The sequence below is a fragment of the Deltaproteobacteria bacterium IMCC39524 genome (genome assembly GCA_029667085.1).
GTDB lineage: Bacteria > Desulfobacterota > Desulfuromonadia > Desulfuromonadales > BM103 > M0040.
In genome coordinates, this window is the sequence record JARUHJ010000008.1 from 57,672 (window position 1) to 99,114 (window position 41,443).

Sequence of the window (41,443 nt, forward strand, 5' to 3'; positions counted from 1 at the left end):
AAAGAGGACGCTCTGCACACGTAACTTAGCCTGCGGATCATCTCCGTAGAGGTCGTCCTTGGCCATCTCTATGTACCAATCACAGAAGTTATGCCAGGTAAATGCGTAGAGTGTGCTGGCGGCTTCATTGAACTTGTAATCATCAAGCGCGCTGTTGGTCTGACGACTCGCCTCTTCCAGTCGCGTCAGGATCCAACGATCGGCATCGGAAAGTTCATGAGCGTTGAGGTCAATGTCGGAGGGGTCAAAACCTTCCAGGTTCATCAAGGTAAAGCGACTGGCATTCCAGAGTTTGTTACAGAAGTTGCGATAGCCACCGATACGATCAGTGGAGAGCTTGACGTCACGCCCCATGGCAGCAAATGAGGTCAGGGTGAAGCGGAAAGCATCGGCGCCAAACTCATCGACAATATGCAAGGGATCGATAACGTTGCCCTTACTCTTGCTCATCTTCTGTCCCTGAGCATCACGCACCAGGGCATGGATATAGACATCCTTGAAGGGAACCTGGCCCATGAACTTGTGACCCATCATCATCATGCGGGCAACCCAGAAGAAGAGGATGTCAAAGCCTGTAACCAGACAGGAGGTCGGGTAGAACTTGTTGAGCGTCTCGGTCTGCTCGGGCCAACCCATGGTCGAGAAAGGCCAGAGAGCGGAAGAGAACCAGGTATCCAGAACATCTGTATCCTGACGGATATCGGTACTGCCGCAATGAGCACAGACCGTCGCATCTTCGCGGGTGACGGTCAACTCTTCGCAGGCATCGCAGTACCAGACCGGGATACGGTGCCCCCACCAGATCTGGCGACTGACACACCAATCCTGCAGGTTGAACATCCACTCGAAATAGGTTTTCTCCCATTGTTGTGGAATAATCCGGGTATCGCCCTGCTGTACCGCCTTGATCGCTTCTTCAGCCAGTGGACCGACCTTGACGTACCATTGTAAAGACAGGTAAGGCTCTATAACGGTTTTACAGCGGTAACATTCACCAACAGAGTTGGAATAGTCATCAATCTTCTCGAGCAGATCCAGGTTTTCCAGATCGGCGACTACGTTGGCACGCGCCTCGTAACGTTCCTGCCCTTGGTAGAGACCGCCATTTTCGTTAATAACACCCGATTCATCAAGAATGTTGATCTGCGCCAGGTCGTGACGCTTGCCAAGCTCGAAGTCGTTGAAATCGTGAGCCGGGGTAATCTTCACCGCGCCGCTGCCAAAATCCTTGTCCACATAATCATCGGCAACAATAGGGATCTCACGATTCATCAGCGGTAGGAGCACTTTTTTGCCGATCAGGTCCTGATAGCGCTCATCTTCCGGATGCACCGCAACAGCGGCATCACCGAGCATTGTCTCCGGACGGGTCGTCGCGACCACCAGATGACGGTCGGTACCTAGCACCGGGTAGCGCAAATGCCAGAGATGACCCTTCTTGTCTTCGTGCTCTACTTCGAGATCGGACAAGGCAGTGTGACATCGGGGACACCAGTTGATCAGGCGATTAGCCCGGTAGATCAGGTCATCTTCATACAGCCGAACAAAAACTTCACGAACGGCCGTAGAGAGACCTTCGTCCATGGTAAAACGCTCGCGCCCCCAATCACAGGAAGCTCCCAATCGTTTCAGCTGCTCAATGATCTGGCCTCCAGACTCTTCACGCCACTTCCAGACCCGGTCGATAAACTCTTCTCGACCGATCGCATGACGATCAAGGCCTTCGATAGCGAGCTGTCTCTCAACCACATTCTGGGTTGCGATACCGGCGTGATCGGTGCCCGGCATCCAGAGGACCTCGTAGCCACACATTCGCTTCCAGCGAGCCAGAATATCCTGCAACGTATTGTTAAGAGCGTGCCCCATATGCAACACACCGGTCACGTTCGGCGGCGGAATTACGATTGAGTAATGAGGCTTTGCAGATTTCTCGTCAGCACAAAAGCGGCCATCGTCTTCCCACTTTTTGTACCACTTGCGTTCAACATCATGCGGCTCGTAGCCTTTGTTCAACTTCTCTTCCATCAGTGTCGCATCCTTCCAACATGGCGAATTCGGCGTTTTTCTCTGCAGCCGACAAAAGGAAATGGGGATTTTAGCAATCCCCATTTCACACGTCAATCTATTGTCTGCCAGTTACTGTCAGGCGGCAGTGTCTTTGATCTTGCGTATCTCTTCACGGATCAGGTTTTCGGCAAGATCTGGGACAACTTCCCAGGCAACCCGCTCCAGAATTGATCCAGCCAGTTTTTCCACGACCTTGGTGACAACCTTTTCGATAATCTCTTCGATTTCGTCTTCACCCATCGCAGAAGCTTTCGCTTCTACATCCACAGCAGAGACTGCGGCAGCAACAGGAGCAGCGTCCTCGATGACAACTTCAGGAGCTTCTTCGACTGGGGCAGACTCCACCACAGGCGCTTTAAAGACCGGAGCAGCGGCAATCACAGGCTCATCAACAAAGACGTCGACTTCTTCCGCTTCTGGAGTCGCACTCACTTCAGGGGACACTGCGATCGGTTCCGCTGCTGCAAAAACATCTTCATCTTCAATAGCAGCCACTTCAGCAACAGGCTCCGCAAAGACATCTTCAGCCACTTCGTCACGCGACCAAGCCGCAAGAGTCTGCTCTGGCATCGCCGGCTCGAGGTCTTCCTCGCCCAGGATATCATCATCTCCCAGAGGCATGATCTCGTCCTCGTCCATATCAAAAACATCGAGGTCGGCACTAACCGTCGGCAGCTCTTCCACTTCACCAAAGTCTGCAACCGGAAGTTCTTCTATTTCCTCAAACTCTGTAACCGGTAGAGGTTCTTCATCGGCGAAAGCAAAGTCATCTTCGACGGCTGCAACCGGCTCATCTGCAATAAAGGCTTCTGCGGCAACTGGCGCCGATTCCGTTTCGGTGGCAACCTCACTCCAATCATCTGCAACAGCAGGCTCGGACTCTACGGCAGGCGTCTCTTCCTCGAAAGAGATATCTCCAAAAGGATCCTCGGACGCAGCACTCTCTACCGGTTCGGCGGTAGCGACTTCATCAAAAGCAGCAAGAGGCTTCTCTTCTATGGCAAAGGCCTCAACCGCAGCAAGTTCCGATTCGACGGTGGGGACTGGTACAACAAAGGGCTCCGGCTCAGCCAAAGTTGCTGATTCAACCACGGCAGCGGCGCTGAGCAACTCAGCGACCTTATCAATCAGGCTTTGTGACTCAAAAGGTTTTTCAATCCAGGCGTCCGCTTTGCAACTGCGAGCTTTATCCTCGTCAAACGGCTCAAACGAACCGGCCAGGAGCAAAACAGGAACATGCTGAAGGGAAGGATCCTGTTTGATCGCCGTGGTCAGTTCATAACCATTCTTTCCCGGCATGTAGACGTCGCTCATAATTAAATCTGGCTTGAGCTCCTGAGCTTTAGCCAACGCGGCATCACCATTATCGGTGATAGTAAGCTCATAGTCCTCATGCGCAAAAGTAATCTGGATGACTTTTTGAATTGTTATACTGTCGTCGGCCAACAGCAGTTTCTTGCTCATGCCAACCTCCTTGAGACCTTCAGTCCACAAAGCGTAAAATCCGGATCCTCGACAACATGGTTCAGATCCAGAAAACGATATTCACAATTGTTGATTTGACACGTATCTTGATGAGAATCGAATCCGGGGATAGCGTCGGAATCAACTTCTTCGTTTGTCGTTATTCTGACACTTAAACTGAGCAGAAGGCTTCACGCCGGTGACGTGATCTACCTTTACAGCCCAGGAAAAATCCGAACCCGCAAAAACCAGCAACTGACTCTCAACATTAGAATCCGGCTCCGGGGGTTCAAAAAGTGACATCAGGTTAGAGACTGCGAAATCCGTCTCACGGTCAACCATAAATCCGGTCTGCAAGGGTGAGTCAGGCCTCTCTAGCGCAGCCAATGCATCCTCACCTTCACCACGGATTGCCAGCAAATTAGCAACCGGCATCACAAAGCCAATATCGTTCGCGTGAAAAACGATACGCAACGGGTCAGCATCAACCATGTTTTTCTCCGTTTACCGGAACTGCCAAATAGCTGTAAAGGCGCTGAAAAACTACCATATTGACTTCTCAGGTGTCAAGCCTCGCGGCAACTCTGCAAGCTTTTGGCACCACCCCACTAAACTGCTTTCCAAGGTTGCGGGAAAAACAGCTTCTGATAAAGGTTCATGGCGTATCGGTCCGTCATCCCGGCCAGAAAATCTGCGACCGCAATTTCGTCGCTCTCGCACCCTTCACCACGGCCACCGTAATCGTTCAATTCCCCCGGTCTTTCCATAAAATAAACAAAGAGTTCGCGTAGGACTCGACTCGCTTTTCTAAATTCGTCCTCTATGGCACCAGCCATGTAAACATTCTCATGTAACCAGTCCCGCAGAGCAGACACCTGCTCCGCGACCGAGACAGAAAGCAACACAATTTCATAGCTCCCATTCATCGTTGTTTCGATCAGGTCGGTGACCATAGTGTTCAGCCTTTGCGAACTGTTCTCGCCGAGAGCTTCACGTAAATTCTGAGGGACGTCCTCATGGCGAATCAAGCCACCACGGATCGCATCATCAAGATCGTGGTTAACATAAGCGATTACATCGGAAAGTCTCACCAACTGGCCCTCGAGTGTTTTCGGAAGATCTTCAGCTCGACGTCCGAGTAAAGCACCGCGCCCCTTGGAATGCTTGAGGATGCCGTCAACAACTTCCCTGGTAAGGTTGAGACCCGCTCCATTCTTCTCCAGTTTCTCTACGACTCTTAAGCTCTGATTGACATGATGAAAACCTCCAGGCAGAAGATCAGCAAGGACACGCTCACCGGCATGGCCGAAGGGCGTATGGCCGAGGTCATGACCCAGGGCAATCGCTTCGGTGAGGTCTTCATTCAAGCGCAAGGCTCTAGCCATAGTCCTGGCGATCTGGCTGACTTCAAGGGTATGAGTCAATCGGGTCCGGTAATGATCACCTTCCGGAGAGAGAAAAACTTGCGTCTTATACTTCAGACGACGGAAAGCTTTACAATGCAGAATTCGATCTCTATCAACCTGAAAGACGGTTCTTACCGGGCACGCATCTTCAGGCAACCGTCGACCTTTTGAAGAACGACTGTGGCAGGCAGATTCGCAGAGGACATTGGATTCGGTCGTTTCAATAACCTCTCTGACAATCATGTTTCTCCGTCTTTCGTATTAGCTGCTTACTGAAAGGATAGATTTATTAACAAGCGGAACACTTACTAACAAACAGGTTACATCATATTCATCTAATAAAATCACAAAAAAAACAAAGATCTACCCTTTTGATCTTGATTATACAAATAAAGGCTGTATTACTAAAGGTTCATTTAAACAACAAACAATAGAGGCAAATTATTAATCAACAACGGAGGACATGATGGCAACAATTCTTGAAATGGCGGCTGATATCGTAGCAGCCCATGCATCAACAACTAACATGACAAAAGAAGAACTTGTTTCTGAGTTGAATGATATTTACAACGCTCTTAACAGCCTGGAAAAAGGCGAAGCTATCACTGAGGCCACTGAAGACGAACCAGGTCCGGCAGTGACCCGCAAAAAAGCTTTTGGCAAAGACAAAATCTATTGCATGATCTGCGGCAAAGGCATGAAAACTCTCTCTCGCCATCTCAAGACATCTCACGACATGACAGCATCGGAGTATCGCAAGCAGTTTGACATTCCACGATCACAGTCTCTCGCGGCGAAAAGCTACTCGGAAAAGCGGCGTCAGATGGCAATAGACCGCGGCCTCGGCGAGAAGCTCGCCAAAGCAAGGGCAGAAAGAATCAAGGGAAAAGGGAAGAAAAAAAGCTGATGTTTTCTGGGGGCACTAGGGCTTGGATCTTGTGCCCCCAGGATTATGAGGCCGCTAAGAATTGAGACACATCCTACACCTTTAAACCTTCACTCCCCCGAGCAAAGGATCCGAAGATAACTCCAGTCTGACCTGTAGTACTTCGACCCTTTCAGCAACGTCCTGCGTAGAAATAGCAATAGAGAATTTTCTCCTTTGCTCAAAATGACGGATACGATAAATTAATCAGCATCTTAATGGAAGCGACCTGTTTAAAACTATAAGGCCGCGTGAAGCCGGTGCTTAACCTATTAATACACAGGCTATAAATGAAGAACATTCTCGTTGCAGATAATCGCCCCGAACTTTTGGCAACCCTTGAGCCAATACTCAAGCACTGGGGCTACCGTGTCTTATCTACCAGCAAAGCTGATCAGGTCATGCCTTTCATCAAGGAGAGCAGCCCAAGTCTTTTGATCATGGGTGAAGCTTTTTTTGCCGCTAAAGACTTGTCACTTGATAAAAAGACAACCGAAAGCATCAAGACAGGAGAACTGCCAACGATAGCCCTTAAACAGGAGGGCGCAGAAAAACCAGAGATAACCCCGAGTTCTATCATCGAGGTCCCGTTTGAGCTTTTTGACTTATTTGCCTTTATTCAACGGCAAGTAGAAAATCATCCGAGACAGAACCTTCGACTTCGCCTCAAACTGCCGGGAATGTACAGTGTCGGGGATGACCAATTCCTCCTCGCTGACGTCCTCAGCCTCAGCATGCAAGGCCTCTTTTTCAAGGCCACTTCAAAGTTGAACAAAGGGGACCGAATCACGGTGGTCTTCCCGTTGTTCGGCCAATGCAAAGAAATTGAAGTCCAGGCATCGGTTCTTTACACTATTCAGCCAGAAGCCGAAAACAATTTCTTTCAGGGATTCGGCGTCGGTTTCGATGACATTCCGGAAGAACTCGCGGAACAGTTACAGATTTACATCAGGGAGCATTTCCTCAGAGAGATCTCAGCAAGCAACGATGGTGTCGGTGGTTTTACTGCAGAACAACTGCAGAACTGACTCAGGCAGGCAAGTCCAGAAGGTCGAGAAAACTTTCACCCGTGGTAATAGTTCCAGAATCAAAATATGCCGCCAACGTCGCCCCCGCATCAGCGAAGGACGGGCGGTCTCCCAAAGCGACTCCCGTTGCCATCGATTTTGACCAAACCAACAGCGGCACATACTCTCGCGTATGATCCGAGCCTTCAGTCGTTGGATCACAGCCATGATCTGCGCAGATGACCAGTAGATCGTCATCACGCATTTGCTCATAGAGCTCTGGCAACCAGGCATCAAATTCCTCAAGAGCCCGGCCAAAACCAACAGCATCCCTGCGATGCCCGTAACACATGTCGAAATCGATCAGGTTGACGACCAGCAAGCCTTCGTCGAGGGCCGCCAAAGCTGTAACTGTTTTGCTCATACCATCGACATTGTCAAGGGTCGCGACACTCGTCGAGATCCCCCGCCCAGCAAACAAATCATCGATTTTACCGACTGCAGAGACGACAATCTTTTGCTCAAACAATTGTTCGAGAAGGGTTTTCTGCGGAGGTGGTTTTGCAAAATCCTTACGCCGTGGAGTGCGACGAAAGCCCTCTTCTTCACTTCCCTCGAAGGGTCGGGCAATAACACGGGCGATATCGTATTCATCAGCAAGCCGACGAGCCTCCGCGCAGAGATGGTATAACTGATGTGGCGGCAAAACATCTTCGTGAGCAGCGACCTGTAAAACGGAATCAACGCTGGTATAGAGGATCGGACGTCCGGTCCTGAGATGTTCAGCCCCGTACTCCCTGAGAACTGAAATCCCTCCCGCGGGCACATTACCAAGGGGCTGCATACCACTGATTGTCGCAAAGGCATCGACAAGCTCGTCGGGGAAGCCTTGAGGATAAGTGGCAAAAGGCTTATCTACGACGACGCCGGAAAGCTCCCAGTGTCCAACAATACTGTCTTTCCCGGCAGAACGTTCAGCGAGCCGACCGTAAGCCCCACATGGGGAGGCTAAAGGCGGAACACCTGTTATTTCGGCCAAAGAGCCTAAACCGAGCCGTTGAAGGTTCGGTAAATTCAAACCACCGCAGGCCATCGCGACGTGGGGCAAGGTTGCCGCCTCTTCATCGCCATAAAGCTTGGCATCGGGCAAGGCTTCGAGGCCAACACCGTCAAGCACAATCCAGACAGCACGTTTCCCGGAGTTGGGCATCACCAACCCGCCTCTTCCTGCCATTCGCGCATAATGACTACCCCGGCGCTTGTGCCGATCCGTTCAGCACCAGCCGCAATCATATCCCGGCAACTGGCCCAGTCACGAACACCTCCGGCAGCCTTGACCTGAATCCTGCCTGCGCTGCACTCTGCAAGCAGCTTGACATCCTCAAGGGTCGCCCCAGAAGCAGCAAACCCGGTCGAAGTCTTGACATAACCGGCGCCACTTTCAACAATAATATCAACAAGCTTGCTCTTTTCAGAGTTGTCGAGGAGACAGCATTCGATAATCACCTTAACAACAGCGTTCTCGGCAGCTGCAACCACTCGGCGGATGTCATCGCCAACAAGGGTAAAATCTGCGTTACGCACAGAACCGAGGTTGATGACCATATCGACCTCAGAGGCGCCTGCAGAAACTGCCTGACGGGCTTCAAAAGCCTTGGTTTCAGTCGTCTGGTAACCGAGCGGAAACCCGACCACCGTGCAGACAGCGACCCCGGACCCGTACAAAAGTTGGCTCGCCTGGGGCACATAAGATGGCGGGACACAGACCGATGCGAAGCCGTGTTCGACAGCCTCTTCACAAAGGTTGGCAATATCCGCACCGGAAGCGTCGGACTTCAACAGCGTGTGGTCTATATGTTTCGCAGGAGAGTTCATTAAATTAATTCAGCAGCGACTAAAAAGCTTGCAGCTGCAATTTTTCAGGTGCGGTAGTCCGCGTTAATCTTAATGTAGTCATAAGTCAAGTCAGACGTATAGTAATAAGCACTTCCTTCACCCAGGCCGAGTTCAACAGTCACTGTAAACTCAGGGTTCTTCAGAACTTCGCTCGCCATTGCTTCCTGGGCAGAGTCAAGACCAAGGCCGTTGCTAACCATAGCGACATCGTCAAACGAGATGTTCACCTTGTCCGGGTCCACATCGGCGCCAGAGTAACCGACGGCAGCAATAATCCTGCCCCAGTTGGCATCCTCGCCGAAGAAAGCAGTTTTGACCAGCTGTGAGGTGGCAATCGAGCGAGCAGCAGCCAGGGCATCGGCGTCATTTGCGGCTCCATTAATCTGGATACGCACCAGCTTGGTCGAACCTTCGCCGTCACGGACGATCATCTTCGCCAGTTCAAGCATAATCTCATTCAGGGCAGCACAGAACTGCCCTAGAGCAGCTGAGCCCTCACTGATCTCCTGGTTTTCGGCATCACCACTGGCGAGCAACAAGACCATGTCGTTTGTAGAAGTATCCCGATCAACAGTAATCCGGTTAAACGAAGCGTTAACCGACTGCCGCAACGCCGCCTCCAGCAACCCTTCAGCCAGAACCGCATCAGTCACAACGAAAGCGAGCATGGTCGCCATGTCGGGGTGGATCATCCCCGCACCTTTGGCGAGACCAAGCAAACGAACCTCCTGCCCGTCGATGTTGATTGTTCGGCCACACATCTTCGGAAATGCATCAGTTGTCATCATCGCTTTTGCCACACCATCAAACTGATCGTGACTCAACATTCTGCATAAACTCGGCACATGCTCCTCAAAACAGTGCATCGGTAACGGCACACCGATCACTCCCGTTGAAGAGACAGCAACCAACTCAGGAGCCAAATCAAGGGTTTCTGCAACCAGGTCGCCACAGCGGCGGGCATCCCGAAGCCCCTGGTTTCCGGTGCAGGCGTTGGCGTTACCGCTATTGACCAGGATGGCCTGGCAAAGTCCCTGGCTCATCCGGGACTCGGTAATCCTGACGGGCGCCGCAACAACTTTATTGGTCGTAAAAACCCCGGCACATTCGACCGGCTTGTCAGCACAAATCAGGGCAAGATCCAGCTTCCCGGACTTTTTGATTCCTGAGCTGTAAGCTGCCGCCTTGAATCCCTTCGGAACTGCAAATGCAGATTCAGCCATTATTCAACTCCATTCTGGTTGGCAAAAGAAGACCGATTGAAGTCCCTTCTTCGTCGTTAGGTTCAAGAAAAATATCGCCCTTCATCTGACGCAAAATAGCACGGCAGGTCGCAAGGCCGACACCGATTCCGCTCGGTTTACCAGTATCAAGTTCTCCGAGCTGCGAATATTCCTGGAAGATATCTTCTGCATTCTCTCTTGGGACAGTTTTCCCCTGGTTGCTAATCTGGACATAAACAGTCGGTTCACCGTGCAACGTCAGATTTCCTGCCGTAACTGAAAGACGCCCACCCTGTCGATTGAACTTGACAGCATTATCAACGAGAGCATCAAACAACAGTTCCAGTTTATCCTGATCAGCCCAGACCGACTGGAGGTCTTCGGGAAAATCCACGTGCAAGTTGAGATTCATTTCTTGGATTCTGACATCATGGTTTTCAAGCACCCGACTGAGAGCTTCAGGAAGTGAGGCAACCTGCCAATCCCAGTTTTCACTTCCCGAATCGAGAGAAAACAACCGTAACAGTCCTGTCAGAAGATGCTCCAGGTGCTTCCCTTCCGAATAGATACTGGCAATATATTCACGCAACTTCGGGGTTTCAATCTGGTCAAAATAGTTAAGCAGCAAGTCCGAGAAACCAAGCACCGACGTCAAGGGTGTTTTTAACTCATGTGACAGGTTACAAACGAAGCGGGTTCGATCCTGATGCAGCCTCATGAGACTCTCATGGGCTTGCTCAAGTTCGGCATTTTTCCCATGCAAATGCCCAACAAGCTTCATGTTTTCGATCGCCAGAGCGGCCTGATGAGCGATGGTCTGCAACAGCTCCTGGTCGATACCGGTAAAAGCTTCCCTGTTACGTTTGTTGTTAACATTAAGCACACCCACAATACGTTGCTGGTATTGGATCGGTACGGACAGTAGCGACCCGGTTCGATAGCGGACAACGCCGTCACGTGGAGGAAAACGACCGTCTGTGGATAAATCGTCAATCAGGACCGCCTCACCATACAACAGGACATGACCCGAGACACCTTCTCCCGGAGCGATCATAACCTTATGACGCATATCATCCGGCAATCCACATGCTGAGCGGATCGTCAGAATGTTCTCTTCATCAACAAGCATCAGCGAGACAATCTCAACATCAAGAGCGCCCTGAATCAGGTCGACAACTCGATCGAGCAGCTTCTGCAAATCTTCTGTGCTGCTCGTTGTCTCTCCAATCGCTTTGAGGAGGATCAGATCATCGAGAGAGCGGTTGGCTTCCTGCTGAGTCCTCGCAAACTGAGCTTCGGCCTGCTCTCGGCTCTGTAAATTTTCTCTGCAGGCAATCAGGGCCTCTTTATCGAGAGGACGGACGAGAACATCATCAGCACCTACGCGGAATGCGGACAGGCCTAAAGAAAAATCCTCTTCAGGAAGAATGGCGACCAATGGAAGGTGCGGGTGAACACGACGGATTTGCGACAGGACATTAAGGGCTGAGCAATCCTTACCCGATAGATCGCTGAAGACAATCTGGATTTTATCCCGTGAGATCTGATCAGCGACACCTTGGGTTTCATCCAAAGTGCGCTTAAACGACTCTGCAGCAGGCCAGGCGAGACGAGCCTCGTCCAAGCTCCCGGGGGCTGTCTCCAGAAGCAGTAGTCTCCAACAGGTTTCTACGTCAGCCCCCTTGACCACGTCGTCTCTCCCAAGCATCAAATAATTGATCGAGTGATTAAACCTTCATAACAAAAACAAAGGAACTATTGTCCACAGCATTTCTTATATTTCTTGCCGCTACCGCAAGGGCATTCATCGTTGCGGCCGACCTTGTCAACATCACGTTTGGTTGGAGCCTGAATCGCAGGTTTCGGACCGCCCTGACGGGCAAGAGCGAGTCTTTCACGACGCTGCTCAGCTTCCATCTCAGCGACCTCTTCCTCACGCGCCAGTTGCACCCTGAAAAGCTTCTGCGCAACCTCCTGACGAATCCGACCCATCATATCCATAAAGAGCGCGTAAGCCTCGCGCTTATATTCTTCCTTCGGGTTCTTCTGCGCATAAGCGCGCATACCGATTCCTTCTTTAAGATGATCGATCGATAACAGGTGGTCTTTCCATTTTGCGTCGATGGTCTGCAACAAGAGAACTTTCATCAAATGTTCCAGAACCGGGGTAGTAAAGGCTTCCTCTCGCTCGGCCAACCGAGCAGTTACCTGCTCTTTAAAGCTGTCTTCGAGTGTTTGCGGTTTCAGCTCTTTCTCGACTTCCGGAAGCACGGGGGGAAAGTTGAACTGATTAATAAAATCGGTCGCCAGACCCTCCCAGTTCCATTCTGTGGCAGGAGTTTTGTCCGGGCAGAAAGACGCGACAATATCCTCAACCATCTCATCAAGAATCGAGTCAATCGTTTCGCGCACATTCTCACCCGCAAGGACTTCCTTGCGTTGACGATAGATGACTTCGCGTTGACGATTCATGACATCGTCATAATCAATCAGGTGTTTGCGAATTTCAAAGTTGTGCGCTTCAACCTTCTTCTGCGCCCCTTCAATCGCCTTGGAAATCATACCATGCTCAATTGCCTCGTTTTCAGGCACTTTGAGTTTTTCCATAACGAAAGAAACGCGATGAGAGCCAAAGATGCGCAACAGGTCATCTTCAAGGCTCATGTAAAAACGGCTCTCACCCGGATCACCCTGGCGACCGGAACGACCACGCAGCTGGTTATCAATACGACGCGACTCGTGCCGTTCGGTACCAAGGATGTACAGGCCACCAGAGTCAAGGACCTCCTGCTTCTCGGCCGCACAGAGAGTCTTATACTTTTCCATTGCCTGGTCAAACGCCTGCTCAGGGTCTGCGGCAGCCTCAGCCTCACGCCTGGCCATCATCTCAGGATTGCCGCCCAGGACAATATCAGTACCACGCCCGGCCATGTTGGTTGCAATCGTAAGCGCTCCCTTGCGGCCAGCCTGAGCGACAATTTCAGCCTCCCGCTCATGTTGCTTGGCGTTCAATACATTATGCTTAATGCCACGCTTCTTCAGAAGTTCAGAGAGGATCTCCGAGTCTTCAATGGTGATGGTGCCAACCAGGACCGGTTGACCGGTTTCATGCCGGCCAACGATGTCTTCTATAACGGCGTTAAATTTTTCCTTGCCGGTTTTGTAGATGACATCGGCCTGATCAATACGAATCATCGGCTTGTTCGTCGGCATGACGACAACTTCAAGGCCATAAATTTCGTTGAATTCTGCCGCTTCGGTATCCGCCGTTCCGGTCATACCAGCTAGTTTTTCGTACATACGGAAATAGTTCTGGAAAGTAATCGTCGCCAGAGTCTGATTTTCTTTCTCGATTTTCAGGCCCTCTTTTGCTTCGATCGCCTGGTGCTGGCCATCACTCCAGCGCCGCCCGGGCATCAGGCGTCCGGTGAACTCGTCAACAATCACCACCTCGCCATCCTTGACCACGTAATCAACATCACGCTTAAAGATGGCATGGGCTCTCAGAGCCTGGTTGACGTGGTGAAGAATACCCATATTGCTTGGCTCGTAAAGATTTTCAACACCCAACAATTTCTCGAGCTGCAAAACGCCCTCTTCTGTGAGGGTCGCCGTCTTGGACTTTTCATCAACAGTGTAGTCACCGGTATAACTTTTAAAAGTTCGACCGATGGTTCCTTCCCGGTCTTCGATCATCTCACCTTTTTTCAGTCGTGGGATAACCTTGTCAGCCTTATAATAAAGTTCACTGGTAACATTACTCGGCCCGGAGATAATCAAAGGTGTTCTGGCTTCATCGATCAGAATCGAATCAACCTCGTCGACAATGGTGTAGTAAAGATCGCGTTGGACATAGTCCTCAAGGGCAAACTTCATATTGTCGCGAAGATAGTCGAAGCCGAACTCATTATTTGTGCCGTAGGTGATATCTGCCCTATAGGCGGCCTTTCGCTGTTCATCACTCAAGCCATGGACAACACAGTCGACCTCAAGCCCCAGAAAATTATAGACAGCGCCCATCCAGGCAGCATCACGCTTGGCAAGGTAATCATTCACCGTAATAACGTGTACACCCTTTCCAGCCAGGGCGTTGAGATAAACGGGCAAGGTCGCCATCAAGGTTTTACCCTCACCAGTTTTCATCTCTGCAATCTTACCGGAATGTAGAACCATACCGCCGATAAGTTGGACATCAAAGTGCCGCAGACCCAATACGCGTACGGCGGCCTCTCGCACCACGGCAAAAGCCTCAGAGAGGAGATCATCAAGAGTCTCGCCACTCGCCAGGCGCGAACGAAACTCAACCGTCTTGGCTTTCAGCTCAGCATCATTGAGTGTCTGAATAGACGGCTCCAGTGCGTTGATCTCGTCAACCTGCTGCTGAAGTTTTTTGAGCTCACGATCATTCTTGCTGCCAACGATCTTTTTCAGAATACTTCCAATCATGTATAACTCCATGTACGCGTAATATGCGAAAAAAACGCCGCTTGGCGTTCCGTTCAGAATTGCAAACTTTAACACAGCAGAGAGTGTGCTCACAAGCGCTAAAGGGGCAGATCGATTTAGCTTTTAAACATCAAGGAGCAGTGAAGGCAAGGGCAAAAAAAACGGCACAACCCCGAGTCAAAAGACCAGGAATTGCGCCGCTACCTTTCATCAATCGGCATCTACATAGACGCCAATAACACCTTAGTTCCATACTCCCTTACGAAAACTGAAGATATGCCTGTTAGGTATAACTTTTACAACCGCAAACATATCATTTTTAAACTCTTCCGGCGCACTGGCAGAAGACTCAAAAATCTGCTCTCTATAGCTAATTATGCCAACGTAAGGAGCAGAATCAGACTGCGAGCGCCGCACCTTGACCTTCATGGTCGAATTGTCAATTTTATGGTAGCGGGCACGATAGGTACCATCTTTTTGCTGAGTGATCTTCATGTGAGATTGGGAGTTCTTATGATTCTGATTCAGTTGCTGTACTTTTGACCGGGCAAAGGTTTCGAATTCTGCGAGCCTGACCAATAGCTCATTATCTGCAGGCGGACTACTGGTGACCACATCACTTGACACCGCTGGCATGGCAAAGAGAAAAACAATGATCGTTACAGTTAAGACTTGCACGAGACTTTTCATAAGGCACCTCCAACTAGGAATTCCTGTTTCTTGTTACTCTCTCTGAGCAACGATCGTACCAGAAAGTCCTTAGGTTGGGTTAACCCTTTGATTTCACAGAGAAGAAAGCAAATCTCCTGTAAAAAACACCAACAACATAACAGAGCTTATCTACTCCATATAACAATTTACGTCACATCATACCGTTAAATCGAAGTATATCTCCCTCTCCTGACAGTGCAAGAAAAGAGACGAGAACAAAAAAAACCGGCCGGGTGCTTGCAGCACCCGGCCGGTTTTGATCACAGCCTTAATTGATCTGGGAAAGGCTTACTTTGATTGCAACTCGACGCGACGGTTGAGTTTGCGACCTTCCCTGGTGTCATTGTTGTACTTGGCGCGAGTCTCACCATAGCCAACAGCTTCCAACCGCGAAGCAGCAACGCCATTGTCAGTGAGCCATTTTTTAACTGAGGCGGCGCGTCTTTCCGAAAGGCCTTGATTGTAGGCTTCGGGTCCTGATGAGTCAGTGTGGCCTGAAAGGACGAAATCTGTGCCGCTGTCTTCCTTCAGGATCATCTTGACTTCTTCAAGAACCGGAATCATCTCGTCTTTGATGTCTGCCTTATCAAAATCAAAGAGCAGGCTAAATGTGATGATTTCTTTGGCAACCGGGGCTGGGGCTGGGGCTGGAGCAGGAGCAACCTTGGGAGCAGGTTTTGGAGCAGGCTTGCGCTCTTCGTAGAGAACATCTTTAGCAAACTGAGCCATCGCCGCATCGGACTCAAGAGATTTTGCGTCCACAACAACAGAGCAACCGGAAAGAGCCTTGATAGCATCGATGGTCTGTTGCCCTTCGGGTGTATCAGCGTAGCTTACGACATGAATGCACAGATCAGAGTTCTGGCTATAAAGGTTCTTGGCAGAAGCGACAGGATCAGCACCGGCATTCCAGGCACCATCTGTAAACATGATCAGGGCAGTCTTGCCGGATGTGGCAGGAGCAACGGCCGTTAAGCCATCACCCATGGTTGTAAAACTGTTAAATGCAGGCTTGAAGCTCTCAGCGGCAGAACCAATAGAACCTGTCTTGTAGGTTGCAGGCTGGCTAACTGTTTTATAAGGAGCAAAGAGCGCAACAGAACTTGTGTAGCCTAGCTCGGGAACGGCCTGATCGAGGCGCTTAACTGCAACAACGGCCTTATCCAGCTTCTGCTCACCGGGCTTGGCCTTGGCTTGGGCCATGGAACCCGACTGGTCCATGAAAACAATAAAGTTATCCGCCTTCTTGACCATTTCTGCACCAGCCACAAAGGGGGATACCAAGCAAATAGCCAAAACCAAAGATGTGATCGTCATAAAATACCGGGAAACCTGTTTCATTGTAGTTCTCCTTATACGTTTTAGAGTGCTTAGTTCAACCGCTTGATCTAAAGACAGATCATTAATTTATAATTATTATAAAGTATAGATTAGCGGAATAAAGCCATTAGTCAACCAGTCGAAGGCACTTAAATCACAAGAGAAAAAGAGTCGTAACAAATACTCAACGGTGCAGACCAAAATAATTAAATAATGGCAGCACAAAGCAAACGCATTTATGTCTGGAGGAAACTTCAAGCAAGAAAACAAAAAAAGCCCGGCATAGCCGGGCTTTTTTTGTTATTTGAAGCATACTTAGAGATATTTATTCGGATTAACAGGAACACCGTTAAGACGAATCTCGTAGTGAACATGGGACCCTGTCGAGCGCCCGGTATTCCCCACAGACGCTATACGATCACCTCTTCTGACCCGTTGACCGACCTTGACGTGAAATTTTGAATTGTGCGTATAAATTGTTCGATAGCCGTAGCCGTGATCAATGGTTACCATTTTGCCATAGCCCGCCTCGGTTCTAACGCTGCTGACAATACCGTCAGCTGTTGCAACAACGGGGCTTCCCATTCTCGAAGCGATATCAAGGCCTTCGTGCATCTTGCGTCTGCCATTGAAAGGGTCCCGACGTAAGCCAAAACTTGAAGTCAACCAACCCTTGACAGGCCAACCCTGAGGCTTGGCAGCAAGCAATGAACGTTGGTCATTAAGAATACCCTGAATCTCTTCCTGGCTTTCACGACGCAGATCAATCTGGCGTCGCACTTCGTCAATGCGTAGTTGGATTTCACTGAACTCCCGATTGACATCGTCTTCACGAGCAGGACCGCCGACACCGGCAATACTGTCACCTTTCGGAGCCGAAAGCTTGGCCATGACACGGACCTTGGCATCATTTTGTGCCAAAACGACCATCTCCTGACGCAGGTCTTCGAGCTTAACCACCAGGCGATTCAGCTCTTCGCGCTGTGACAGGTTTTCAACCTGCAGGCGATGGAGCTCATTACGATCCAGATTGGTCATTACATAATCGACAGTCAGTCCGGTAAGACCCAAAGCCAGAACCACAGATAAAGCCAGAACCCCTTTTACAACAGAACTCCTCACCGCAAAGCGACGAACCTGATGGGATCCTTCCGGTATGATCATTACGGTAAAACGTTTTGCTGGCAAATCCTTAAACCTCCTGAACAACCTGTTTTCACTGAATTTCAATGGTAATTAATAAAGGACTGTCAAGCCCACTGTCAAGATTAAAGGCACAACAAACGGCATTATAAAACACTTAAACCAACACACCGAGAAAAAAATACTCTGATCTTTAAAGCGAAATACTGAGTGCAATCTCATCACAGTCCGGAAACTTCACACACTTGATGCAATCACTCCAGATCTTTTGCGGCAGTTCCGATTTCTCAATCACTTCAAAACCAAGCTTTTCAAAAAAGCTCTGCTGGTAAGTTAAAGCAAAAACTCTGCCAATACCAAGCCGACGCGCCTCCGAAAGACAGGCCTCAACCAGATGGCTGCCAATTCCTCGTCCTGCAACATCTTCATGAACAACCAGAGAGCGCACCTCGGCAAGATCTTCCCAACAGATATTCAGAGCAGCAACACCGACAACCCGGTCATCTTCGACAAAGACATAAAAATCTCTGATCGACTCAAATATGTCCATCAGTGAACGCGAGAGCACCAGACCATCCTTGACGTAAACCATCAACAGCTGGTGTATTTGACGGGCATCCTGAAGAATCGCTTTTCTAATCATGAGTATTCCTGGCAAAAAAGGGTTGTTAAATTTCTCAGGAAGCCGATGACGCAGCAATCAACTCTTTCGCGTGCAGCAAGGTCTGTTCTGTTACCGTCGCCCCACCGAGCATCCTGGCCATCTCCTGAGCCCTCTCGTCATCCCCCAGATGCTCCATCCTAGTCAGAGTGCGACCGTCAAGCTCACGTTTAACAACGCGATGGTGGTGGTCGGCAAAGGCTGCCACCTGCGGCAAATGTGTCACACAAAGAATTTGTGAGGTCCGACTCACGACTTGCAACTTGCGGCCGACCGCGGTGGCTGCAGCACCACCGATACCGGCATCCACTTCGTCAAAAATAACCGTTGGCACCCTGTCCGCTTCCGGCGCAAGTCGCTTAAGGGCCAGCATCATCCTAGAAAGTTCACCACCGGAAGCGACCTTGGCCAACGGCATCAGGGGCTCCCCCGGGTTCGAGCTGACCATAAATTCAACCCGCTCGTGGCCGTCCGGCCCAGGGCTCTCCAGCTCAACGAAAGTCACTCCAAAAGACGCTCCCGGCATAGCTAAAGCGGCCATCTCCTCGAGGAGTCCTGCCTCGAGCGCTTGAGCCGCCTTCTTGCGTGCAGCAGAGAGGGTTTCGCCCAGAGCCCGCCTCTCCACAGAGTGAGCCACGAGTTCTTCTGAGAGGTTATCCCGAGTCTCTTGCGTATTTTCCAGTTCGGCAATCTCTTGTTCAAAGTTTTCCAATAGGCCCAAAATGTCTTCTACAGCCGGCGCGTACTTGCGTTTCAGGCGGGTCAAGGTCGCAAGACGCTCCTCAATGACTTCGAGACGGTTCGGCTCAAAAGCAATCCGACCAAGGTATGACCGCAGTCGGGTGGAAACGTCCTCCATTTCAAAAAGGCTGCGTTGAACAGTCTCTGCCAACTCTGCCAGCTCAGGGTCAATCTCACCGACCGATTGCAATTCAGACACCAGGCCACCTAAAACCTCACACACCGCACCATTGCCCTCATAAAGGGCTTCGTAACCACCACGAGTTACCCCTGCGAGGCGCTCGGCATTCTGCAACAGCAATCGCTCGGCGAGAAGTTCTTCTTCCTCACCGGGAAGCAACTGTGCAGAACTGATTTCATCAGCTTGATGCCGCAGGAAGTCGAGTCGTTGCTGGCGCTCACGCTCGGCATCTTCCAGACATTCAAGCTGCTGGGCAATTTTCTTCATCAGCCCGTAAGACTCACGGTAGAGGCGCAAGGGCTCGTCAAGGTTACCGAAACGATCCAGAACCGTCAGATGAACATTTCGTTGCAGTAATGACTGATGTTCATGCTGACCACAGACCGTCACCAGAAGTTCACTCAAAGACTGCAATTGTGCAAGGGTCACCAGGTTGCCATTAACATAAGCGCGGCTCCGACCGCCGCTTTGCACAATGCGTCTCAAAACAAGTTCATCGTCGACGGAGAAGCCGGCGACTGTAAAGGCTTGTAGAATATCATCACGCCCGGTCAGATCAAAAAGCGCTTCCACAGTGGCTTCACTTGCGCCGGCACGAACGAGGTCCGGACGCGCCCGGTCACCCAGCAGCAGGCCAAAGGCGTCGAGGATAATTGATTTACCTGCGCCGGTTTCACCGGTAAGTACGTTGAAGCCTTCGTCGAACTGAACTTCAAGCCGGTCAATAATGGCAAAGTTGGCAATGGTCAGATTGATAAGCATAGGGTCAATGGCGCGTGGCGCTTAGTGAGTGGCGCGAACAAAACATCATAGCGCAAAAGTTGTGGGTGACGTCCAAGGAGCGGGCTTGGACAGCAAAGGGGTTGGCCTTTCCTCGTTACGTGTTTCTCGCTTCAAATCATCTTTCCCCCCAGTGCAGCTTGGTACGCAGCACCTGGAAATAATCTTTACTGGGGCTTTTGATCAGCAGAGTGGAATGATTTGACTTGCGCAATTCAACCACATCGCCGCACTGAAGGGGCATTCCCTCCTGGCCATCGGCGGTAAAGACGACATCCTGATCCAGAGATTTAACCGCGATCCGGATCGTTGCTTCATCAGAAACAACAATGGGTCGATTGGTCAGCGTGTGGGGACAGATCGGTGCGATAACATGGCAATGGTTACCGGGATAGATAATAGGGCCGCCAGCGGCCAGGTTATAGCCGGTTGATCCGGTCGGTGTCGAAACAATCAGGCCATCAGCCTTGAAAGTCGTCAGGTAATCATCATCAACCCAGGCCTCCATATCAATAATCCTGGCCAGGGCACCCTTGTTGATAACAACATCATTAAGAACCCGGTAACGTGCAACTTCCTCTCCCTTGCGACGGATAATAGCCAACAGGCGCATACGTTCGGAGACAGTGAAGTCACCCACGAGGACCTGTACCAACATCGGGAAGAGTTCAGAGCGGGTAATTTCTGTCATAAAACCAAGGCTGCCGAGATTCACTCCCAGGATAGGGGTACGCAGGTCGCCGACCAGACGTGCGACCGAGAGAAGGGTGCCATCGCCGCCAAGAACAACGACCATATCAACCAGGGGCGGGATAGCCTGCCCAGGGTAGCCATGCATATCAGGCATGGCTTCAGCAAGAGCTTCATCAACAAAGACTTCGATCTCACGGTCAACCAGCCAGGCAACAACCTCATCTGCAAGACTGGCGGCGTCTTCATTGTGACGTTTGGCAAAAATTCCAATGCGCTTCATAGAACGATCCCTCCGAGTGAGCGAACACTATCACAACAAACCGTCAAAGTCTATGCCTATCAATGACTTACGCCACCTCCCTCTTGTCCACAAAGACCCTTTGTGATAAAGTCCAATCATTGCATTTCCGGACCAACCTAACTCTAAATTTCACATGGCAACGATGGATCTTTTTTCCTCAGAAACATCCGGGAAAGCTCCGGCACCTTTGGCCGAGCGCCTGCGACCGCAGCGCATCGACGAAATGGTTGGCCAGCAGCATCTCCTCGGTGAAAAGGGCATCTTACGACGCCTGATCGAGCAGGACCAACTCACCTCTGCAATCTTCTGGGGTCCACCGGGGACCGGCAAAACCACCTTGGCCAGAGTCATCGCTCAGACCACCCGCAGTTATTTCGTTGCCTTCTCGGCCGTCCTGCAAGGCGTTAAGGATATTCGCGAAGTCGTCGCCAAAGCTCAGCAGGAGAGAAACTACTACGGGCGGCGGACACTGCTCTTTATCGATGAAATTCATCGTTTCAACAAAGCTCAACAGGATGCACTCTTACCCTGGGTGGAGAATGGCGACATCATCCTGATCGGCGCAACAACAGAAAACCCCTCCTTCGAGGTTAATTCCGCCCTGCTCTCCCGTTCAAAAGTGTTTGTTCTCGAACCCTTGGCGGCAGACGATATCGCAAAACTCCTCAACCGAGCGCTCTCCTCACAAGAAGGGCTTGGCGAGCAACAACTGACCATCGACGATGGAGCAATCACCTTCATCGCTGAACAATCTCATGGCGACGCACGCTCCGCGCTGAACAGCCTGGAAGTCGCAGCGGCTACCGCCACCGGAAAAACTATCCTGCAGAGCGATGCGGCAGCCGCCATGCAAAAAGCGCCACTCCTCTATGACAAAGGCGCCGAAGAACACTACAACGTAATCTCCGCGTTCATAAAAAGTATGCGTGGCTCAGACCCGGATGGCGCCATTTACTGGCTGGCCCGCATGATTGAAGCTGGCGAGGATCCGCTCTTCATCGCGCGTCGGATGGTCATTTTTGCCTCAGAAGACGTCGGCAATGCCGACCCGCGCGCACTGCAAATCGCTGTATCTGCCCAGCAGGCCGTTCACTTCATAGGGCTGCCGGAAGGCCGCATCCCGCTGGCTCAAGCCGTCACCTACCTGGCCACAGCTCCCAAGAGTAATGCAGCCTATGTGGCCATTGGCGAGGCGCAGAAAGAAGTTCGCCAGAGTGGCGCTCTGCCAGTTCCTCACCACTTGCGCAACGCCGCGACGGGCCTCATGAAAGAACTTGGCTACGGCAAAGATTATCAATACGCGCACAACCATGAAAACAGCGTTGTCACCCAAAAACATCTCCCCGAAGCTCTTGGTGACACAAGCTACTACCGCCCCAAAGAGTCCGGATACGAGAAAACAATCCAGGAAAGACTCGACTGGTGGGCCTCACAGAGAGCAGAACAGGACAAAGACAAGGGGGCTGAGGACTAGGGACTGGAACTTTGGGGGCCCACCTTAAACCTTAAACCTTAAACCTTAAACCTTAAACCTTAAACCTTAAACCTTAAACCTTAGCCTCCAGTCCCCAGTCCCCAGTCCCCAGTCCCCAGCCTCCACTCGAAAAACAGTCCCAATATAAGGGATACATTTGAATATAACTTCTTGACTATTATTTTAATTTACATATAATTGTGCATAATTTTATTAAACTATAGTGCAATTAGTAAACATTCTGACCCAACTTATGGGTGAGCTTGAATTGGCAGATGGTAGGGTCTGCTCACTAGGACTTCAACCAGGAACATCTGTGCAAAGCACTGACCTGAAAAGCACCACCCGAAACACGAGAAAGACGCATCGACATTCGGACGATGCACATGAAGCACCTGTCACTCCAATCAACCAATCCGCTCGGAAAATCAGCCGAGAAACGCTGATCAACCGGCTTAACTTCCTGCACTTTCAATCAGAGGCCTTAACGGTTCTGCTCACTCACCGACAAAATGGTCGGAGCCTGCGGCTGCAAGCCATCCCGGAACCTTGTGCCGACGAAAACTTCATTTGCCTCTGGGACGCCACGCTGCCTCCAGGCGTCGGCCGTGGAGATTTTGAACTGCGCCACCTGGAAGTTCCTCACGGTCACCATATTCTGCAAGTGGCCCTGGAAAAAGCCAGCCTGATCGAAAATGGTTTAACCTGTCACCTTCCGGAAGTCTGTCACCAACTGACTTCCCGCCGAATCAGAAGACACTTCTGCGCTGATATCGCAGTCAACGTTATACAAAACGGAGCCAGTTTCTCCGGCACCCTGGAAGACTTCAGTGCAGCGGCTTTTCGCCTGGAGCTACAGGCGAAGCCGCCTCAAACCTTTCAGTGGCTGAAGCAGGAAGAGCCGCTCACCGTGATCTTCACCCAGTCAGGGCAGACACTGCTTTCAACTCCAGGCCAGCTATTGCGCAGTCACGGCAAACGTGACCAACATACGGTCGTGGTGAAACCATCTCTTGCCCAGCAAAGCCGTTTCCCGGCAAAGAAACATCGCAATCGCCGCCTGGCTCTTCGCCCGGCCCCGGAAGCTGTTTTTATTCATCCACTGACAAAGAACCTGATTCGACTCGATGTAACGGATCTCTCAGGCGCCGGCATGGCTGTAGCAGAAGCACCCCAGGAAGCACAGCTCTTGCCGGGGATGCTGTTGGAAAAACTCGAGTTGCGCCTTGCAGATTCGTTCAGTCTGGCCTGCCAGGCACAGGTCGTCTATTGCCAGAGTCTCGATGATTCTGACCAAGACGCGCCCTTACGCTGTGGCCTGGCCATCCTTGACATGGAAGTCTCCGACCATACCCGTCTCATGTCACTGTTGCACCGCGCCGACGACCGCAGCAAAGGTGTTTGTCCGAAGATCGACCTTGACCAGCTCTGGGAGTTCTTTTTCTCCAGCGGCTTTATCTACCCGCAGAAGTATCTATCATTGAAGGACTATAAGGAAGAGTTCAAGGAGACTTACAGCAAACTCTACGATTCTGCTCCGGAGATCGCCCGCCACTTCATTTACCAGGAGAACAGCAGGATCGTCGGCCACATGGCGATGCTCCGTCAGTTCAACAACTCCTGGCTGATCCACCATCACGCAGCCGACCGCACTCATTCGCGCAAGGCTGGCATGGAGACGCTACAACTGGTCGGTGAAGCCGTCAACGAAGCCCAGGCGCTCTATTCGGCACACATGGATTACGTCATGTGCTTTTTCCGGCCGGAGAACAGGTTTCCGCAACGCATCTTCGGTGGAGTCGCCAAACATTACGATGACCCTTCCAACTGCTCCGTTGACACATTTGACTACTTCCACTATCGCAAGGAATATGATCTCAAGTGGCGCGATGGAGGGGCTTGGGAGCTGACGCCGGCAAAAGAAGAAGACCTGCTCGATCTGGAGGCATTTTACCAGAACAAATCCGGAGGGCTGATGCTGCAGGGGATGGACCTCAAAATTGAGAGCCAGCCGGATTCTTCACTGCAGAAGAGCTATGAAAAGGCCGGTTTTCAGCGCGAGCAATCTTTATTTGCCCTGCAGAAAGAAGGCACAACCATTGCGCTCTTCATGCTCCTGCGTACGGAGATCGGGTTGAACCTCTCCAACCTGACCAACGCCATCACGGTGATCGTTCTTGACAACAAAGCTTTGCCTCGCGAGGCTTTTTTTACGGCGATTTCCATGTTGGCCGCCAAGTACCCGCATGACGAGGTGCCGATCTTAAGCTACCCGCCAGACTATGCGGCAAGCCAGTCAATCGATATTGAGAAACAATACAATCTCTGGGTGCTCAACTGTGGGCACCTTGACCCCTATTTCGAGTTTTGCGGCAATTATTTCAAGCGCATAAACAGAAGCAAGGAAGAATCTACATCATGACGCCGAAACTATCCAAGGACCTGATATACAACAGCCGTATCATCGATACGTACATCAAACTGTTGAAGAAGAAGCATCCTGACATCGATACCTCCATAGCTCTTGAATATGCTGGCATGCAAGGCTATGAGGTCGCGGACCAATCCCACTGGTTCACCCAGTCACAGATTGACCGTTTTTATGCAAAAGCCGTCGAAGTAACAGGGAACCCTCAAGTAGCCCGCGATGCTGGTCGTTATTCTGCTTCGCCGGAAGCCATAGGGGCCATGCGCCAATATATCCTCGGTCTGGTCGGCCCGGCACACGCCTTCGGCTTGATTCGCAACGCTGCCAGCAAGTTCACCCGTTCCGCTCAATATCAGTCCAAACGCATTAGCGACAATAGCGTTGAAGTCGTGGTCACGCCCTACCCCGGGATCGATGAAAAAGTTTTCCAATGCGAAAACCGCATGGGCTTCTTCGAAGCCATTTGCATGATGTTCAACGACAAGATGCCAATCATCGAACATCCAGAATGCCTCTTCGACGGCGGCCAGCATTGCCGTTACGTGATCAGCTGGAAGCGCTCGGCAGCCGACCTGTGGAGCAAAACCCGTGACATCTCAGCATTTACCCTGGCAGGCGCCTGTGGTGCAGCAACCTTCTGGAACCCGGCATTGACGGCACAAACCCTGATACCCGCTTCACTAGCCACGATCGCCGCCCTCTCCTACACGGCACGCACCAAGGAGAACAGGGAACTGCGCCGCAGCCTCGACAACCTCTTCGATTCAAGTGAAAAACTGATCGAACAGATGAACATCAACTACAGCAACTCCCTGATGAACAACGAAATCGGCCAGGCGATCAGTGCCCCGACGGAAGTCGACGAGATTCTCGCCAACGTCATTCAGGTCCTCAAGAAACGGCTCGACTTCGACCGCGGCATGATCATGCTCGCCAACAAGGATCGTGACCAATTGCTCTTCCGTACCGGCTTTGGCTACAACAGTGAACAGCTGCGCATGCTCAACAGCATCGCATTCCACCTTAACAAGCCGAGTTCACGAGGGGTCTTCGTGGTTGCATTCCATGAACAACGGCCCTTTTTGATTGATGACGTTCGGGAACTGCACGGCAAGCTCTCGTCACGCAGCCTGTCGCTGATTGAAAAGTTGGGAGCCCACTCCTTTATCTGTTGCCCGATTATCTGCGAAGGCAAGTCGATCGGCCTGCTGGCCGTCGACAACCTCAAATCGAAAAGACCGCTGCAGCAAAGTGATGTCAGTCTGCTGATGGGAATCGCACCAATGCTGGGAATCAGCATTCGAAACGCTGACCTGCTGCAGACCAAGGAGCGTCAATTCCACTCGACTCTCGAAGTTCTGGCCGCCACCATTGATGCCCGTGACCCGCTCACCGCAGGGCACAGTAAAAAAGTCACAGAGTACTCCGTGGGCATCTGCAACACTCTGAACATCAGCGAAGAGGAGACCGAAAGGATACGGGTCGCCTCCCTGCTGCACGATTATGGCAAGATCGGCGTTCCAGACGCGATTCTCAAAAAAGAAGGACAGTTAACGGAAGAAGAATACGACATCGTGAAAACTCACACGCGCAAGACCAAGGACATCCTCGAGGGGATCAACTTTGACGGGATCTACCACAACATCCCTTCGATTGCAGCAGCGCATCATGAGAACATCGACGGCACAGGCTACCCCTGGGGACTCAAAGGCGACGACATCCCCCTCGGGGCCTTGATTATCTCCGTTGCTGATTTCTTCGAAGCCATTACCTCCAAGCGTCATTACCGTGACCCGATGCCCACAGACATTGCCTACAAGCTTCTGCGCCAACATAGCGGCACCCGCTTTGACTCGCAAATCGTCGAAGCCTTTATCCGCTACCACAAGAAACAACAGGGTCCCTTCCCAAGCTGCGACATCAACCGCCCAAAGCGCGTGCCTTGCAGAACCAATGTTTCATTGCGCGCCAACAGTCATGCAACCAACGGTCTCTCGGAAGATCTCAGCACCGAGGGAATGTTTGTCAGCGTACCAGAACCTGTTCAGGAAGGAACCATTATCAAGCTGCACTTCAGCTTGCCGGGTGTCGATGCACCACCGATCGAAGCCTTGGCAAAGGTGGTCTGGACCAACAACAACTGCAAAAAAGCCAAACCGGACTTCCCCACAGGTAACGGCGTCCACTTTACTGAGGTTGAGCAACCGGCTGCAGAAGCCTTGTACAATTACATAGCCCAGGTAGATGGCGGGCTCACCCACTAGCAGCCTGTTGGACCATCAGAGCTTTACAGCAACAGACAAATTTAAAAGGGCCTGAAGCAGAATCTGCTTCAGGCCCTCTCATTATATAAATGTACTATAGAAACTTACCGCTTCTTCCCGCAACAGCAGATCAACGGCGTATATGTAAATCGGCGAGAGTTTTTAAATGATGTCGTGAATTCTTCAGCAAACGCATAAAAATCGCCGCCATAAAGTGAGAAATCACATCCTGAGCGTCTCGCAGCAACCAGAACTTTGCGCTCCCAGTTGTAACGCTCAACCTCAGTGAGCTCACCATAAATAAGGTGATGGCTCGACATGTCGAGTCGAAGCTCTTGATATTCCAGATCAAAGAGGTGGCCATAGAGACGTCTCCCTGCGTAGGGATCAAAATCAGCCCTTTTTTCCAGACCCTTGATCACATCCTGAATCGTAGCATTCACCCGCTCAGGCAAGCCGTCGTGGCTCAGGCAGTTATAGTCGAGATCGATGAGGCAGAGAACACCACCGGGCTTGACCAGACGACTGAGTTTTGCAACCAGTTCAGTAGCTCGGCTGCGATGGAACTCCAGTACAAAACGTGCCCAGACGAAATCGAAGTGTCCCAGCGCGGTCAGATCTCCGAAAAAATCTTCTTGTTGAAAAACCAAGCCGTTTTGCTGATAGCGATTTCTCGCATGCTCAATCCGATCCCCAGAAAAATCGACACCAATCACCTGCCCTGCCGGCTGCACGGCATCATACAGGAGGTGCGAAGTCAAACCGGGCCCGCAGCCAATGTCGGCAACACGCATGCCGGGAGCAAGGCCGGCCCACTGCGCTTGCTTAAGCACCGCCTGCGGATCGGTCTTGAGTTCAAGACGCTCAATCTCCTGGGCATCTTCCATAATATATTCGAGAAAGTCAGTTGTCATGGTGATGGGATGTTAACGATCAAATGGCGGGAATGCAACGGAATAGAGACCAAGCATAAGTAGGTTTGAATTTTCAAGCATATGGTTGTGCCATATGCCACAGAAATGTGAACTGCACCGTTGTTTAACCGAAAGAAAAAAAACGGTTCACTCATAAAGTTTGTGAGTCAGCAGCTCGAGACTTTTTCAACCCCTTGTTATTAGCCCGAGAGGCAAAGGCAATCAACACAACCAGAGCCATTGCAACCATATAAGCCATGCCAACAACAGACCAAAAAGAGAATTGATAAATCAGGGAACCAAAGCCTCCAAGCAAGGCCGCAAACAGAACGAAAGATTTCATCTACAGCCCCCTTTCCGTCTCACAAACAAAAACACCCCTCTTCGATAAACTGAAAAAGGGTGCCATAATTTCTGCTCTATGCCACTCTCTTCGGTAGCACGACCATCCACCACTTCAGCGGACTCGTTACTTTGCGTCCCAGCGTTGCTGCAGGTTTGCTCTTATCTGAGAGTTTGATTTTTTTAGATTATATCATACCAATACTCACATTCTTCTCACAAAAAAACCAATTTTCGTCTATCGAAGAATTATTCGTTTCCAGCCAGGGCCACACCGGGGATCTCATAGCCACAAAAATTACATCGATTACCGGTCAGATCCGTGTCAACAAACCGCAGGCCCTGCCGACGAATGACCGTTTTCCCGCAAGCAGGGCAAATGGTATCGCTGGCACCGGGATCGTTAACGTTACCCAGGTAGACATACTTCAAGCCAGCACGTCGACCGAGATCGCGAGCCAGATATAAAGCGGTCACCGGCGTTGCCGGGCGATCGAGCATTTTGTAAGTGGGATAGAAGGCTGAGATGTGCCAGGGGACGTCTCGACCGAGCTCATCGGCAATGAAGCTGGCAATCTGTTTCAGTTCATCTTCGCTGTCGTTATGCCCAGGAATCACCAGAGTGGTAACTTCCAGCCAGATGCCGAGTCGCCGGTAATCGCGCAGGCAATCGAGGACGCCTTTAAGAGACGCGCCTGTAACTTCCTTGTAAGCCTTGTTCGAAAAGCCTTTCAAATCAACGTTGGCAGCATCGAGATACGGGGCGATCGCTTCCAGGGCAGCAGTTGTCATATAGCCGTTGGTGACAAAAACATTCCTGACCCCGGCAGCTTTGGCAAGGACCGCAGTATCATAGGCGTATTCGTAAAAGATGGTTGGTTCGGTGTAGGTGTAGGAGATGCTCGCCGACCCGCTTTCGACAGCACGAAGCACAACATCCTGCGGAGAAGTTTTCGTGCCAGGGATACCGGAGCGCTCGTGAGGCCACTGGGAAATCTCGTAGTTCTGACAATGCAGGCAACGAAAGTTACAGCCGACAGTAGCGAGCGACAGGCTGTTGGAGCCAGGATAAAAATGATAGAGGGGCTTCTTCTCGATCGGATCGATGTTTTCAGCCACGGTCTGACCGTAAATCAGGGAAAAGAGCTCACCTTCGTGGTTTTCACGCACACCACAACGCCCTCGTCGGCCATGAGCGATCACGCAGTGAAAGCGGCAGAGGTTACAACGGACCCTGCCCTCGTCAAGCGCTTCCCAGAATTTTGCGGGATGGATAGTCATGGGGACATTATAACAAAAAAGAAGTGGTTCGTGGATCGTGGATCGTGGGACGTGGGACGTGGGACGTGGGACGTGGGACGTCGGACGAGCAAGGCTGACGACAAGAAAAAACACTTCAAGCTGTTTTGTTTTTGACTTTCCTCGTGCCTCGTACCGCGAACCTTGTACCAAGCCCCTAAAACATAAACCGCCGCATACTCACATTCATCAGCAAACCGACCCCGGTCATAGTCGTCACCATACTGGTTCCACCATAAGAAAAAAGCGGCAAGGGCACACCGACGACCGGTAGCAGGCCGATCACCATGCCGAGGTTGACGACAATGTGCCAGAAGAGCATGGCCGAGACACCAATGGCGAGATACATGCCGAAACGATCGTTGGAGCGTAAGGCAATATGCAGCCCCCAGATAACGATCAGGCAATAGAGCGACAGCAACAGGAGACAGCCGATCAGTCCCCACTCTTCGGCAAAGACAGAGAAAGCAAAGTCGGTATGCCGCTCAGGCAGGAAAGAAAGCTGTGACTGGGTTCCCTTCATGAAGCCCATTCCGTCGATACCGCCACTGCCCACAGCAATCTTGGACTGAATGATGTGATAACCGGCACCCAGAGGATCGCGCTCCGGATTGAGAAAGGTCATGATGCGCTGTTTCTGGTAATTGTGCAAAAGGAACCATCCGCCCCCTGCGGCAGCGAAACCTGTTACCGCCAGGAAGACAACGGCATTGCGCTGAATCCCGGCAAAAAGAGCCATGGTGCCGCCGATACACAACACCAGCAGGGCGGTGCCAAGATCAGGTTGTTTCATGATGAGCAGAGCAGGAACCGCAAGCAGCAGGCCCGGAGCGATCAGTTCCTTCAGCGAAAAACCACGCAGATGCGCCTTATCACTAAAAAACCGCGCCAGGGCGATGATGATGACGATCTTCATGATCTCGCTCGGCTGCACGTTGAAACCGGCCAGGCTGATCCATCGTGTCGCACCCATGCTGGTTTTGCCGACAGCCAGAACCAGTATCAACAGCAGCAAGTTGCCACCGTAGAGTGGAAAGCTTAAATACTCAAGGTGGCGGTAATCGAGGAGGCAAACGAGAACAATAATCACCAACCCCAGCCCCAGCCAGTAGAACTGTTTGACATAAACAGGCTGGGCCGCGGTGGTCCAGGATGATGTGGCACTGTACATGTTGGCGATGCCGATGACTGCAATCAACAGAATCAGCAAAACATATGTCCAGTTAAAATTTGTGATCAAACGTCTGTCAAACATGGCTCAATCCCTGAAGACAACCTTTACAGGTTCTTCGTTATCACTCACATCCTTGAAGTAGGCGTCATACATGGCTTTAGCAACAGGCGCGGCGGCACTTGAGCCGTGACTGCCATGCTCGACAACCACTGCAATGGCAATTTGCGGATTCTTTGCCGGCGCATAGGAAACGAAGAGTGCATGATCCCGGTACCGATAAGGGATCTCATCATCCTCCAGCTCTTCTTCATCGTCATCCTGACGACGAATTACCTGGGCCGTGCCGGTTTTACCGGAGAACCGGACCTTTTCCAGACGACTGCGCCAGGCCGTCCCGCCAACATCGTTGACGACAGATTCCATGGCATTCTGCACCGCTGCGATCGCAGCTTTCGGCCAGGCCGTTACATTCAGCTTTTCAGGTTTAAGCATCCATTCGGTGGCACCTTCAAGATCCACGATCTTCTGCACGATCTGTGGTTTCCAGACCGTACCACCGTTGGCGAGGGCTGCAGTCATGGTGGCCAGTTGCAGAGGAGTCGTCAAAACGAAGCCCTGACCAATCGCAGAGATGACCGTCTCACCGTCATACCAGCTGGTGCCAAATCGTTTCTTCTTCCACGCTCTGTTCGGGATCAGCCCGGAGCGTTCAGCCCCGAAGGGAAACCCGGTCTTCTGACCCAGGCCCATCCGGGTCGCCGCGTCGGAGATTCTGTCGATCCCAGCTTCCAGGCCGACACGGTAAAACCAGACATCACAGCTTTCCTTGATGGCTTTATGCAGATCAACCTTACCATGACCTCTTTTCTTCCAGCAGCGATATTCGAAGCTCTTGTTGAGCTGAAAACTACCGTTGCAGGTAAATGTGGTGGAAGGAGTCGCGGTGCCGGCCTCAAGAGCGGCCAGTGCGACAATCATTTTGAAGGTAGAACCTGGAGGGTACTGACCGCGTAAGGCCTTGTTGGTCATCGGCCGCCTGGGGTTGTCGATCAGTTCACGCCACTCGTCGCTGGTGATTCCGCGGGCGAACCAGGCAGGATCAAAGGTCGGGCGGCTCACAAAAGCCAGAACTTCACCGTTATTAACATCCAAAGCGACCGCGGCGCCAGCCTGATCGCCAAGAGCCTCTTCTGCCGCTTTTTGCAAATTCGTATCGATCGTCAGGTAAAGGCTCTGCCCGGGTAATGGGCTGCGCGTGGTCACCTGGCGAAGCTCCCGCCCCCGGACATTAACTTCAATCCGTTTCTGTCCGGCGGTGCCGCGCAACCGATCTTCAAACATCCTCTCAAGAGCCGTCTTACCTACCATTTCACCGGAGCGATAACCCTCGAAACTTGGCTTACCCAGCTCTTTTTCTGTCACCTCGCCAAGATAGCCAGTCAGGTGAGCGGCCAGTTCACCGTGCGGGTAGTCTCGAAACGGCTTGACCTCAACCAGGATTCCGGGCAAGTCAACAGAGTTCTCCTGAACCTTTTCCATCGCCTCTCGGCCGACATCCTCAAGCAACGGCAAAGGTCGATAGCGAGGTAAGCGTTGCCCCTCTTTCCAGCGCTCTGCAAGCTTTTCCTCATCCACGTCAAGCAACGCGGAGAGAGTTGCGAAGAGATTCTCACGATCACCAACCTCCTGGCGCAGGGCTGAAACAGTAAACGCCGGTCTATTATCAACCAGTAAAGCACCGTGACGGTCGAATACAGCACCTCGTGGTGCCTCGATTGCTACGTAGCGGATGCGATTACGCTCAGAAAGATCACGGTAATGTTCCACGCCGAGAACCTGCAAAAACCACAGGCGAAGCGCAAGAATGAAGAAAACTCCGGCAATGATTACGGAGGAGACAACAAACCGGCGTCGTAGTCCGGGAGTTTCTTCGGGAGGCGGGTTAAGACTCATAACGGCTATCAAGCTTGCGAAGGCCGGGCAGCTTTTTACGCGGCATGAAGGTCCGCTGCAACCAGACGCTGATCCGCAACAGGATCAGAGCAGCAATAAAATTCAGCAATAGCTGCACCGGCAGATGCCAGGCCATTTGCGGCCAGATCCGGGCGGCGTGACTGAAAAAATCGAGGGCAAAGGCAGTGAGGATCGAGTCAAGAATCGTTCCAGCGAGAACCAGAAGTAACAAAAGCGGCGAACTTTCTGTATTAACCCGGGTGACAATAGCACGCACCGCAAGAAAAATACCGAGCAGGACAAAACCATGCAGGCCAGGAAAGGCACCGGCGACGCCGTCGTAGAACCAACCCATGAGATAAACCAGGGCCCCGCCACTCCATGGTCCCTCATGCAGGCCAAGGTAAACCACCAGGATCAGAAGCAGGTCAGGTTTGTAATCTCCAGTAAGAACCAGAGGTAGAAGTACCGTCTGCAGGATGATAGCGATCCCCGCCAGGGCAAAATAAATCAGGGTGCGGTTCATTGCGGCCCCCGCAGCAGGACCAGAACCTCCTCAAGGTGGGAAAAGTCGACGGAGGGGATGACCTCAATCGCTTGAAAAAGTCCGAACTCCTGTCTTTCGACGCTGCTGACGCTACCAACGACCAGGCCTTTGGGGAAGACTCCGCCCATACCGCTGGTGACGACCCGGTCACCGACCTTGACCTCTTCCTGACGCAGCACAAAATCAAAGACCAGCTGTTCACCCTGTCCCCGGCAGACCCCGCGTGCGCGGTTATCCTGCAACAGACTGGCAACGGCCGAGGAAGCATCGGTTACCAGGAGAATTCGTGAGAAACGAGGGCTACTGCGCACAACGCGACCGACGACGCCTTCGGCGACAACCACCGGCATCCCTTCGGTAACGCCATGTTCCTGACCTTTGTCGATCATGACAGTCCGAAACCAGCTGGACGCGTCTTCGGCAATCACACGAGCAGGCAGTGTATCAATGTCCTGAGTCTCTTTGAAGTCGAGTAACAGTCTCAGGCGTTTGTTCTCCAGACGAACTTCGTCACTCTGTGTCAAAACCGCGCGCAGGGTACGATTCTCTTCAGTCAATGTGCGATTCTCATCTGCCGTGTCGACCAGGTAAAGGTAATGTTCCCAGGTACTGGCAACCCCCAGAATCATATTGTCGAAGCCGACCTGTACCGGCCCGGTCAAACGCAACACCACGCTCTCGATAAAATTAGTTTCTTCCTGCTGGCGCAGGCTGACAGAATACCAGAGCAAGGCGACCAAGAGCAGCACGCCTCCGAGAAACAAAGGTCTATTTTTTTGCCACCATTCCCACATGCTTCAATTCCACGAAAAAAGAGGGCGAAATGCCCTCTTTTAAATACTGCAAAACCATAGCGGTTACCGGATAAAGAAGTGCCCGCCTTGCCCGAGGACGATTAAGAGGCCACGGTGACCTGCTTGAGCAGATCCAGTTCATCCAGAACCTTCCCCGACCCCAGAACAACACAGGAGAGAGGGTCTTCGGCAATCACGACAGGCAGCCCGGTCTCTTCACGAAGCAACTGGTCTAGGTTACGTAATAGGGCTCCGCCACCGGCCAGGACGATACCTTTGTCAACGATATCGGCAGCCAACTCCGGTGGAGTTCTTTCCAATGAAATTCTTACGGCTTCAACGATTGCATTGATCGGTTCGGAGAGCGCCTCCCTAATTTCCTGGGCACCGATTTCCAGGGTCTTGGGAATACCGCTTACCAGGTCACGACCTTTGACCTCCATAGTGTCGACCCTACCCTCTTCCGGCGAGTAAGGGCCATCCGGGTAGGCACTTCCGATCGTGATCTTGATTTGCTCCGAGGTGCGCTCGCCGATCAGCAGATTGTACTTGCGCTTGAGATGCTGGGTCAGGGCTTCGTCCATCTTGTCGCCACCCACCCGAACACTTTTCGCATAAACGATGCCGGCAAGGGAGATAACAGCCACCTCGGTGGTTCCACCGCCGATGTCGACGATCATATTGCCAGAAGCTTCAGTAATCGGCAGACCGGCTCCAATCGCAGCAGCCATAGGCTCCTCGATCAGGTAAACCTCACGTGCACCGGCCGACTCAGCAGATTCCTTGACCGCACGCTTTTCGACCTGGGTGATCCCGGAGGGGACACAAATGACGATACGGGGACGAACCAACGCTTTGCGGTTATGGATTTTACGAATGAAGTAACGTAGCATCTCTTCGGTGATATCAAAATCAGCGATGACGCCATCTTTCATAGGACGAATGGCAACGATACTGCCGGGAGTGCGACCGAGCATATTCTTTGCGTCGGTGCCAACAGCCAGGACCTTCCTCTGCCCGACTGAATCTTTCTGTACCGCGACAACAGATGGTTCGCTGACGACCACCCCTTTACCTTTGAGATAAACGAGAGTGTTCGCAGTGCCAAGATCGATCGCCAGATCGTTGGAGAACATACCTAAAATTGCATCAAACAAGTTGACCATAATGTGTGGCAACTCCTTTCAGGAGATCCATGAGTTAACTAAAGCTGGAAAATGTTGTTAACACTAGCAAAAGCACCCCGGCTTTTCAAGAGATAAACCTTATTCTTATGGCAACTTACGAGAAAAAACCGCCGAGGTTAATGCCCCCTCGCCTCTCAAAAATATCGACGCCCTCCCTTCAAACAATGCCAACACACGCAATAACATTTAATTTCAGCAACTTAGATCAAACCAAATACCTGCATGTCCAGATTCACCAGAAAGGAAAACTGTTGCATTTACACAGACGATTGTCTAACATTCGGCCCTATTGCTTTGGAGGCCTTCGCTCTATCCGTGACACGACAAGAATGGATGGCACGATCAATGGCCAAATGACATAAATTTCCACTCGAGGAGAACATTCAACTCATGCTCGATTTTGTGCGTAACAAACAGAAATCAATCATCATCAAAATTGCCTTTGCCATCATCATCCTCAGCTTCGTCATCGGCTACGCCATGCTCTCCTCGCCCGGAGGGCCCGCCGGTGAAGACCAAAGCGCTGAAGCAGCAATCGTCAACGGCAAGACCATCGCTTTCAATGATTTCCAGACCACCTACAGTAACCTCTACCAGGTCTACCAGAACATCTACCAGGACCAGTTTACGCCGGCTCTCGAAAAGCAGCTGAAGCTCGCCGAGAAAACTCTCGACAGCCTGATTGACCAGGTGCTGCTGCAGGATGAAGCAGAACGTCAGCAGATCGAGATCAGCGGCAAGGAGCTGGTCGACGCCATCGCCAACATCCCGGCCTTTCAGGAGAATGGCGTTTTCAGCAAGGATCGTTATCTGCAGGTCCTCGCCTACCAGCGCTTGAGTAGCGAGCAGTTCGAAGCGATGCAACGCAGCGAACTGATAACCTCCAAGGTACGTGAGCAGTTGCAAGCTGGCGTTACGGTCACCGATGAAGAGATCGATGAAGAGTTTCGCAACAACAACGAGAAGGTCAACCTTAACTATGTCAGCCTGACGCCGGCATCCTTTGAGAAAAAGGTCAAGGTGACTGATGAAGCTCTGGCCACCTACTTTGCCGAGCAGCAGGAAGTTTTTCGCACCCCCGAAATGGTGTCCCTGCGTTACCTGCAATTCGTTCCAGAACGTTATATCGATGAAGTGACGTTCGACGAGAACGAGCTCGAAAAGTATCACCGTCGCCACCTCGACCAGTTCGAGATTCTCGAAAAGATCAAGGCCTCGCATATCCTGATCAAGGTTGATGAAGGGACTGATGAAACGGTCCGCGAAGAGAAGAAGGCTTTCGCCGAAAAGCTGCTTGAAGAGGTCAAGGCTGGGAAAGATTTCGCCGAACTCGCCAGGGTGAACTCCGACGACGCGGCAAGCGCCGTCAAGGGAGGCAACCTCGGCTACTTTACCCGCGGCTCCATGGTCAAGCCTTTCGAGCAAGCAGCCTTCAACATGAAACCGGGGGATATCAGCGAAGTGGTTGAGACAACCTTTGGCTACCACATCATCAAGGTGGAAGAGTACACCGAACCAGGGGTACGATCTCTCGCAGAGTCCATGGACGAAGTCAAAGCCGGACTGCGCCAGGAAAAAGCCAAGCAACTGGCCTTCGAAAAGGCGATGGACGCCTACAACATCAATCGCAAAACGGGCGATCTTGAAGCCGCAGCCACGACCAATGAGCTTGGCCTCAAAGAATCCGGTCTCTTCGCCCGTGACGGTTACATAGACGGCATAGGAAGCAACGCAGAGATCATCAACGCAGCCCATCTTCTGGAAGAGAACACGTTGGCCAAACCGGTGGCTACGGATGACGGCATCATCCTCTTTGCCCTCAAAGAACGCGTCGCCAGTCACATTCCTGAACTGGACGAGGTCAAAGATCTGGTCACCGCATCTTACCAGGCCACGGAAGCTGTCAAACTTGCAAAAGCGGCCGCTGAAGAACTGGTTGCCGACCTGGTCGATGGTGGGTCTCTTGTGAAGCTGGCAAAAAGGGGCAAGTACACGGTCGAAGAGACCGGCGAATTCACGCGCACATACAGTCCCTTTGTGCCACGCCTTGGCACATCGGAGGAGCTTTCAACTGCTGCTTTCGAGGTTAAGGAGGGTGAGACTGCGATCGATCAACTCTTCGAGATTCAGAAACGCTTCGTTGTCGTCGAAGTCAAGGAGCGGATCGCTGCTGACGTGACATTGCTGGACGAAGCCAAGCGTGCAGAACTGCAGAAAACGATTCTCAGCCGCAAGCAGAACGAGGCGGTCGCAAATCGCCTCGAAGAGCTCCGCAGTGCAGCAACAATCGTTATCGCACCCCGCATACAGGATCTGCTCAACAAGGAGAAATAACCGTGAGTTCTATTGTCCTCGAAAGTAACATGCCTACCCTGAAGATGGTCAATCGCGGCAAAGTCCGCGACATCTACGATCTTGGAGAACATCTTCTGATCGTCACATCCGATCGTCTTTCCGCGTTTGATGTCATTATGAATGAAGGCATCCCGAAGAAAGGGCAGGTTCTCAACAAGTTTTCCATCTTCTGGTTCAACCAGATGTCCGACATTGTTCCAAATCACATTGTTGCTACCGATGTAAGTGACTACCCGTCAGAAACCCACATCTACCGCGACCAGCTCGAAGGTCGTAGCATGCTGGTCAAGAAAGCCAAGCCACTACTGGTTGAATGCATTGTTCGCGGCTATGTTTCCGGATCCGGGTGGAAAGATTATCAGAAAAACGGCAGCATCTGCGGCATCGCTTTGCCAGAGGGGCTGCTCGAAAGCGAGCAACTGGAAAAACCGATCTTCACGCCTTCGACCAAGGCTGAGCTCGGCGAGCACGATGAGAACATTTCTTTTGAAGAGACTATCAAGCTCTGCGGTCAAGAGATCGCCGAACAGGTTCGTGACAAAACCCTGGAAATTTACAGTCGTGCACGCGACTTTGCCCGCGACAAGGGTATCATTATCGCTGACACCAAGATTGAATTCGGCACTATGCCCGACGGCAGCCTGATCTGGATCGATGAAGCGATGTCACCTGATTCTTCACGTTTCTGGCCTCAGGAGTTATACAAGCCGGGCGGCCCCCAGCAAAGCTTCGACAAGCAGTTCGTCCGCGACTACCTGGAGACCCTTGACTGGAACAAACAGGCACCACCCCCACCTCTCCCGGAGGACATCATTAACAAGACCTCGGAGAAGTACCAGGAAGCGCTCTTCAAACTGACTGGCATCACCCTTTAAGCGCAGCAGTATCCCTCGAAAGGTTTGCAGTGCCAAAAATGATTAGCATGACCAGGTTCATGATCGCAATCAGCTGTACCGTCACCCTGCTTCTAGGTGGCTGTGCAGCTGTATCCGTTAATGAGGACAAACGTCCGGTCGAGGCCATAATCAACCGTGCCGAGCAACTGATTAAAAGCAAGGCCTATGCAGCGGCAGCAGAAGAATATGCCGTCATCATCAGGAAAGAACCGACTGTCGGCAGTCACTACCTGCGCCGCGCCGAGATCCTCGAGCGCATCGACGAGGACAATGAAGCTCACAGCACCTACGAGCGCGGCCTCAAAATGGTACCGGAAGAGGATCCTGACCAGATACAGCTTATGCACCGTTTGGCCCTGGTCGACGCCAACCATCTGTTCAAACTCGATGAGGCAGAAGAACTACTTACACGTCTCCCCCCGAGAAGTATCGAGAAGCTTGATCTGGCGGCTTTCCTTTACTACCAGGCCAGCCAATACAGTGAGGCCATCGAACTTCTTAATAAAGCCCTTGAGAAAGTTCGAGATGCTGACCAGAAAGCTTTACTGCTGTACCACGCTGCCCTGATTTACGTAAAACTCGGAGATGAGAAAAACACCTTCGGTTCACTCTACTTCGCAATTAACAACGCAGAGCACCTCGGCCTGATCCGCGACATCGAGCAACTCTGGCAAAAGCTCAACGAAATTCCAGAAGGCGCAGACACTATTCCAAAATCTTGACACCGGTCAATGCCGGACGCGTAAAAATGCATTAAGCTAACTCCAACAACTAAACATTTTTGGAGGAACCCTATGTCCAGCCAACCCGCTCAAATCCATGTAGATCCATCCAAGGCATACGCTCTGGGCGAGATGACGCCTTATCAGGACGGCGCTGTTGTCAGCCGCACACTGCTGCAGCACGAAACCGGTACCCTCACAGTTTTCAGCTTTGATGCCGGCCAGGCTCTCTCCGAACATACGGTCCCGTTCCATGCTTTCGTACAGGTTCTCGATGGCGAGGCCGAAATCATCATCGGCGGCAACCCGGTCAGCGTCTCTGCTGGTGAGATTGTTCTGATGCCCGGGGGCATCTCCCACGAAGTCAAGGCCGTGAAACGTTTCAAGATGCTGCTCACCCTCTTCCGCAGCACCTCGGGAAGCGACAGTGAATTTAAAAACAGATAACCACTTCTACCGTAGCGTTGGCAACGGGAAACTGAGTAAAAAATCAGTTGACACCCTGATACCGCTCTGCTATAAATCTGCACCTGTTTGGGGCTATAGCTCAGCTGGGAGAGCGCTTGAATGGCATTCAAGAGGTCAGCGGTTCGATCCCGCTTAGCTCCACCAAACTTCAAAGGGTTACGCAAATTGCGTAGCCCTTTTTTGTTGTGATAACTCTTGACCGTAGGAAAACGAAACCCTATAATGCACTCCGCTTTGCCGAAGTGGTGGAATTGGTAGACACGTCGGTCTCAAAAACCGATGCTCTTCGAGCGTGCCGGTTCGATTCCGGCCTTCGGTACCACAAAGAAAACAGGGAGTTAGCCAATATGGCCGACTCCCTTTTTCTTTTTAAATTGTCCCCTTGGTACACTGGTGGTACAGTAGTGCACAAGAAATCACGACCAACCACGACTTTCAGGGGGCTTTCATGGCAGTGGTTCAAGAGCGCAAAGGCAAAGACGGCAAGACAAAATACAGGGCATTGGTTCGCCTCAAAGGTCATCCACCTGTATCAGCAACCTTCGACCGCAAAACAGATGCGAAAAGATGGGGCGCTCGTACAGAAGAAGAGATCAAGGATGGTCGCTACTTCAAATCAGCAGAAGCCAAGAAACACACCATCTCCGACCTGATCGACCGCTACACCGAAGACGTTCTACCACTCCGACCTAAAAACTCCCGCAACCATAAAATTCACCTCACTTGGTGGAAAGACAATATCGGTTACTACTTCCTCTCTGACGTTAACGCCGCGATGATTGTTGAGTGCCGCGACAAGCTCACCAAAGAGAAGACCAACCGAGGCACACCCAAGTCACCGGCAACCGTCAATCGCTACACGGCAACCCTCTCCCACCTCTTCAATGTGGCAATCAGGGAATGGGAATGGATGGAGTTCAATCCTCTCACCCGTATCAAGAAACTTACAGAATCGCGTGGAAGAGTACGATTTCTTGACGAGGATGAACGAGACAGGCTTCTAGAGACGTGCAAGGAAAGTAGTGAGCCCCTACTCTACCCTTTGGTTGTTCTGGCTCTCACAACTGGCATGAGACGTGGCGAGATCATGGGGATCACTTGGAAGGATGTTGATTTTGAGCGAAAGCGCATCCTGCTACATAAAACTAAGAACAATGAACGCCGTGCTGCACCGCTGGTCGGCCCGGCCCATGTCTTACTGAAAGAGCTTTCCAAGGTTCGGCGTTTGGACAATCCTTATGTGTTCCCAGGCAAAAAAGCTGACAAGTCAGCCTATATTCGCAAAGCATGGAAAGAGGCATTGACTCAAGCAAAGATTGAAGACTTTCGGTTTCATGACTTGCGCCACACGACAGCCTCTTATTTAGCAATGAACGGCGCGACCTCGCCGGAGATCGCCGAGGTGTTGGGACACAAGACCTTGGAGATGGTGAAACGGTATGCGCATCTATCAGAGACACACACCACGAGCGTCGTGGAGAAGATGGCTTCAAAGTTTTTAGGATAAACAGATCCCTTCGTTAATTCCTACACATCAGGCCCCATGTGTCAGCATAGTTGTCGCCTCAAATAAATAAAGAGAGGAGACAACCAGTCATGCCAACAAGATATTCCCCCGCCTTTCGTACCCTGATGGTTCAGAAGATGACCGCCCCCGACAG

33 protein-coding genes, 2 tRNA genes and 1 riboswitch (1 of these 36 running past the window's edge) are annotated in these 41,443 nt (G+C 51.5%); of the genes, 12 read left to right on the forward strand and 23 right to left on the reverse strand.

Annotated features, from left to right (window positions below; genetic code table 11):
• The 4 genes from P9J64_15950 to P9J64_15965 all read right to left on the reverse strand — a co-directional run.
• On the reverse strand, positions 1 to 2,028 hold the 5' portion of the coding sequence (locus P9J64_15950; protein ID MDG5469816.1) for a valine--tRNA ligase. It extends 633 nt beyond the left edge of the window; only the first 2,028 of its 2,661 coding nucleotides appear in the window; it begins with the start codon at positions 2,026 to 2,028; its stop codon lies beyond the left edge, outside the window.
• A 114-nt stretch (positions 2,029 to 2,142) separates the two neighbouring features.
• The gene (locus tag P9J64_15955) at positions 2,143 to 3,531 is read right to left on the reverse strand and encodes a response regulator (GenBank protein ID MDG5469817.1); all 1,389 of its coding nucleotides are present in this window, start codon (positions 3,529 to 3,531) and stop codon (positions 2,143 to 2,145) included.
• A gap of 141 nt (positions 3,532 to 3,672) precedes the next feature.
• Positions 3,673 to 4,023 carry a hypothetical protein gene (locus P9J64_15960; protein ID MDG5469818.1) on the reverse strand — a complete coding sequence of 117 codons (351 nt, stop codon included), beginning with the start codon at positions 4,021 to 4,023 and terminating at the stop codon, positions 3,673 to 3,675.
• A gap of 116 nt (positions 4,024 to 4,139) precedes the next feature.
• Entirely contained in the window at positions 4,140 to 5,180 is a 1,041-nt protein-coding gene (locus tag P9J64_15965) for a deoxyguanosinetriphosphate triphosphohydrolase (protein MDG5469819.1), read from the reverse strand.
• Positions 5,181 to 5,400: 220 nt separating this feature from the next.
• Between P9J64_15965 and P9J64_15970 the strand changes: the two genes are divergently transcribed.
• Together P9J64_15970 and P9J64_15975 are read left to right on the forward strand one after the other, a co-directional pair.
• The gene (locus tag P9J64_15970; protein MDG5469820.1) at positions 5,401 to 5,844 is read left to right on the forward strand and encodes a MucR family transcriptional regulator; all 444 of its coding nucleotides are present in this window, start codon (positions 5,401 to 5,403) and stop codon (positions 5,842 to 5,844) included.
• A gap of 308 nt (positions 5,845 to 6,152) precedes the next feature.
• Positions 6,153 to 6,890 carry a PilZ domain-containing protein gene (locus P9J64_15975; protein MDG5469821.1) on the forward strand — a complete coding sequence of 246 codons (738 nt, stop codon included), beginning with the start codon at positions 6,153 to 6,155 and terminating at the stop codon, positions 6,888 to 6,890.
• Position 6,891: 1 nt separating this feature from the next.
• On the opposite strand, the gene P9J64_15980 is transcribed toward P9J64_15975, so the two are convergent.
• The 11 genes from P9J64_15980 to P9J64_16030 all read right to left on the reverse strand — a co-directional run bounded on the left by P9J64_15980 (position 6,892) and on the right by P9J64_16030 (position 20,944).
• Positions 6,892 to 8,079, reverse strand: a complete 1,188-nt coding sequence (locus P9J64_15980; protein MDG5469822.1) for a phosphopentomutase — start codon at positions 8,077 to 8,079, stop codon at positions 6,892 to 6,894.
• Positions 8,079 to 8,744 (reverse strand): deoxyribose-phosphate aldolase, encoded by a 666-nt coding sequence (deoC, locus tag P9J64_15985; GenBank protein MDG5469823.1) that lies wholly within the window; start codon positions 8,742 to 8,744, stop codon positions 8,079 to 8,081. Before deoC ends, P9J64_15980 begins: the two co-directional genes overlap by 1 nt.
• Positions 8,745 to 8,788: 44 nt before the next feature.
• Complete coding sequence (gene argJ / locus P9J64_15990; GenBank protein ID MDG5469824.1) at positions 8,789 to 9,988, reverse strand: bifunctional glutamate N-acetyltransferase/amino-acid acetyltransferase ArgJ; 1,200 nt, start codon at positions 9,986 to 9,988, stop codon at positions 8,789 to 8,791.
• On the reverse strand, positions 9,981 to 11,678 hold the full coding sequence (locus tag P9J64_15995) for a GAF domain-containing protein (GenBank protein MDG5469825.1): 1,698 nt from the start codon (positions 11,676 to 11,678) through the stop codon (positions 9,981 to 9,983). The genes argJ and P9J64_15995 overlap by 8 nt, the downstream gene beginning before the upstream one ends.
• 65 nt (positions 11,679 to 11,743) lie before the next feature.
• On the reverse strand, positions 11,744 to 14,434 hold the full coding sequence (gene secA, locus P9J64_16000) for a preprotein translocase subunit SecA (GenBank protein ID MDG5469826.1): 2,691 nt from the start codon (positions 14,432 to 14,434) through the stop codon (positions 11,744 to 11,746).
• 243 nt (positions 14,435 to 14,677) lie between these two features.
• Positions 14,678 to 15,124 (reverse strand): hypothetical protein, encoded by a 447-nt coding sequence (locus P9J64_16005; GenBank protein MDG5469827.1) that lies wholly within the window; start codon positions 15,122 to 15,124, stop codon positions 14,678 to 14,680.
• A gap of 309 nt (positions 15,125 to 15,433) precedes the next feature.
• Positions 15,434 to 16,486 carry an OmpA family protein gene (locus P9J64_16010; protein MDG5469828.1) on the reverse strand — a complete coding sequence of 351 codons (1,053 nt, stop codon included), beginning with the start codon at positions 16,484 to 16,486 and terminating at the stop codon, positions 15,434 to 15,436.
• Between the two features lie 294 nt (positions 16,487 to 16,780).
• Positions 16,781 to 17,653, reverse strand: a complete 873-nt coding sequence (locus P9J64_16015; GenBank protein ID MDG5469829.1) for a M23 family metallopeptidase — start codon at positions 17,651 to 17,653, stop codon at positions 16,781 to 16,783.
• A gap of 148 nt (positions 17,654 to 17,801) precedes the next feature.
• Positions 17,802 to 18,251 carry an N-acetyltransferase gene (locus tag P9J64_16020; GenBank protein ID MDG5469830.1) on the reverse strand — a complete coding sequence of 150 codons (450 nt, stop codon included), beginning with the start codon at positions 18,249 to 18,251 and terminating at the stop codon, positions 17,802 to 17,804.
• 34 nt (positions 18,252 to 18,285) lie between these two features.
• Complete coding sequence (recN, locus tag P9J64_16025) at positions 18,286 to 19,953, reverse strand: DNA repair protein RecN (protein MDG5469831.1); 1,668 nt, start codon at positions 19,951 to 19,953, stop codon at positions 18,286 to 18,288.
• Between the two features lie 136 nt (positions 19,954 to 20,089).
• Positions 20,090 to 20,944, reverse strand: a complete 855-nt coding sequence (locus P9J64_16030; GenBank protein ID MDG5469832.1) for an NAD(+)/NADH kinase — start codon at positions 20,942 to 20,944, stop codon at positions 20,090 to 20,092.
• A gap of 163 nt (positions 20,945 to 21,107) precedes the next feature.
• On the opposite strand from P9J64_16030, the gene P9J64_16035 reads away from it, so the two are divergent.
• The 3 genes from P9J64_16035 (at position 21,108) to P9J64_16045 (ending at position 27,131) form a co-directional block, all read left to right on the forward strand.
• Complete coding sequence (locus tag P9J64_16035; GenBank protein ID MDG5469833.1) at positions 21,108 to 22,439, forward strand: replication-associated recombination protein A; 1,332 nt, start codon at positions 21,108 to 21,110, stop codon at positions 22,437 to 22,439.
• A 316-nt stretch (positions 22,440 to 22,755) separates the two neighbouring features.
• The gene (locus P9J64_16040; GenBank protein ID MDG5469834.1) at positions 22,756 to 24,861 is read left to right on the forward strand and encodes a PilZ domain-containing protein; all 2,106 of its coding nucleotides are present in this window, start codon (positions 22,756 to 22,758) and stop codon (positions 24,859 to 24,861) included.
• On the forward strand, positions 24,858 to 27,131 hold the full coding sequence (locus P9J64_16045; protein ID MDG5469835.1) for an HD domain-containing phosphohydrolase: 2,274 nt from the start codon (positions 24,858 to 24,860) through the stop codon (positions 27,129 to 27,131). Before P9J64_16040 ends, P9J64_16045 begins: the two co-directional genes overlap by 4 nt.
• A 104-nt stretch (positions 27,132 to 27,235) precedes the next feature.
• Here P9J64_16045 and P9J64_16050 read toward each other — a convergent pair whose 3' ends face one another.
• The 8 genes from P9J64_16050 to P9J64_16085 all read right to left on the reverse strand — a co-directional run bounded on the left by P9J64_16050 (position 27,236) and on the right by P9J64_16085 (position 35,320).
• Positions 27,236 to 28,045 carry a class I SAM-dependent methyltransferase gene (locus P9J64_16050; GenBank protein ID MDG5469836.1) on the reverse strand — a complete coding sequence of 270 codons (810 nt, stop codon included), beginning with the start codon at positions 28,043 to 28,045 and terminating at the stop codon, positions 27,236 to 27,238.
• 151 nt (positions 28,046 to 28,196) lie between these two features.
• Positions 28,197 to 28,388, reverse strand: a complete 192-nt coding sequence (locus tag P9J64_16055; GenBank protein MDG5469837.1) for a hypothetical protein — start codon at positions 28,386 to 28,388, stop codon at positions 28,197 to 28,199.
• Between the two features lie 89 nt (positions 28,389 to 28,477).
• A riboswitch (cyclic di-GMP riboswitch) is annotated at positions 28,478 to 28,558 on the reverse strand.
• Between the two features lie 78 nt (positions 28,559 to 28,636).
• Positions 28,637 to 29,662 carry an AmmeMemoRadiSam system radical SAM enzyme gene (gene amrS, locus P9J64_16060; GenBank protein ID MDG5469838.1) on the reverse strand — a complete coding sequence of 342 codons (1,026 nt, stop codon included), beginning with the start codon at positions 29,660 to 29,662 and terminating at the stop codon, positions 28,637 to 28,639.
• A 181-nt stretch (positions 29,663 to 29,843) separates the two neighbouring features.
• Positions 29,844 to 30,941 carry a rod shape-determining protein RodA gene (gene rodA, locus P9J64_16065; protein ID MDG5469839.1) on the reverse strand — a complete coding sequence of 366 codons (1,098 nt, stop codon included), beginning with the start codon at positions 30,939 to 30,941 and terminating at the stop codon, positions 29,844 to 29,846.
• 3 nt (positions 30,942 to 30,944) lie between these two features.
• Positions 30,945 to 32,813, reverse strand: a complete 1,869-nt coding sequence (gene mrdA / locus P9J64_16070) for a penicillin-binding protein 2 (GenBank protein MDG5469840.1) — start codon at positions 32,811 to 32,813, stop codon at positions 30,945 to 30,947.
• A complete protein-coding gene (gene mreD / locus P9J64_16075) occupies positions 32,803 to 33,339 on the reverse strand; it encodes a rod shape-determining protein MreD (protein ID MDG5469841.1) in 537 nt (178 codons plus the stop codon). The genes mrdA and mreD overlap by 11 nt, the downstream gene beginning before the upstream one ends.
• Positions 33,336 to 34,124, reverse strand: coding sequence for a rod shape-determining protein MreC (gene mreC, locus P9J64_16080; protein ID MDG5469842.1), 789 nt, complete (start codon positions 34,122 to 34,124; stop codon positions 33,336 to 33,338). Before mreC ends, mreD begins: the two co-directional genes overlap by 4 nt.
• Positions 34,125 to 34,255: 131 nt before the next feature.
• The gene (locus P9J64_16085; protein ID MDG5469843.1) at positions 34,256 to 35,320 is read right to left on the reverse strand and encodes a rod shape-determining protein; all 1,065 of its coding nucleotides are present in this window, start codon (positions 35,318 to 35,320) and stop codon (positions 34,256 to 34,258) included.
• A gap of 411 nt (positions 35,321 to 35,731) precedes the next feature.
• On the opposite strand from P9J64_16085, the gene P9J64_16090 reads away from it, so the two are divergent.
• From P9J64_16090 to P9J64_16120, 7 genes are all read left to right on the forward strand, one after another.
• Positions 35,732 to 37,675, forward strand: coding sequence for a SurA N-terminal domain-containing protein (locus P9J64_16090; GenBank protein MDG5469844.1), 1,944 nt, complete (start codon positions 35,732 to 35,734; stop codon positions 37,673 to 37,675).
• A 2-nt stretch (positions 37,676 to 37,677) separates the two neighbouring features.
• On the forward strand, positions 37,678 to 38,571 hold the full coding sequence (locus P9J64_16095) for a phosphoribosylaminoimidazolesuccinocarboxamide synthase (GenBank protein MDG5469845.1): 894 nt from the start codon (positions 37,678 to 37,680) through the stop codon (positions 38,569 to 38,571).
• A 59-nt stretch (positions 38,572 to 38,630) separates the two neighbouring features.
• On the forward strand, positions 38,631 to 39,314 hold the full coding sequence (locus P9J64_16100; GenBank protein MDG5469846.1) for a hypothetical protein: 684 nt from the start codon (positions 38,631 to 38,633) through the stop codon (positions 39,312 to 39,314).
• A gap of 132 nt (positions 39,315 to 39,446) precedes the next feature.
• A complete protein-coding gene (locus P9J64_16105) occupies positions 39,447 to 39,761 on the forward strand; it encodes a cupin domain-containing protein (GenBank protein MDG5469847.1) in 315 nt (104 codons plus the stop codon).
• An 89-nt stretch (positions 39,762 to 39,850) separates the two neighbouring features.
• Positions 39,851 to 39,926: transfer RNA gene (locus P9J64_16110), tRNA-Ala, on the forward strand.
• Between the two features lie 92 nt (positions 39,927 to 40,018).
• Positions 40,019 to 40,104: transfer RNA gene (locus P9J64_16115), tRNA-Leu, on the forward strand.
• 126 nt (positions 40,105 to 40,230) lie between these two features.
• A complete protein-coding gene (locus tag P9J64_16120; protein ID MDG5469848.1) occupies positions 40,231 to 41,289 on the forward strand; it encodes a site-specific integrase in 1,059 nt (352 codons plus the stop codon).
• Positions 41,290 to 41,443: the final 154 nt, after the last annotated feature.

Excerpts from the sequence above, each read along its gene's own strand:
- P9J64_16030 (MDG5469832.1), bottom strand. The coding sequence starts at position 20,944 with ATGAAGCGCATTGGAATTTTTGCCAAACGTCACAATGAAGACGCCGCC.
- P9J64_16055 (MDG5469837.1), bottom strand. The coding sequence starts at position 28,388 with ATGAAATCTTTCGTTCTGTTTGCGGCCTTGCTTGGAGGCTTTGGTTCC.
- P9J64_16020 (MDG5469830.1), bottom strand. The coding sequence starts at position 18,251 with ATGATTAGAAAAGCGATTCTTCAGGATGCCCGTCAAATACACCAGCTG.
- P9J64_16085 (MDG5469843.1), bottom strand. The coding sequence starts at position 35,320 with ATGGTCAACTTGTTTGATGCAATTTTAGGTATGTTCTCCAACGATCTG.
- argJ (MDG5469824.1), bottom strand. The coding sequence starts at position 9,988 with ATGGCTGAATCTGCATTTGCAGTTCCGAAGGGATTCAAGGCGGCAGCT.
- mreD (MDG5469841.1), bottom strand. The coding sequence starts at position 33,339 with ATGAACCGCACCCTGATTTATTTTGCCCTGGCGGGGATCGCTATCATC.
- P9J64_16090 (MDG5469844.1), top strand. The coding sequence starts at position 35,732 with ATGCTCGATTTTGTGCGTAACAAACAGAAATCAATCATCATCAAAATT.
- P9J64_16120 (MDG5469848.1), top strand. The coding sequence starts at position 40,231 with ATGGCAGTGGTTCAAGAGCGCAAAGGCAAAGACGGCAAGACAAAATAC.
- P9J64_15975 (MDG5469821.1), top strand. The coding sequence starts at position 6,153 with ATGAAGAACATTCTCGTTGCAGATAATCGCCCCGAACTTTTGGCAACC.
- P9J64_16035 (MDG5469833.1), top strand. The coding sequence starts at position 21,108 with ATGGATCTTTTTTCCTCAGAAACATCCGGGAAAGCTCCGGCACCTTTG.
- P9J64_16005 (MDG5469827.1), bottom strand. The coding sequence starts at position 15,124 with ATGAAAAGTCTCGTGCAAGTCTTAACTGTAACGATCATTGTTTTTCTC.
- P9J64_16100 (MDG5469846.1), top strand. The coding sequence starts at position 38,631 with ATGATCGCAATCAGCTGTACCGTCACCCTGCTTCTAGGTGGCTGTGCA.
- P9J64_16045 (MDG5469835.1), top strand. The coding sequence starts at position 24,858 with ATGACGCCGAAACTATCCAAGGACCTGATATACAACAGCCGTATCATC.
- secA (MDG5469826.1), bottom strand. The coding sequence starts at position 14,434 with ATGATTGGAAGTATTCTGAAAAAGATCGTTGGCAGCAAGAATGATCGT.
- P9J64_16050 (MDG5469836.1), bottom strand. The coding sequence starts at position 28,045 with ATGACAACTGACTTTCTCGAATATATTATGGAAGATGCCCAGGAGATT.
- deoC (MDG5469823.1), bottom strand. The coding sequence starts at position 8,744 with ATGAACTCTCCTGCGAAACATATAGACCACACGCTGTTGAAGTCCGAC.
- mrdA (MDG5469840.1), bottom strand. The coding sequence starts at position 32,813 with ATGAGTCTTAACCCGCCTCCCGAAGAAACTCCCGGACTACGACGCCGG.
- P9J64_16010 (MDG5469828.1), bottom strand. The coding sequence starts at position 16,486 with ATGAAACAGGTTTCCCGGTATTTTATGACGATCACATCTTTGGTTTTG.
- rodA (MDG5469839.1), bottom strand. The coding sequence starts at position 30,941 with ATGTTTGACAGACGTTTGATCACAAATTTTAACTGGACATATGTTTTG.
- P9J64_15960 (MDG5469818.1), bottom strand. The coding sequence starts at position 4,023 with ATGGTTGATGCTGACCCGTTGCGTATCGTTTTTCACGCGAACGATATT.
- P9J64_15955 (MDG5469817.1), bottom strand. The coding sequence starts at position 3,531 with ATGAGCAAGAAACTGCTGTTGGCCGACGACAGTATAACAATTCAAAAA.
- P9J64_16105 (MDG5469847.1), top strand. The coding sequence starts at position 39,447 with ATGACGCCTTATCAGGACGGCGCTGTTGTCAGCCGCACACTGCTGCAG.
- P9J64_15980 (MDG5469822.1), bottom strand. The coding sequence starts at position 8,079 with ATGCCCAACTCCGGGAAACGTGCTGTCTGGATTGTGCTTGACGGTGTT.
- recN (MDG5469831.1), bottom strand. The coding sequence starts at position 19,953 with ATGCTTATCAATCTGACCATTGCCAACTTTGCCATTATTGACCGGCTT.
- P9J64_15970 (MDG5469820.1), top strand. The coding sequence starts at position 5,401 with ATGATGGCAACAATTCTTGAAATGGCGGCTGATATCGTAGCAGCCCAT.
- P9J64_15965 (MDG5469819.1), bottom strand. The coding sequence starts at position 5,180 with ATGATTGTCAGAGAGGTTATTGAAACGACCGAATCCAATGTCCTCTGC.